The 57671-nt window shown below is 71.7% G+C and carries 45 protein-coding genes and 1 pseudogene (2 of these 46 cut by a window edge); 16 read left to right on the top strand and 30 right to left on the bottom strand.

Going from position 1 to position 57671, the window contains the following annotated elements:
- From ACZ7CH_RS05310 to ACZ7CH_RS05220, 19 genes are all read right to left on the bottom strand, one after another.
- On the bottom strand, nucleotides 1-59 hold the 5' end (the start) of the coding sequence (locus ACZ7CH_RS05310; RefSeq protein ID WP_470373457.1) for a PP2C family protein-serine/threonine phosphatase. Its footprint begins 1360 nt before the window's first position; only the first 59 of its 1419 coding nucleotides appear in the window; the start codon lies at nucleotides 57-59; its stop codon lies off the left edge, out of view.
- On the bottom strand, nucleotides 59-862 hold the full coding sequence (locus ACZ7CH_RS05305; protein WP_470373218.1) for an alpha/beta fold hydrolase: 804 nt from the start codon (nucleotides 860-862) through the stop codon (nucleotides 59-61). The genes ACZ7CH_RS05310 and ACZ7CH_RS05305 overlap by 1 nt, the downstream gene beginning before the upstream one ends.
- A 197-nt stretch (nucleotides 863-1059) precedes the next feature.
- Nucleotides 1060-1548 carry a DUF6346 domain-containing protein gene (locus ACZ7CH_RS05300; RefSeq protein WP_470373217.1) on the bottom strand — a complete coding sequence of 163 codons (489 nt, stop codon included), beginning with the start codon at nucleotides 1546-1548 and terminating at the stop codon, nucleotides 1060-1062.
- Nucleotides 1545-2588, bottom strand: a complete 1044-nt coding sequence (locus tag ACZ7CH_RS05295) for a hypothetical protein (RefSeq protein ID WP_470373216.1) — start codon at nucleotides 2586-2588, stop codon at nucleotides 1545-1547. The genes ACZ7CH_RS05300 and ACZ7CH_RS05295 overlap by 4 nt, the downstream gene beginning before the upstream one ends.
- An 11-nt stretch (nucleotides 2589-2599) precedes the next feature.
- Nucleotides 2600-2899: a hypothetical protein gene (locus ACZ7CH_RS05290; RefSeq protein ID WP_470373215.1), complete on the bottom strand. Its 300-nt coding sequence runs from the start codon at nucleotides 2897-2899 to the stop codon at nucleotides 2600-2602.
- On the bottom strand, nucleotides 2896-3420 hold the full coding sequence (locus ACZ7CH_RS05285; protein ID WP_470373214.1) for a YbaB/EbfC family nucleoid-associated protein: 525 nt from the start codon (nucleotides 3418-3420) through the stop codon (nucleotides 2896-2898). Before ACZ7CH_RS05285 ends, ACZ7CH_RS05290 begins: the two co-directional genes overlap by 4 nt.
- Before the next feature lie 191 nt (nucleotides 3421-3611).
- Entirely contained in the window at nucleotides 3612-4928 is a 1317-nt protein-coding gene (locus ACZ7CH_RS05280) for a glycosyltransferase 87 family protein (RefSeq protein ID WP_470373213.1), read from the bottom strand.
- Nucleotides 4912-6258 (bottom strand): glycosyltransferase family 4 protein, encoded by a 1347-nt coding sequence (locus tag ACZ7CH_RS05275; protein ID WP_470373212.1) that lies wholly within the window; start codon nucleotides 6256-6258, stop codon nucleotides 4912-4914. Before ACZ7CH_RS05275 ends, ACZ7CH_RS05280 begins: the two co-directional genes overlap by 17 nt.
- Nucleotides 6255-7013, bottom strand: a complete 759-nt coding sequence (locus tag ACZ7CH_RS05270) for a glycosyltransferase (protein WP_470373211.1) — start codon at nucleotides 7011-7013, stop codon at nucleotides 6255-6257. Before ACZ7CH_RS05270 ends, ACZ7CH_RS05275 begins: the two co-directional genes overlap by 4 nt.
- On the bottom strand, nucleotides 7010-7720 hold the full coding sequence (locus tag ACZ7CH_RS05265; protein WP_360402102.1) for a transglutaminase-like domain-containing protein: 711 nt from the start codon (nucleotides 7718-7720) through the stop codon (nucleotides 7010-7012). The genes ACZ7CH_RS05270 and ACZ7CH_RS05265 overlap by 4 nt, the downstream gene beginning before the upstream one ends.
- A gap of 15 nt (nucleotides 7721-7735) precedes the next feature.
- Nucleotides 7736-8875 (bottom strand): acyl-CoA dehydrogenase family protein, encoded by a 1140-nt coding sequence (locus ACZ7CH_RS05260; protein ID WP_360402105.1) that lies wholly within the window; start codon nucleotides 8873-8875, stop codon nucleotides 7736-7738.
- 4 nt (nucleotides 8876-8879) lie between these two features.
- A complete protein-coding gene (locus ACZ7CH_RS05255; protein ID WP_360402108.1) occupies nucleotides 8880-10280 on the bottom strand; it encodes a class I adenylate-forming enzyme family protein in 1401 nt (466 codons plus the stop codon).
- 29 nt (nucleotides 10281-10309) lie between these two features.
- Nucleotides 10310-11095, bottom strand: a complete 786-nt coding sequence (locus ACZ7CH_RS05250; RefSeq protein ID WP_360402111.1) for a maleate cis-trans isomerase family protein — start codon at nucleotides 11093-11095, stop codon at nucleotides 10310-10312.
- The gene (locus tag ACZ7CH_RS05245) at nucleotides 11092-12480 is read right to left on the bottom strand and encodes an MFS transporter (RefSeq protein WP_360402114.1); all 1389 of its coding nucleotides are present in this window, start codon (nucleotides 12478-12480) and stop codon (nucleotides 11092-11094) included. The genes ACZ7CH_RS05250 and ACZ7CH_RS05245 overlap by 4 nt, the downstream gene beginning before the upstream one ends.
- A gap of 5 nt (nucleotides 12481-12485) precedes the next feature.
- Nucleotides 12486-13157 carry an HAD family hydrolase gene (locus ACZ7CH_RS05240; RefSeq protein ID WP_360402117.1) on the bottom strand — a complete coding sequence of 224 codons (672 nt, stop codon included), beginning with the start codon at nucleotides 13155-13157 and terminating at the stop codon, nucleotides 12486-12488.
- Nucleotides 13154-14092, bottom strand: coding sequence for a pseudouridine-5'-phosphate glycosidase (locus ACZ7CH_RS05235; protein WP_360402120.1), 939 nt, complete (start codon nucleotides 14090-14092; stop codon nucleotides 13154-13156). Before ACZ7CH_RS05235 ends, ACZ7CH_RS05240 begins: the two co-directional genes overlap by 4 nt.
- A gap of 78 nt (nucleotides 14093-14170) precedes the next feature.
- The gene (locus ACZ7CH_RS05230; protein WP_360402123.1) at nucleotides 14171-14545 is read right to left on the bottom strand and encodes an ectoine synthase; all 375 of its coding nucleotides are present in this window, start codon (nucleotides 14543-14545) and stop codon (nucleotides 14171-14173) included.
- Nucleotides 14546-14574: 29 nt separating this feature from the next.
- Entirely contained in the window at nucleotides 14575-14826 is a 252-nt protein-coding gene (locus ACZ7CH_RS05225) for an acyl carrier protein (RefSeq protein ID WP_458433515.1), read from the bottom strand.
- The gene (locus ACZ7CH_RS05220) at nucleotides 14790-15500 is read right to left on the bottom strand and encodes a hypothetical protein (protein ID WP_470373210.1); all 711 of its coding nucleotides are present in this window, start codon (nucleotides 15498-15500) and stop codon (nucleotides 14790-14792) included. Before ACZ7CH_RS05220 ends, ACZ7CH_RS05225 begins: the two co-directional genes overlap by 37 nt.
- Nucleotides 15501-15702: 202 nt before the next feature.
- Here ACZ7CH_RS05220 and ACZ7CH_RS05215 point away from each other — a divergent pair, with 202 nt between their 5' ends.
- Nucleotides 15703-15867 carry a hypothetical protein gene (locus ACZ7CH_RS05215; protein WP_360402132.1) on the top strand — a complete coding sequence of 55 codons (165 nt, stop codon included), beginning with the start codon at nucleotides 15703-15705 and terminating at the stop codon, nucleotides 15865-15867.
- A 67-nt stretch (nucleotides 15868-15934) separates the two neighbouring features.
- Here ACZ7CH_RS05215 and ACZ7CH_RS05210 read toward each other — a convergent pair whose 3' ends face one another.
- Nucleotides 15935-19012, bottom strand: coding sequence for an AfsR/SARP family transcriptional regulator (locus ACZ7CH_RS05210; RefSeq protein WP_470373209.1), 3078 nt, complete (start codon nucleotides 19010-19012; stop codon nucleotides 15935-15937).
- Between the two features lie 844 nt (nucleotides 19013-19856).
- Here ACZ7CH_RS05210 and ACZ7CH_RS05205 point away from each other — a divergent pair.
- Together ACZ7CH_RS05205 and ACZ7CH_RS05200 are read left to right on the top strand one after the other, a co-directional pair.
- Nucleotides 19857-20207, top strand: coding sequence for a PadR family transcriptional regulator (locus ACZ7CH_RS05205; RefSeq protein WP_470373208.1), 351 nt, complete (start codon nucleotides 19857-19859; stop codon nucleotides 20205-20207).
- A 283-nt stretch (nucleotides 20208-20490) separates the two neighbouring features.
- Nucleotides 20491-20859 carry a hypothetical protein gene (locus tag ACZ7CH_RS05200; RefSeq protein WP_470373207.1) on the top strand — a complete coding sequence of 123 codons (369 nt, stop codon included), beginning with the start codon at nucleotides 20491-20493 and terminating at the stop codon, nucleotides 20857-20859.
- Here the strand turns inward: ACZ7CH_RS05200 and ACZ7CH_RS05195 are convergent.
- On the bottom strand, nucleotides 20856-21665 hold the full coding sequence (locus ACZ7CH_RS05195; protein WP_360402144.1) for a hypothetical protein: 810 nt from the start codon (nucleotides 21663-21665) through the stop codon (nucleotides 20856-20858). The genes ACZ7CH_RS05200 and ACZ7CH_RS05195 overlap by 4 nt on opposite strands.
- A 103-nt stretch (nucleotides 21666-21768) precedes the next feature.
- On the bottom strand, nucleotides 21769-21954 hold the full coding sequence (locus ACZ7CH_RS05190) for a hypothetical protein (protein ID WP_470373206.1): 186 nt from the start codon (nucleotides 21952-21954) through the stop codon (nucleotides 21769-21771).
- A gap of 555 nt (nucleotides 21955-22509) precedes the next feature.
- Between ACZ7CH_RS05190 and ACZ7CH_RS05185 the strand changes: the two genes are divergently transcribed.
- Nucleotides 22510-22827, top strand: coding sequence for a PadR family transcriptional regulator (locus tag ACZ7CH_RS05185; protein WP_360402150.1), 318 nt, complete (start codon nucleotides 22510-22512; stop codon nucleotides 22825-22827).
- 160 nt (nucleotides 22828-22987) lie between these two features.
- Here ACZ7CH_RS05185 and ACZ7CH_RS05180 read toward each other — a convergent pair whose 3' ends face one another.
- Nucleotides 22988-23791, bottom strand: coding sequence for a hypothetical protein (locus tag ACZ7CH_RS05180; protein ID WP_458433519.1), 804 nt, complete (start codon nucleotides 23789-23791; stop codon nucleotides 22988-22990).
- Nucleotides 23788-24084, bottom strand: a complete 297-nt coding sequence (locus ACZ7CH_RS05175) for a hypothetical protein (protein ID WP_360402174.1) — start codon at nucleotides 24082-24084, stop codon at nucleotides 23788-23790. Before ACZ7CH_RS05175 ends, ACZ7CH_RS05180 begins: the two co-directional genes overlap by 4 nt.
- A 391-nt stretch (nucleotides 24085-24475) precedes the next feature.
- Here ACZ7CH_RS05175 and ACZ7CH_RS05170 point away from each other — a divergent pair, with 391 nt between their 5' ends.
- The 11 genes from ACZ7CH_RS05170 (at nucleotide 24476) to ACZ7CH_RS05120 (ending at nucleotide 41417) form a co-directional block, all read left to right on the top strand.
- Nucleotides 24476-26932, top strand: coding sequence for a TIR domain-containing protein (locus tag ACZ7CH_RS05170; protein WP_470373205.1), 2457 nt, complete (start codon nucleotides 24476-24478; stop codon nucleotides 26930-26932).
- The gene (locus tag ACZ7CH_RS05165) at nucleotides 26929-29553 is read left to right on the top strand and encodes a hypothetical protein (protein WP_470373204.1); all 2625 of its coding nucleotides are present in this window, start codon (nucleotides 26929-26931) and stop codon (nucleotides 29551-29553) included. The genes ACZ7CH_RS05170 and ACZ7CH_RS05165 overlap by 4 nt, the downstream gene beginning before the upstream one ends.
- Before the next feature lie 2 nt (nucleotides 29554-29555).
- Nucleotides 29556-29999, top strand: coding sequence for a J domain-containing protein (locus tag ACZ7CH_RS05160; RefSeq protein ID WP_470373203.1), 444 nt, complete (start codon nucleotides 29556-29558; stop codon nucleotides 29997-29999).
- The gene (locus ACZ7CH_RS05155; protein ID WP_470373202.1) at nucleotides 29999-30733 is read left to right on the top strand and encodes a nucleotide exchange factor GrpE; all 735 of its coding nucleotides are present in this window, start codon (nucleotides 29999-30001) and stop codon (nucleotides 30731-30733) included. Before ACZ7CH_RS05160 ends, ACZ7CH_RS05155 begins: the two co-directional genes overlap by 1 nt.
- 7 nt (nucleotides 30734-30740) lie before the next feature.
- Complete coding sequence (locus ACZ7CH_RS05150; protein ID WP_470373201.1) at nucleotides 30741-32681, top strand: Hsp70 family protein; 1941 nt, start codon at nucleotides 30741-30743, stop codon at nucleotides 32679-32681.
- Nucleotides 32682-32683: 2 nt separating this feature from the next.
- On the top strand, nucleotides 32684-34105 hold the full coding sequence (locus ACZ7CH_RS05145) for a serine/threonine-protein kinase (protein ID WP_470373200.1): 1422 nt from the start codon (nucleotides 32684-32686) through the stop codon (nucleotides 34103-34105).
- Nucleotides 34072-36006, top strand: a complete 1935-nt coding sequence (locus tag ACZ7CH_RS05140; RefSeq protein WP_470373199.1) for a tetratricopeptide repeat protein — start codon at nucleotides 34072-34074, stop codon at nucleotides 36004-36006. The genes ACZ7CH_RS05145 and ACZ7CH_RS05140 overlap by 34 nt, the downstream gene beginning before the upstream one ends.
- A 4-nt stretch (nucleotides 36007-36010) precedes the next feature.
- Nucleotides 36011-36226 carry a hypothetical protein gene (locus ACZ7CH_RS05135; RefSeq protein ID WP_360398793.1) on the top strand — a complete coding sequence of 72 codons (216 nt, stop codon included), beginning with the start codon at nucleotides 36011-36013 and terminating at the stop codon, nucleotides 36224-36226.
- A gap of 7 nt (nucleotides 36227-36233) precedes the next feature.
- Entirely contained in the window at nucleotides 36234-37787 is a 1554-nt protein-coding gene (locus ACZ7CH_RS05130; RefSeq protein WP_470373198.1) for a tetratricopeptide repeat protein, read from the top strand.
- A 389-nt stretch (nucleotides 37788-38176) separates the two neighbouring features.
- A complete protein-coding gene (locus ACZ7CH_RS05125; RefSeq protein WP_470373197.1) occupies nucleotides 38177-40450 on the top strand; it encodes a M4 family metallopeptidase in 2274 nt (757 codons plus the stop codon).
- Nucleotides 40451-40670: 220 nt separating this feature from the next.
- Complete coding sequence (locus tag ACZ7CH_RS05120) at nucleotides 40671-41417, top strand: thioesterase II family protein (protein ID WP_470368741.1); 747 nt, start codon at nucleotides 40671-40673, stop codon at nucleotides 41415-41417.
- Nucleotides 41418-41423: 6 nt separating this feature from the next.
- Here the strand turns inward: ACZ7CH_RS05120 and ACZ7CH_RS05115 are convergent, their stop codons facing one another.
- The 4 genes from ACZ7CH_RS05115 to ACZ7CH_RS05100 form a co-directional block, all read right to left on the bottom strand.
- The gene (locus tag ACZ7CH_RS05115) at nucleotides 41424-42068 is read right to left on the bottom strand and encodes a response regulator transcription factor (protein WP_360398804.1); all 645 of its coding nucleotides are present in this window, start codon (nucleotides 42066-42068) and stop codon (nucleotides 41424-41426) included.
- On the bottom strand, nucleotides 42032-43333 hold the full coding sequence (locus ACZ7CH_RS05110; RefSeq protein WP_360398807.1) for a sensor histidine kinase: 1302 nt from the start codon (nucleotides 43331-43333) through the stop codon (nucleotides 42032-42034). Before ACZ7CH_RS05110 ends, ACZ7CH_RS05115 begins: the two co-directional genes overlap by 37 nt.
- Nucleotides 43334-43416: 83 nt before the next feature.
- Entirely contained in the window at nucleotides 43417-45915 is a 2499-nt protein-coding gene (locus ACZ7CH_RS05105) for an ABC transporter permease (protein WP_458433529.1), read from the bottom strand.
- On the bottom strand, nucleotides 45915-46706 hold the full coding sequence (locus ACZ7CH_RS05100; RefSeq protein ID WP_360398813.1) for an ABC transporter ATP-binding protein: 792 nt from the start codon (nucleotides 46704-46706) through the stop codon (nucleotides 45915-45917). Before ACZ7CH_RS05100 ends, ACZ7CH_RS05105 begins: the two co-directional genes overlap by 1 nt.
- Nucleotides 46707-47023: 317 nt before the next feature.
- Between ACZ7CH_RS05100 and ACZ7CH_RS05095 the strand changes: the two genes are divergently transcribed.
- Nucleotides 47024-47275: a hypothetical protein gene (locus tag ACZ7CH_RS05095; RefSeq protein WP_360398816.1), complete on the top strand. Its 252-nt coding sequence runs from the start codon at nucleotides 47024-47026 to the stop codon at nucleotides 47273-47275.
- Nucleotides 47276-47316: 41 nt separating this feature from the next.
- Here the strand turns inward: ACZ7CH_RS05095 and ACZ7CH_RS05090 are convergent.
- Nucleotides 47317-51150 (bottom strand): annotated as a pseudogene (locus tag ACZ7CH_RS05090) (type I polyketide synthase); the annotation flags it as partial.
- A 46-nt stretch (nucleotides 51151-51196) separates the two neighbouring features.
- A protein-coding gene (locus tag ACZ7CH_RS05085) for an SDR family NAD(P)-dependent oxidoreductase (RefSeq protein ID WP_470373196.1) crosses the window boundary here: on the bottom strand, nucleotides 51197-57671 show its 3' end. It continues 9038 nt past the right edge of the window; only the last 6475 of its 15513 coding nucleotides appear in the window; the start codon falls outside the window, past its right edge; the stop codon is at nucleotides 51197-51199.

Here is a 57671-nt window from a genome sequence, read left to right as displayed (position 1 = left end):
CTCCCGGTGTGGGTGGGCTCCGGCGCGTCCTCGGCGGACGCGCCGTCCGCGCGGCACATCACGGGCGGGTCCCGAGGAAGTCCAGGATCGCCTCTGCGGTGGCCTCGGGCGCGCTCAGCTGCGGGCAGTGCCCGGTGGCGTCGAGGGTGACCAGGCGCGAGGACGGGATGGCGGCGTGGACGAACGCACCGACCTCACGGGGCGCGATGACGTCCTCAGCGCACTCCAGCACCAGCGTGGGCACCGCGACACCGGCCAGGTCGGCACGACTGTCGGTCAGGAACGTGGTGCGGGCGAACACCCTGGCGATGTCGGGGTCGGTGGCGCAGAAGCTGTTGGTGAGCTCCTGCCCGAGCTCCGGCCGCTCCGGGTTGCCCATGATCACCGGCGCCATCGCCGAGGACCAGCCCAGGTAGTTCGACTCCAGCGAGACCAGCAGCTCGTCGATGTCCTCGGCGGTGAACCCACCGCGGTAGCCGGCGTCGTCGATGTAGCAGGGCGAGGGCGCCACCATCACCAGCGACCCGATCCGCCGCGGCGCCATCCGCGCGGCCAGCACCCCGACCATGGCGCTGACCGAATGCCCCACCAGCACCGCCTGCTCGAGCTCCAGCTCGTCGCAGACGTCCACGACGTCCTGGGCGTACCCCTCCAGGCTCGAATACCGCTCGGTGCTCCACGCCGACAGGTCCGAGCCACCCGACCCCACGTAGTCGAACAACACCACCCGGTACCGCTGCGACAGCGCGGGGACGATCAGCCGCCACATGTTCTGGTCGCAGCCGAAGCCGTGCGCCAGCACCACGGTCGGGCCGCCGGTCGCGCCGGTGACCGTGACGTTGTTCCGGTGACGGATGTCCATCGCTTCTCCCTCGGGCCTGTTCAAGCTGATCAGGGTAAGGCTTGGCGGCATCCGCACCTCCACCGACCGTGCCGCCGCACCTCGGCGACCGTCCGTGCGGGCCGGTGGTGGGGGCGGTTCCAGCACCGGACGGGTCTGGCCGGTGATGCCGGCAGCTGCTCAGTCACGTCGGGTCCTGATTGACCCGACGTGACTGCTCACGGCTGAGGCGGCTCGTACCTGATCGGCATGCGGCGCTTGCGCCGAGGAGCATCGGGCCACACGTGACGTGCGATCCAGACGTTCAAGAACAGGAACGCGATCGCGAAGCCGAAGGTGCACAGCCAGCCCAGGAAGACCTGCCCCTCCGACCGCACGTCCGGCTGCAGAGGCCTGCCGTGCCGCACGGTGTGGACGGCGTACTGCTCGCCGATGTCCTCGGGCGTGAGCCACCCCGTCACGGTTGACGTGTACGTCTCCCCACTGGACCTGACTCGGACGTCGGCCCGGCACTCGTAGTAGAAGCCGAACCCCCGCAACGCCACCGGGCCGCGGCGTTCGCAGGACTTCGCCGTGGCCACCAGATCGGCTTTCGCCAGATCGCCTGGTTCCACCTGGTTCCAGAAGTGGTTGAAGATCGTGGCACCGAGCAGGTAGCCCAGCAGCGGAACGACCAGGGCGACGAGAACGCGCCGAAGGGCGTTCACCCGCCCCGCTCCTCTTCCTCCTGGTCAGCTTTCAGCTCGCGCCAGTCCTTCCAGCCCCGGTTGTCGACGATCTTCGCGCCTTCCTTGCGGAACTCCTCGGCCATGGCGGGGCCGATGTCCTTCGGCAGACCCGTGACGCCGTCGATGACGACCTTCTTCGCGCCGGCTCCCGCGTCCTTCAGCATGGCGGCGGCGTTGAAGTCCTTCATCGCCCGTGCGATGTCCGCGTTCGCGCCCTGCTTCAGCACGGTCACGAAGTCGTCGCCGCGCTTGGCGAGGTTCACGCTCGCGTTGGCGAGGACGTCGTCGAGCTTCTTGAACAGACCGCCCGCCTTGCCGAACGCCCTGGTGAGCTTCCGGCACCACTCGATGCACTTCTGCGCGTAGCGCACCGCCACAGGGACACCTTCGGCGACGGCACCGGCGACACCCGCGCCCAGCGCCGCCATGGCGGGCGCCCAGCGGAGGCAGATGCTGATCAGCTTGCCGATCGCCTCGGTGATCAGGTCGCGCACGATGTCGCGGACCACTTTGAGGATCGTCTTGCAGATCGTGATCAGGATCGACATCCCACGCGCCGCAGTGCCGACGGCACCGTAGGTGTCCGCACGGTCGGCACCGAACTCGCGGTACTTCGCCGAGTCCCTGCCCACCCACTGCCCGGCATCGTTCTCGACGGCCTTCTTGAGGTCGGTGGAGATCTCGTCGAGGTAGCTCGACACCGACGACCACGTCTGCGCCATGCCGTCGAGGGTCTGCTGGTCACCGGTCAGCCAGTCGAGCGGTTCCTTGAGGAAGCTGACGTGCTCGAACATCCAGCCGAAGCCCGCGCTGAACAGGTATGCCAGCGGATCGGTCAGCACCTTGCCGATGTCACCTGCCGCGCTGGCGAGGTTGAGCAGCCCTTCGGCCCAGTTGCCATCGGAGAAGCCGCTCACGGCCTCGGTGACGTCGTGGAACAGCCCGGCGCCCTCGGTCTTCGGGGTGTCCTGGCCTTTGCGGACCAACGGGTTCTCGGCCGGGGCCGGAGCAGACCCCATGCTCGGAGTGCTCATGAATCGCCCGTCTTGAAGCGGCTGGTCTGCTCTTCCTCGTTGTTCTTGACGTCCTCACGCCACGCCTTGACCCGCGTGTGGTGGTCGAGCGCGGCCTCAGCGGCGTCGTGGAGGGTGTTCATCGCCATGTGCTGCGCGGCCGAGCAGAGGGCCGCGAGCGGAATCCCGAGCAGGCCGAACGCTTCGGGGTTCGACGCCGCGTTGCCCGCTCCGATGGCGGTGCCGATGCGCCCGCCGATCTCGTCCACGCGCTTGGCGTGGGCGTCCATCTCGGCGAGATCGATGCGGTAGTTCATCGCAGGATGCTCCCGTTGCCGAAGTCGTCGTCATCGATGGGACGATCCCGCGGCGGACGAGGAGGCTGCTGCGGCCGCGGCGGTGGTGGTGTGTCGTCCTCAATGGAGCCCAAGCGAGCCTCTGTCGGCCCCCAACCTCCGTTTCCCGGCGCGTACTGCTCAGGAGGAGGCGGTGGCTGGGCGCTGCGCAGCTTGTCCATCATCAAGTGCATGGTCTCGGAGTCGGCACCCAGCAGCGGTGCCATCGACTCCTGGACAACGCTCGCAATACGGCTCTGCGCCGCCTGCAAGGTGCGCATGACGTCTTGCGCGACGGCCGCACCGTCCCTGCGTTGCAACGCCTGGCCGAGCTGCAACGCGACCAGGTTGCCCGCGTCGTTGACGGTCACCACGATCTGCCCGTCCGGACTGCGCTCCGTGACCTGCAGGTGTGCGAGGTTCTCGCGGATGGCGTCGCTCTTGGCCTGCGCCTGCGCGAGCTTGCCTTCGTACTGGCTGAGCAGCTGCTCAGGATCGATCATGCTTCCCCCGGGGTCACCTCTTGCTCAACGCGAGCAGAGGGTAACGGACCACGCCGGGGCGCGCAGCTGGATCGAAAGAGGGTCCTCGCAGTATCTGACCTGCGAGAACCCTCTTGATCGTCACGACGGCAAAATCACCCTGCGAACCGTCGCGCCTCCTGGCCGCAACGGCCCCGGCCACCGGCGCGAGATCAGGACGACCGCACCTCCGGTTCGCTGACCGGGCCGGCCCCAACACCGACCGGTGCCGGCCGGCCCGCGCGGCGTTCCCCGGCCCCGCTGCCCAACCGGACCTGCGAGGCAGCGCGGAACTCCCGGCGGACCCACAGCGGCCCGAGCAGGAGCAGCAGCAGTGCGGCGACCGGCATCATCGAGGAGGCCAGCTGCTGGCCCGCGGTCATGTCCATCGGCTTCGCCGGGAACTCCGGCACGCCCACCCACCAGAACACCCGCAGCGTGAACACCGCCACGAGCAGCACGGCCACGGCGGACAGGCCGGCCGAGCGCCGTTGCCAGGCCCGCACCACCAGCCACACCAGCAGGGGGACCACGTACACCCAGTGGTGCTCCCAGCTCACCGGCGACACCAGCAGCCCGGTGAGCGCCGCGGCGCAGAAGCCCAGGAAGTCGGAGCCCCGGTGGTGGACGTACCTGGCCACCGCGAGTCCCAGCACACCGACCAGGGCCAGCACGACGATCCACCAGCCGGCGAACACCTCGCTGTGCGACACCCTGGCCATGGCCGCGGCCAGTGACTGGTTGGGGGTGCTGAACACGGCGCCCGCCCGCGACGACTGGAACACCAGGCCGCCCCAATACTCCAGGGAGTCGGCCGGTGCCACCGCGAAGCCCGCCGCGACCGTGCCCGCGAACGCCAGCACCGCCGTCCGCGCCGCCTTCCACTGGCCCGTGACCAGCAGGTAGGCGATGAAGATCAGCGGCGTCACCTTCAGCCCGGCCGCCACGCCGATGCCCACGCCGCGCCACCGGCCCGCGTCGCGGCGGAAGTCCAGCAGCACCAGCAGCACCAGGAACGCGTTGATCTGGCCGAAGATCAGGTGGATGCGGGTCGGCAGCAGGCAGAACACCAGGGCGAGGCCGACGACGGTCAGCACCAGGCGCGTCCTGGGGGCGCGGACGTCGGCGACACCGAGGGTGATCCACACGATCGCGCCCAGCGCGATCAACGTCGCGGTGTTCCACAGCAGCCCGGCGGTGCCGAACGACAGGAAGGTCAAGGGGACGAAGAACAGCACGGCGGTCAGCGGCGGGTACAGGTACGGCATCGGCCCGTACAGGGGTGACATGATCACCACGTCGTACAGGGACTGGCCGTCGCGCACCGCCTGCCCGCTGGCGATGTAGACCCACAGGTCGGCCATGTAGCGCACACCCCAGTGCGCGTCACGGGTGTAGAGGACCTGGGCGGTCAACGCCAGGGCGAACGCTGTGATGGCAACCGCGGACCAGGTGAGCACCCTGGTCCTGGTGTCAGCGCGAGTGGACACGGTCGTCGACCTTCCTCGTGGGTTCGGTGGCCGGGGGCGGAGCATCTGGGCGGGGGCCGAGCATCAGGTCGTCGTGGGTGGCCAGCCGCACGCGCGCTCCCTCGATCCCGAGGCGGTCCAGGACGCCGACTGCGTCGAACTCGTCGCAGCCGTTGAGCAGGAGGCTGACCGACCCACCGGCCTCGACGACCTCGTCGGTCACGCGCAGCGCGCCCGCGGGCACGCGGGCACCCGCCGGCAGCCGCACCACGGTGGCGATGTCGAACCGGGCACGGCGGCGTGGACCGTCGCGGCGGGTCGCGCGCACCTCGTGCTCCACCGCGGCGGCCAGCAGCCCGGCGGTGCGGTCCCACCGGAAGCCGCCGGCCCAGTCGCGGCAGCGCCGGGCGAGCTCCTGCGCCTGCCGCGGGTCCGCCTGCGGGGCGAGGTGACGTGCGACGGCAGGGGCGAGGTCGTCCGGTGAGCCGGCGACCTCGCCGACCCGCACGAAGTCACGGGCGCCGACGGCGTCGAGCGCCACGCACGGCACGCCGTGGGCGGCGGCCTGCAGAACCGCCTGCGCGGGCAGCTCGCCGGCCGCCGCGGAGACGAACAGCCACGCCCGGCGCAGCGCCGCCACCCGCTCGTCGGCGGACACCCGGCCGCGGAACTCGACCGCGTGCGCGACGTCGAAGTCGTGCGCGATGCGCACCAACCTGGGCAGTTCCGGCCCGTCGCCGAGGACCTCCACCCGCAGCCGCGGGTGCTGCGCCAGCACGAGCGGAAGACCCCGCAGCAGCGCGTCCAGGTGACGTTCGGGCGCGGGCGCCACCACCACGGGGTGGTCGGCGCGCTCACCGCTGCCGGTCGCGGGCGCGGCACCGGGCGGTGCGACGAGCACGGGGCCACGCAGACCCACGCGGCAGCGCAGTTCGTGGCGCGCCGACGGGGACAGCACGACCGTTGTGCGGCGGTCGCCGGCCCACCGCGCCAGGCGCACCGGCACCGGCAGCCGCTTGCGCCCACCGCGGTGCGACCCCAGCTCCAGCCGCACGACGGGGATGCGCCCGCGCCCGGCCAGCCATGCCGTGGCCACCGCGCCGTCGGTCGCGTCCACCACCGCGTCGAAGCGGTGTGCGTGCCGCAGCACCCACACCACCAGCGAGGCCGGCCGCGCGAAGCGCCGGACCGCCACCCCCGTGACGGCCTCGTGGGCGGGCGTGCCGGTCACCGCCAGCGTGACCCGCGTTCCGCCGGCGGCCCAGCGCCGCACGACCTCGCGCACGTACCGCTCGCCCTCCGCCGCCGGGTCGTAGCCGGACACCACGAGCACCTGTCGCCGGGTGCTCATAGCGCCGCCTTCGCCCGGTACAGGCGCACCAGGTCCGCGAACGCCGCACGGCCGTCGTGCAGGGGGCGGAAGGTGGACCGCTGGTCGTCGGTCCAGGCCACGGGCACCTCGGCGATGCGCCCCCCGGCCAGCCGGATGCGCCGCAGCAGCTCCACGTCGAACGCGAACCCGTCGACCTGGCACCCCGCCAGCGCCCGCTGCACGGCCACCCGTTCGAAGAGCTTGAACCCGCACTGGGTGTCGTGCACCTCGGGCACCAGGCGGCGGGCCAGCGCGCGGAACACCGCGCCGCCGACCCTGCGGCTCAACGGCTGCGGGATCACCAGCTCGGCACCGGGAGCGTGCCGGGACCCGATCGCCGCCGCCGCGCCCGCTTCCAGCTCCGCCACCGCGCGGGTCAGCGTCCGCACCGGGGTGGACAGGTCCGCGTCGAGGAAACCGACGAACCGGGACGTGCTGCTCTCCAGGCCGCGGCGCACGGCCGCGCCCTTGCCGGGGCGGGCACAGCCGATGACCACCACGTCGGGATGACCGGCGACGGCGGTGGCGGTGCCGTCGGTGCTGCCGTTGTCCACCACCACGACCCGCGACCGCCACGGCCGGTCGGCCAGGAACTCGGTCAGCTCGGCGAGCGTGGCGGGCAACCGGCCGGCCTCGTTGAACGCGGGCACCACCAGCTCCAGGTCCACTGTGGAGCGCAGCCGGGGGTCGTGGGCGGCGCGCTGCCGGGGCAGGACCACCGGGGGCGCTGTCATGACCGGTCCCCTTGAGCGGCCGCGTCGGCGACCAGCGAGCCGCGCGCGGTCGTGTGCCGGGAGGCGAACAGCTTCGGGTGGTTGGCCCGGATGCCGTCGACCACCACGTCGTACGGGAAGTCGTCGAACTCGCCGTGCTCGCGCAGGAACTCCATGTGCCGGCGGCCGTTCTCGTCGTACGGGTGGTACATGCTGTCGGTGCGGCCGTCGAACTCCAGCGGCTTGATCCGGTAGAGCTTGCACAGCATCTTGTTGAACACCGGGGTGGCGCGCACCCACCTGCCGTCGAGGAAGACGGTGGCGAGGCTGTGGTAGGTGAAGACGTTGCCGCCCATCAGCTCTTCCAGCTGCGGTGACGCGAGGTGGTTGCGCACGTCGCCGTAGTAGAGGCGGCTCGGGATGCCCACGGACCGCACGGCAGCGGCGTACACGATGGACTTGTGGACGCAGAACCCCGTGCCGCGCTGGATGATCGCGCTCGCCTTGAGGCCGTCACGGGTCAGGTCGGCGCCGTAGACCTCGTAGTGGATGCCGTCGCGCACCGCGTAGTAGAGGGCGCAGGCCCGTTCGACGTCGGTCATGCCCTCGCCGCCGCCGGGCAGCACCCCGTGCACGAAGTCGCGGACGACGTCGCTGTCGTGGTCGAGGAACTCGGTGACGGCCAGGTTCGGGTGGAGCAGGCCGGTGTTGGCCGCTTGCACAGACATCTTCGGTCACTCTCCTCATAAACCCATCATGGAAGCGATGCGCTGCCGCTGGATGTCCGAGGTTCCGGAGTAGATCGTCCCGGCGACGGCGTTGCGCAGGTCCTTCTCCAGCCCGTACTCCGCGGTGTAGCCGTACCCTCCGAAGAGCTGCACCGCGGACAGGGCCGTGCTGACGTTGGCCTCGCTGGCCTGGAGCTTGGCGATGGCCAGGTCCGCGGTGACGTTCTTGCCGTTCTGGAGCTTCACCGCGGTGTCGTAGAGCCACTTGCGCGCGGTCTCCACCGCGATGCGCATCTCCACGACCCGGTTCGACACCGACTGGAACGACCCGATCTTCTGTCCGAACTGGACCCGCGTGCGGGCGTAGTCCACACAGCGCTCCAGCCGGTGCTGCATCTCGCCGACGTTGATGATGAAGGAGCACAGGATCTCCCACTTCATCACGTGGTCGAGGATGAGGAACCCCGCACCGGGCGAGCCGACGACGTTCGCCGCAGGCACCCGGCAGTCGTCGAAGTACAGCTCGCTCAGGGGCGAGGTGCGCAGCCCCATCTTGGCCACCGGTTTGCCCACGGTCAGACCGGGTGTGTCGCGGTCGACGAGGAACGCGGTGATGGCGGCGGGGCTGCCGCGCTTGCCGGTGCGGGCGTAGACGACGACCACGTCGGCCAGCGGCCCGTTGCTGATGAACGTCTTGCTGCCGTTGAGGACGTAGTGGTCGCCGTCGCGCACCGCGGAGGTGCGCATGGCCATGACGTCGGACCCGCCCTCGGGTTCGGTGATGGCGTGCGCGCCGATGACCGAGCCGTCGCACACCCCGGTGAGGTAGCGGTCCTTCAGCTCCGCTGAGCCGAAGCGCTGCAGCGGCACGCCGGTGCTGACCATGTGCGTGGACACCGAGAAGCTGAACCCGCCGTCGCGGCAGGTGTGGCCGAGGCCCTCCAGCACGTACATGGTGGTCAGCAGGTCCTGGCCGAGACCGCCCCACCGCTCGCCGAACGGCAGGCCGAGCAGCCCCGTCTCGCACAGCACCTTCCAGGCGCCCTCGGCGAACTCGCCGCCGGCGTCGCGCTCGACGTGGCCTTCGCCGAGCACCGGGCCGAGCTCCTCGACCGCCGCGCGCAACGAGCGCTGGTCCTCGTTCCACTCGATCATCACGTCACACCCCTTCCGCGACCGCTGTCCGCCGCGTGCGCAGCGCGGTGCGGTCGACCTTGCCGGTGGAGGTGCGGGGCAGCGCCTCGTCGCCGATCTCGAACGCGCCGGGGATGGCGGTCCTGGGCAGCGCGGCGGCGCAGTGCGCCCGCAGGTGCAGTCCGTTGAGCCGCGAGCCCGGCGCGCGGCGGACCACCGCGCGCAGCACGGTCCCGGCCTCCTCGTCGGGGAGCGGGACCACGGCGGCCTCGACCACCTCGGGGTGGGCGAGCACGACGTTCTCGACCTCCTGGACGTTGGTGCGCACGCCGCGCACCTTCACCTGGTGGTCGGTGCGGCCGGTGAGGTGCACGAGCCCGGTCCCGTCGCGGCGGACCAGGTCGCCGGTGCGGAACCAGCCGTCGTGCCACCGGTCGCGGGTGAGCTCGGGGTCGAGGTAGCCCTCGGCGCGGAACGGGGTGCGCACCACCAGCTCGCCGCTGTCGGCGTCGCGGTCCTCGTCGTCGACGATGCGGAACTCGACACCGTCGATCGGGGTGCCGATCGGCGTCGGCGTGCGGGTCGGGTCGATGCGGTGCACGAAGCTGTCGTTGGTCTCGGTGCAGCCGTAGACGTTCCACAGCCGGGCCTGCGGGAAGGCGGCCGCGACGCCGGTGAGCAGTGCGGGCGGAGCGGCGTCCCCGGTGAGCAGGACCTCCCGCACGGCCGGGAGGACCCGCCCGGTCGCGGTGACCAGCCGGAAGAACAGCGGCACCGCCTGCACCACCGCGGGTGCCCACTCGGCGCACAGATCGGCCAGGTGGTCGCCGTCGGTCGCGCGTTCGGGGTCGACCAGGTCCGTGCGGGCGCCGACGGCCAGTGCCGCCCACAGGTCCAGCAGGCACAGGTCGAAGTTGAGCGGCGCGTAGTTGAGCACCCCGACGCCGGGGCCGATGCCGAACGTGCGGGCGGACCAGGCGAGGAACTCGTCCACGCCCCGTTCGGCGAGCACGACGACCTTGGGCGTGCCGGTGGAGCCGGAGGTGGTCAGCAGCAGACCGGGTCCGGGCAGCACGGCGGCGTCGGCGCCGGTCGTCCGCACGCCCTGCGGGGTGAGCACGTGCGAGCAGCCGACCTGCTCGCACAGCCGCAGCAGGGCGTCGTGGCCCAGCGTCGCGGAGGGCAGCAGCACCCGCCTGTTCTCGCGGAAGCACGCGATGAGCAGTGCGATGGTCTCCGGCGACTTGTGCGCGGGCACGCACACCGGCGCGTCGGCCGGGACATCGTGCAGCAGCGACGCGGACTCCCGCGCCAGCCGGTCCAGGGAGGCGTAGTCCACCGCGGCCCCGGCCCAGGACAACGCCGGGGCGTGCGGTCGTGCGTCCACCTGCGCGGCGAACGCGGTCACGAACGATGTGGTGGGCATGGTGGTTCCCCAGTCGAGGTCGGGCCGGCTCAGCGGCCGGCGGTCAGCAGTCCGCCACCGGGCACCCGCGCGTCCAGGCCGGTGAGGTCGAGCAGTCGCCACAGGCACGCCTGGTTGGAGGTCACGACCGGCACGCCGAGCCGGCGCTCCAGCTCCTCGACGGCCTCCCAGGAGCGGAAGCCGCTGCCGGGCAGCAGCAGCCCGTCGGCGTGCGCGGGGAAGGCCGCCGCGGCCTGGCGGCACACCTCGGCGGGGTGCACGTCCCAGCGCCCGCCGCGGTCGAAGAGCCGGTGGCGCTCGACGCCGTCCCACCGCTCGCCCAGCCGGAAGGGCACCAGCGCGGCGGGTTCGAACCCGGCGGCCGTCAGGTAGGACTCCGCGGCGGCGAACGTCGGCGCGGTGAACCACGGCGGCGCGAGCACCATGGGACGGCGCACGCCGAGCGTGGTCAGCGCGGCGCGGATGGCCTGCCCGGCGGTGTAGACCGGGGTGCCGCCGGTCAGCTCCGCGGCCGCGGCGGTGAACCCGGTGTCGAACTCCAGGCCGCCGAAGAAGCTGGCCGACCCGAAGCACAGGCAGATCGCCGAGACGCCCAGCTCGCCGAGCTGCACCAGGCCGCGCCGCACGTCCGGGCTGGACACCACGCGTTCCCAGGACTCGCTGGTGTACTCGGCGCCGGTGCTGGTCGGGCTCTCGAAGCGGGCCGTGTGGACGGTGACGCCCGGCGGCGCCATGGCCCACAGCTCCGCCTCGACCACCGGGTCGTTGTGCACGACCAGCACCCCCAGCCGCGCGGTCCAGGCCTGCGCCCTCACGACCGGCTCCCCTCACGCCGGACCGGCCCGAACCAGGCCAGCAGCGCGCCTGCCGCAGCCGCCACGGCGGTGGTCACGAACGCCGCGGCGAACGCGCCGGCGTCGGGCTCACGACCGAGCACCAGCACCAGCACGGCCACGCCGAGGGCGCCCGCCATGTACTGCGAGGTCGTCATCAGCGCGCTTCCGGTGCCCTGGTTGCGGTCCTCGACGTCGGCCGTGCCGGCGATGAACATCGACACGTAGGTCACGCCGTGGGCGAAGCCGGTGATCAGCAGACCCGGCAACAGGTGCACGACGTAGCTGTCGCCGTGCGCCTGGAACGCGAGCAGCAGCAGGCCGGCCGCGTCCGCGACGAACGCCAGCGCGAGCGTGGCCCGCACCCCGATCGCGGCCACGATGCGCGCCGCCACGGAGTTCGCCACCGCGATCGCCACCGCCATCGGCAGGAACGCCAGCCCCGCGGCCAGCGGGTCGTAGCCGCGCAGCTGCTGCACCAGCAGCGTCACCACGAAGAACTGGTTGCCGACGCTGGCCATGTAGAGCGCCGTGGTGCCGCAGCCGACCAGCAGCGAACGGGTGCGCCGCAGCACGGGGTCGACCAGCGGGCGTTCGCTGCGCCGCTCCTGGACCACGAACCAGGCGAGGAGCACCGCGGCCGCGCCGAACGCCGCCAGGGCACCGGGGTCCGTCCAGCTGCCGCCCGCCGTCAGCGTCAGCGCCAGCGCCGCGGACAGCACGGCACCGGTGCACAGCACGGCGCTGGGCACGTTGAGACCGCCGCGGTCAGCGGTGGTGATCTCGTTGCGGGGCAGGAGCTTCGGCGCGGCGAACGCGCAGATCGCCGCCAGTGGCAGGTTGATCAGGAACACCCACCGCCAAGACACCGTGGTCAGCAGGCCACCGATGACCACGCCCGCGGCCAGCCCGGACGCGCCGACCGTTCCCCACACGCCCAGGGCGCGGTTGCGGGCGGGTCCGGCGGGGAAGGAGGTGTTGATCAGGGCGATGACCGCGGGCTGGAGCACCGCGGCCGCGACGCCCTGGGCGGCGCGGGCCACCAGGAGCAGCGGTGCGCTCGGCGCGAGGCCGCCCAGCAGCGAGGCCACGCCGAACAGCAGGGTGCCTGCGATGAACAGGCGGCGCGGGCCGAACCGGTCCGACACCCGGCCGCCGACGACGAGGAACCCGGCGAAGAACACCGCGTAGCCGCTGACCACCCACTGCAGGGAGCTCTCGGTCAGCGCCAGGTCCGCGCCGACGCTGGGCAGTGCGATGTAGACGATGGAGTAGTCGAGTGCGATGAGGAACTGCGCCACGGCGAGGATCGCGAGTGCCGCGTTCGCGGTGCGCCCGCGTGCCGTGGCGTCTTCCGTACTGGTCATGGTGATCACCTCGAAGGGGTGCTGATCGGGAGGAGGACGGTGCCGAGCCCGAGCGCGTCGGCGTGCACGGCACTCGCCCCCGCGGCCAGCAGCTCGTCGGCGGTGGCGACGCCGGTGGCCACGCCCAGGGCGGTCATGCCCGCGGCACGGGCCATGGCCATGTCGTCGACCGCGTCACCGACGACGACGCAGTCGGCCGGGATGACGCCGAGCCGGTCGGCCGCCAGCAGGGCCAGGTCGGGGTGCGGTTTGCCGCGGTCGGCCATGCCGTGGCAGACGAGAACGTCGAAGTGGACCAGCAAACCGGTGGCCGCCAGCAGCTCCACCGCGCTGCGGTGCACCTTGCTGGTGACCGCGGCGACGGGACGGCCGTCCGCGCGCAGGCCGTCGAGCAGCTCGGGCACGCCGGGCAGGACCAGCTCGCGCGCCGACGGGATGACCACCTCGGTGAACAGCTCACGGGCCCGGTCGGCGGCGCGCTCGGCACCGGGGTGTTCGGGCGGGAGGCCGAGCAGCAGCGCCAGGGAGGCGACCAGCGGGCGGCCGACGGTGGCGCGCAGCCGCGCCTCGTCCGCAGAGCCGCCGTTCTCGGCCACCACCTGGCGCAGCACCGCCGTCATCCCGGCCGGCGTGTCGACCAGCGTGCCGTCGACGTCGAACAGAACGGCGGTGCTCACGCCTGCTCCTCCGGGCGGCTGCGCTTGAGCGCCGAGGCGAACCCGGCGGCCAAGGCGCTGGTGGACAGCAGGACCGACCGGTTGGCCTCGCCGGTGCGGCCGCTGGTGGCCTTGCCGACCGCGCTGAGGATGGCCGGCGTCACGTCCTTGCCCTGCACGCCCGCCGCCTCGGTCTCGGCCTGCTTCTCCCGCACCAGCGCGTAGACCTCGTCCGCGGGCAGGGCGTCCTCGGCGTGGATCGGGTGGGTGACGAGGAAGCCACCGGTGTTGCCCACCGCCCAGTGCAGGCGCACCGCGGCCGCCAGCTCGTCGAGGTCGTCCACGCGGCGCGGGTTGCGCTCGCCGCTGGAGACGCTGTAGTAGGCCGGGAAGTCGTCGCAGCGGTAGCCCACCACCGGAACGCCCTGGGTTTCCAGGTACTCCAGGGTGAGCGCCGGGTCCAGCAGCGACTTGGCACCCGCGCAGACCACGGCCACCCGGTGCCGGGTGAACTCCACCAGGTCCGCTGAGATGTCGAAGCTGCGCTGCGCTCCGAAGTGGACACCGCCGATGCCGGCGACCGCGAACACCTCGATGCCGGCCCTGGCGGCGGCGACCAGGGCCGCGGAGACCGTCGTGCCGCCGTGCCCACCGCCGGCCAGCACGGGACCGAGGTCGCGGGCCCCGACCTTCGGCACGGTCGGCGTGGTGGCGAACAGCTCCACCTGCTCGTCGGACATGCCCACCACGAGCCGGCCGGACACGATGCCGGTGCGGGCGGGCACGGCGCCTTCGGCGCGGATGGCCTTGTCCATGTCGAGCGCGGTCTGGAGGTTCAGCGGGTGCGGCAGGCCCTGCACCACACCGGAAGACTCCAGCGCCACCACCGGCCGGCCCTCGGCCAGCGCGTCGGCGACCTCCTCGGACACCGAGAAGAACTCGTCGCGTGCGGACACCGTGAACTCCTTCGCGTCGTGTCTTGGGGTCGGCCGGTGGCGTGGAAGCGGGAGCGCTCCCACGCCACCGGTCGCCGGTCAGTACTGGGAGAACTCGTCCGTGTCGAAGTTGTGCCGCTCGTCTCCGCGCAGCGGCGGGTTGAAGACGCTGATCAGCTCCAGGTCCTGTTCGGGGGAGGCGATCAGGAAGTGCCGGTCGTGCCGGTCCAGCGCGTACATCACGCCCGGCTCGATCTCGTGCGTCGTGCCGTCCTCGTCGATCACCTGTCCGCGCCCCGCGATGCAGTAGCACGCCTCCAGGTGGTTGCGGTACTCCAGCGGGGACTTCGACCCCGCCTTCACGACGGTGTGAGCGATCGTGAAGCCCATGTTGTCCTTCTGGACCAAGAGCCGGTAGCTGAGCCCGTTCCCCCAGTCGATGCCGTCGATGCCGGCCTTGTCGCGCACGATCATGTGCGTGAGCCCTCCCTCTCCTCGGTCTTTCAGACGTAGGTGTGTGCGTCCGCGATGAAGGCCGTGATGGCCTCCACCGAGCTGAACTGGGCCGGGGAGACGTCGCGCTCCTCGACCGGGATCTCGTAGCGCTCGCCCACCCAGGCGATGAGGCGGAGCAGGCCCAGGCTGTCCACCACCCCGTTGTCCAGCAGGTCGTAGTCGGACGGGAGCTGGTCGGGTGTGACGTCCGGGGCGAAGGTGGTCACGATGAACCGCTTGACCTCGTTCTCGATCGACACTCGTGGTCCTCCTCCTGGGTTTGTCCGTGCTGCCGTTGTTCGGTCAGCAGGTCGACGAGCAGCACGTGGTCCGCACCGGTGCGGCCGGCGCGCTCGCCGGTGACGACCTGCCGCAGGTCCGCCTCGACGGGACGGCCCTGCGGGCACGCCGCGCTCAGCAGCGCCAGGTCGTCGACGAACCGGCCGTCCACCGCGCCGGTCAGCGCCGCGGGCAGCTCGCCGCCGCTGGCGTTGACCAGCAACGCCCCGCGGGGCAGGTGCGTGGGCCACGTGTCGAGGCCGGCGCCGGAGGTGACGACCACGAGGTTCGCCCCGAACACCGCCTCAGCCGCCGTGGCGGCCACGTGCAGCCCGATGCCGGTCCGGTGGAGCCCGTCCACCAGGTCGCGGTCCAGCGGCGCGCCGTCGAGCACGCGGACCGCGACGTGGGTCAGGTCCGGCACGGAACGGGTCAGCGACTCCAGCTGAGCCCGCACCGCCTGGCCCGTGCCCACCACCGACGCGGTGACCACGCCGGGTGCGAGCAGGTACCGGGCGGCCAGCGCGGTGAGCACCGCGGTGTGGTGCTCCTGCGCTACCGCCGACCGCAGCGCACCCGTCACGGCCGCACCGGTCATGAGCCGCTCGACCACGACGTCCACGAGATCGGGCGCCAGGTGTCGCCTGGAGCCCACCTGGGAACAGTTCACGTGCGCTGCCCTCCGTGGTCGCCGCAGCAGGTACGGGGACAACGGTGCGGGGCGGCGCTGTCGATGCGCTTTCCGCCCGCTATCGGTTGCGGGCCAGGTGCTGTGAGCGCGGGGAAGGCGCGTCGAAGGCGCGAGCGGGTCTGCTGGTCGCACCGAGCCAGAACGGCACGGACGGAAGGAGAATCCGGTGCTGAAGTCCCTGCTCACCGCGGTCGTGGTCGGTGTGTCCGTCATCGCGGGCCCTGCGGCGGCCGTCCTCGCGGACTCGACGGCCACGGCGGCCGTGCAGTGCCCGCCGGACACCCACTGGAGTGACAAGCTGCAGATGTGCGTGGACGACACGCACTGGTGAGCGGATCGACCGACGCAACGGCCCGGCCGGCAGCACCCGCCGCCGGGCCGTCACGCGGAAAGCCCGCTCACCCCACGACGGACCCGCACGCCAGCCGCTCGCGCAACCGCGCCACGAGCTCGACCGCCTCGGCGGACTCGATGCCGTACAGGAGCACGAGGGCCTGCTCGACCCGCTCCCGCGACTCCGCGCCGTCGAAGTGCTCCGCCAGCAACGCGAGCGCCTTGGCCTGCCACAGCGCCGATCCGAGCTCGTCGAAGAGCCGCAGGGCCTCCTCCAGGTGCGCCGCGCCCCCGTCCACGTCGCCACGGGCGAGCGCGATCTCGCCGAGCGAGTACCGGGACCTGGCTTCGATCAACCGCTCCCCCACCCGCCGGGCCAGCTGCAGCGCGTTCACCAGCGTCGTGTCGGCGTTGTCCAGCCGCCCCTCGCGCTGCCGGAGCAGTCCCAGGCCGTGCACGGCGTAGACCTCGCCGATCCGGTCACCGTTGTCGCGCACGATGCGCAGCACGCGGTGCAACGCGTCCCTGGCGGCGTCGAGCTGACCGGTGGCCAGGTGGAGCTCGGCGAACCTGTGCTCCACCTGCGCCTCGACCCGCAGGCAGCCGGTCTCCCTGGTGATCGTCAGCGCCTGGTCCAGCAGGCGGGCCGCGCTCTCGGTGTCCCCCTCGTCGACCCGGTGCTTGGCGATGCTGCGCAGGACGTGCGCCTCGCCGATCCGGTCGCCCACCGCCCGCAGCACCGCCAGCGCTTCGAGGTACTTGGCCATCATCGCGGCGGTGTCGCCGCGGAGTCCGTGGACGTGCGCGTAGTTCCGCAGCACCAGCGCCCTGCCGTGCTCGTTCCCCACCGCGTCGAACAGCTCCAGCGCGACCGTGAAGCACCTCTCCGCGTCGTCGAGCCTGGCCTGGAACACGTGGAGCGTTCCGAGGGAGTACTGCGTCGCGGCCATCCCGAGCCGGTTGCCCGCCTGCCTGGCCGCCTCGTGGGCGAGCCCGGAGCACTCCAGCCAGTCGTCGAAGTACCCCTTGGCCTCGAACAGCGTGACGGAGGTCAGGGCGAGGTCCCAGCACAGCTCGTCCAACCCGGCCTCTGCGGCCTGCCGGACCGCCGCCACCAGGGCCCTGCGCTCCGCCTCCCACCAGTGCGCGGGCTCGCCGAGGTGGTCGTCGAGCTCGGCGGCGCCGGGGTGCCACCGGCGCGCGGTGCCGTGCAGGACGGTGTAGTCGCCGCCGTACTCGCGCCGGTGCGCCTCCTCGGCCAGCGCCAGCCAGCCGCCCAGCACCCGCCCGAGCGCGTCGGTCCGCTCCTCCTCCGTGGTGTCCTGCTGCAACCGTTCGGCGGCGTAGACCCGGATCAGGTCGTGCAGCCGGTAGCGCGGTGACGCCTCCCCGTACTGGACGATGTCCACCAGCTGGGCGTCGACCAGGCTCTCCAGCACCTCCTCGGCCTCCGCCGCGGTGGTGTCCAGCAGTGCGGCGGCCGTCCACCCCGGGAAGTCGGGCGCCGTGACCAGCGAGCACAGCCGGAACAGCCGCCGGGCCTGCTCGCCCAGCACCCGGTGGGTGATCTCGAACGTCGACCGCAGCTCCAACCCGTGGTGGGCGAACTCGTCCAGCCGCCGCGCCTCGTCGTGCAGCCGCCGGACCAGCCCGCTCAACCGCCAGTGCGGCCGGGACACCAGCCGCGCGCCCGCGATGCGCAGGGCGAGCGGCAGTCCGCCGCACAACCGGACCAGCTCCACCGCCGCGTCCGGCTCGGCCCCGGCCCGCGCCGGGCCGATGATCCGGTTCAGCAGTTCCAGCGACTTCGCCACGCCGAACACGCCGACGTCGAGCTGCCGGACCCCCGGCAGCCCGCTCAGGCGGACCCGGCTCGTCACGATCACCGCACACGACGGGCTGCCCGGCAGCAGCGGCCGCACCTGCGACTCGTCGGACACGCCGTCCAGCACGAGCAGCACCCGCTTGCCGGACAGCTTGCTGCGGTACAGCTCGGTCCGTTCCTCCACGTCCTCCGGCACCGCCGAGCCGGCCACGCCCAGCGCCCGCAGGAACCGCGCGAGCAGCTTGGCCGTGTGGTCGTTGTCGCCGGCCGCCCCCATGTCGGCGTACAGCTGGCCGTCCGGGTAGCGGCTGCTCAGCTGGTGGGCCGCGCGGGCCGCGAGCGTGGACTTCCCGACGCCCCCCTTGCCGGAGATGGCGATGATCGGCATGCTCCAGCGCTTGTCCTCGTCCACGTCCAGCAACCGCATGATCTCGTCCAGCTGCTCCTCGCGGCCGGTGAAGTCCGCGATGCTGGCCGGCAGCTGCCGCGGCACCACGCCCAGGGCCGGCCGTTCACCGGCGGCGGGCGCGGGCGGGGCCGGCGGACCGAGCGGCAGCGGTGACTCCGGCACACCGAGTGCCGCGTCCCCGCGCAGGATCGCCTGCTCCAGGTCCCGCAGCTCCTGACCGGGTTCCAGCCCCACCTCCTCGATGAGGAGCGCGCGGGCGCGCCGTCCCACCTCCAGCGCCTCGGCCTGGCGCCCGGTCCGGTACAACGCGAGCATCAGCAGCCCGTACAGCCCCTCCCGCAGCGGGTGCCCGTCCACCAGCGCCCGCAGCTCGACGACCACCTCGCGGTGCCGCCCGAGCCCCAGGTCGAGCCGGATGCGGGCCTCGATCGCGGCCAGCCGCTGCTCCTCCAGCACGGTGGCGCTGCGCTGCACCAGATCACTGGGCAGGTCCGCCAGCGCGGGCCCCCGCCACAACCCCAGTGCCTCGCGCAACGTCGCCGCCGCGTCCACGGGTTTCCCGCTCTCGGCCAGCTCCCGCGACGCCGCCACGAGCTCACCGAACCGGAGGCTGTCCACCTCCCCGGCACCGAGCCGCAGCACGTACCCCGGTGGGCGGGTCACGATCACGTCCGACCGGCCGGCGTCGGCGAACAGCTTGCGCAGCAACGAGATGGAGATCTGGACCTGTCCCCGCGCCGTCGACGGCGGAGCCGTGCCCCACACGGCGTCGATCAGCTGCTCGACCGGCACCACCCGGTTGGCGTTGAGGCCGAGGACCGCCAGCACGACCCGCTGCCGCGGCCCCCCCAGCTCCACCGGCCGGCCGTCCAGGACCAACTCGACCGGCCCGAGCAGCCCAAGCCCCATGTCAAGCTCCCGTTCCCCCGTCACGGTGGCTCGATCGCCACGGCACGCCGACGTGCACGACGCCGCACGCCGCGGGCGACGTTGGATCTTCGCCGAGGCTACCCCAGGCGTGGGAGCGTTTTCTTCACAAAAATAGTGGTCCCGTGGAATACACCCGAACAGCCCAAAGGGCGAGTTTCTTCAGCATTGGGCCGAATTGCTCGGGAACCGAGCGATGAGCGTTCTGCGCGCTCCGCAACCGCATAGCCCGTCTGGAGCAGTCGCGCAATACCGAACCCCATCCCCTGAAACCGCCTGCGGCATCAGACATCTCAATGGCCGGGCACGTTCCCCATCACAGTGCGCATGGGAGCACGTCTCGCCCTCGACCTCGCCGGTGCAGGTGAGAGACCTCCACCTCCCACAGAGACCGCGCGGGTGTCGGCAACGGGCTCGCGGGCAACTTCGACGACCTCGAAGCCTTTGTGGCGATGACCGCGACCGGCTCGTGCTTGAGCCGCACGCCCCCATGGCCGTGCGCATTGATGCCGCCGCAGCGCTCACCGTCCAGAGCCTGCCGCCAGGCCGTGAACCGAATTTCGGAATCGCCACGCCTCCCCTGCCAAACCCCGGAGACGGTCAGGGCCACCCTTCATTGGAATGGCCGCAATACAACCACATGAGGTGAAGAACCTCCAGTTCACCCATTCGGTTCGCTGAACGTTGACGCAGGTGGAACGCCTGGATGATAGGTTCACGCCAGATCGGCGACGGATTTCCGCACCCGCAATAGCCTGATCTTCGATCACCGTGGATCACCACCAAGATATGCCACTCGCGTTCCCATCTGCGAAAGCGATCGAACATGTCTCGCAGTCCCGAATGGCAGGCGCACCGCACGCTGCCGAGCGACCTCATGACCGCCCGGCCGAGGATGACCGTCCACGTCCAGGCCGTGTTGCGACTGCTGCTGTCCGACCCGGCCGCGGAGCACTTCGGGCTGGAGATCGCCAAGTCGGCCGGCATGATGCCCGGCACCGCTTATCCGATCCTGGCTCGCCTGGTGCGGCTGGGCTGGCTCGAGACCCGCTGGGAGAACGTCGATCCCCGCGCGGCGGGCCGACCCAGGCGCCGGTTCTACCGGCTCACCGAGACCGGTGTGCTCGCCGCGCGGCCGGCGCTGGCCAAGGCGGGGTCTTCGCGGCCGCTCGGCTGAAGCGGCCGCCGCTCGCCGAACCTCCACACCCCACCGCTCAACGGCGCAGCCGACGTGCACCGAACGGCAGGCGGCCGAACGAGTGACGTCCTCACCCCGGCGGGATGACGCCGTTGCGTCCGCACTGAAATCCTGTTGATCAACTCAGCCGAAGGAGTGGCTCCGCGTCCGGCCGAATGGCGGACGTCGAACCGCACACCCCGGCGACGCCGTACAACCACACAGAGGACGTAGAGCGAGCGGTGAGCACGTTGCGCAGGAGCAAGAGCACGGTGGGACGAAGATGACCGAACGCGCGAAGTCGCCCGAACGTCCTCCCCACCCGTTGGCCGTCGGCGACCTCCCGATCGCCTGCGGCTACCTGCGGAGGGGAGAAGGCAAGCGGGTCTCCGTGCCGCAGCTGCAAGAACGGATCATGACGCACGCCAGGGAGCTCGGCTTCGCGCTCTACCACCCGATCTTCGTCGACCTGCGCCCCGGAAGCCCGCTGGAACGCAACGCGTTCAGGGTCCTGCTCGACGTCGTGTGGGAGCTGCACATCACCACCGTGATCACGCCGAGCACCTGGCACCTCTCCCAGGACGAGGCCGAGGCCGACGAGGTGCACCGGCGGCTGACCTCCTACGGCTGCCGGGTGATCTTCATGCGCTAGCCGTCCAGCTCCCGGGCCATGCCCGTCATGAGCGCGGCGCGCAGGCGCCGGCTCAGGTCGAGCGCGTGGGACCGGAGCCGGTCGAGCTCCTCGAACCTGAGCGAGTGCGGAGGCTGTTCGTGCCGCGGCCACACCCGGCGGTGCATCCGAAGCACGTCACGGTTCAGCAGGTACACCCGTTCCCTGGTGTCGAGCAGTTCGGCAGCGAGCTCACGAGCGGCCCTGAAGTGCTTGCTCTCCGTCGCGAGCAGCCGCTGCGCCATCACCAGGGCGGGCACGTTGTGCGCGGCACGGCGGTTCTGCAGGCGTGAGATCCCGACGGCGTGGAGGAGGTCGAAGGTCGTGCTGCGCCTCCCGTCGGGCGCCAGCACCATGACCAGGTGCTGCGCCAACCGCAGCTCGTTGCCCCTGAAGCGACTGGCGCGGAGGTACCGGAAGCGCGTCCAGCTCAGCTCGACCCAGTTCTTCGGCGCCGTGAGGAACAGGTCGGTGAGGAACGTCTTGCGACGCTGCCCGCTCAGCTCGTTGAGCTGCGCCTGCATCTGTTCGAGCCACACGGGCACGTAGTGCTCCGGCATGCCGATCGCGACGAAGGTCAGCACCCAGTGACGCGTCTCGGCGTGGAGGTCGCGCACGTAGAGCCATGACCACAGGGCCAGCGCGGCGCCGCCCCACATCACCATGGCGCCCAACCCCACGACCAGCGAGGTCAGGAGCGAGAGTTCGAGAACCTGGCTCAGGGTGGTCCCGAGTGGAAGCGCTGCGAGAAGCGCCAGCCAGAAGCAGCGCTCGCCCGGCTCTTTCAAGCACTCCTCCGTTTGTCGGGAGTGCGGCGCACCCTCCAGCTCACCCCGGTATTCTCACCGAGATCATCCCGTGATGCTCTCGTTATCAGGCGACACCACTCCATCAGGGCTTCCCCTCACAGCGCTGCACCGCTGGCGGCAGGCTTCCCGACTCCTCGTCGCCTTTGGCCAGGCGTGCCAGCTCGGTCACGCGGGCGAAGGGCTCGTGCCTCTTGGAGAACACGGCCAAGAACACCCCGCTGACCGTGACCAGCGCGATGAACAGGAGCCCGGCCACTAACCAGGACATCCAGGAGGCGAGGAAGACGCTCGCGAGAGAGCCTCCGCCACCCAGTACTGCAGCCACAGGGGTGACGCGCCTGCGGCGGCCGGCCCGCTGGACAGGCGTGCGCCGAGGACGGTGCTGCGGGGACATTGAACGAAGTACCTCACGTGAAAGCCGACCGGGGAGAACAGATCAGGGCATGCGCAGCGCGCCCGCCGCAGCAAGGCGCTCACAATTGTCAGGGGTGTGCGGTAAGCCTTGAGCGGGACAACGCGCGGGACGAACGGGGGCACGCGGGCATGGACCTGTCGGCCAGGTCGGCGATGGCGGTGCGGACTCGCCGCAGCTGCGTCATGGGCAGAACCTACACCCCTATAATGATCTCTATATAGGGTCGGCGCCTCAACCACCCGATCGTGTACTGGTCGGCGTGACCACTCAACGACGCGCCGGGAATGGACGTCTACGTCTGATGGCCCGATCGCGCCGTCCGAGTGCACGTAAGGGTGTTTCCACGCACATGGCCCTGCGGCGGCTCCACAACTCGATATAGGGTGCCTCGTTGTGGGAGCACTGCGGATGACCGTCCAGACGCAGGCCGTTTTGCACGCTCTTCTGGCTGATCCGACCGCCGAGCTGTACGGCCTGGAGATCGCCGACCGCACCCACCTGATGCCCGGCACGACCTACCCGATCCTGGTTCGCCTGCTCACGGCAGGCTGGATCACCGATCGCTGGGAGGACGTCGACCCGCACGAGGAAGAACGGCCGCGGCGGCGCTACTTCAAGCTCACCGAGGACGGCGCCGAGAAAGCCCGTGAAGCGCTCCGCACCGCGGCCACGAAGGGTTTCGCGCAGTCCTTCCAGCAGGGACGCCTCGCGAACGGCCTGAGCTAGGGCCTGTGTCGAAGTCCGTGTTCGCGACAGCCGGGCCTGAGGCGGCCCCCGGGGCACGGGCGAACAGCCCACGTACAACACCGGTATGCGGGCTGTCCGCCCGCACCGCCAGGAACCACCTCAGGCGCGACTCTCATCGAACGGGACCTCGACACAGGCCCTAGGCCGCCCCGCCCACCTCACGCTTCCAGCCACGCCGTGACGTTGCCAGCCGCTCGACGAGCTGCGTGATCACCAGCGTCGTGTGGTTGATCTCCAGCAGGTAGGCGACCTCCAGCGGGGACGGCAGGCGGTCCTGCGGGCGAGCCCGGTCAGGCCGCTCCTGCTCCGCGAGGAGACCGGTGCAGCTCCTCGCCAGCCACGCGGCGTTGGTGACGATCTTCGGGTGGTGCCGCTCGCTCACGCCGCGCGCCAGCAACCACCCCCACAGCCGGAGCTTCCTCAGCTGCCTCTGGAGCTGGTGGAGCTGCTCCTCGTGCTTCGGCCAGACCGGCATCCTGGAGCGCAGCAGCGCGTTCACCCGGCCGATGCGGGGCAACATCCACACGGCGGTGAGCCAGCTGGACAGCTCGCGCAGGACGTCGAGCTTCTTCGCCACCCACGCCGCCCATGTCGCGCGCAGCAACACCAGGAACGACATCCCGATGTGCGAACGCACCGCATCACGTTGCCGCGGCGGGAGATCAGCGAGCTGTCCTTCGAAGTCCGCGATCCACGCGCGGGCCTCGCCGAGCGGCAGCAGCGGTGCGATCAGGAGGAGCCAGGCCACCTCACGCGGCTGCACCGACAGCGACCGGACGACAAGGCAGTAGCGCACCGCGTAGAGCACGGCGACCACGCCGGCCACAGCGCCGGCGCCGGCGGGAACCTGCGACGTGTGGTCGCCGCCTTCGATCAGCACCGCGTAGAGCGCAGCCGCTCTGTCATAGCCGCCATCAGCGATCGGCAGCCAGACGGTGTTCACTCGGCGGTCTTCCCATCGGCGGGCCACGAGGGGACGAACCGCGGACGGTGCTCGGCGGAGACCCACCGCCCGTAGACCGTTGCCCGGTGCAGCTGGCGCCCCGAGCGCCCGGGGGTCGCGGCCCAGCGGGTGGCGACCTGGTTCAGCCGGCGCAGGCGCACCAGGACGGGGTACAACCGCGCCGGACTGAGGGCAGCCGCCTCCGCAAGTGCTGCCGTGTCGAGCTCGAGGTCGGGTCGTGCTGTCAGGGCCCGCAGCACGCGACCGGCGTGACGCCGCCGTCGCCAGAACATGGCGGGACAGTACCGTGACCTGGGTTTCTTGTACTCTATATAGGGGCGCTGCTTCACACTAAAGAGATCAGCTGGAGCCGTTCCCCTCACCCTTTCGGTGCATGATCTGCGCGGTCTCGACGCCCGCAGTGAGCCTTTGCCGGTGGAGATGCGCCGTTCGAGTGAGCCAGCAGGCCGCGGCGAAGATCGCGAACGCTTCTCGCCGCACCGAAACTGCCGAGAGCGTGCACACGCGTCGGTGTCCGGTTGTCCGGCAAGGCCGAATGCGGGTTTCGACTGCGCGTTCTGGCCTCTATTTGTCCTCTTTTTGGCCACTGACGCCGCGCCCCGCGCTGATAATCTGCCGGAATCCGGGGGGTGACCGACAAGGTCGCGGACGGAGGATTTCGAGTTGGCTGACCGGGACGACCTGTCCCCCGTTTTCGACGTGTTCATCAGTTACGCGATCGCCGACGAGGACTTGGTCAAACCTTTTGTCACGGCTCTCAAAAGGGATGGGTTCCAGGTCTGGATCGACTATGAGCAGATGGCGGGCGGCGTTCCCGTCATGGAACAGCTGGCGGACGGGATCGCGCAGTCGGCACACATGATCGTCTGCCTGTCCGACGCCTACCTCGGACGCGACTGGACCAAGGCTGAGCTGCACATCAGCCTCGCGCGAGATCCCGGCGCGCGGGAGGTGCGAACGATTCCGGCGATCTTCCGGCCGCTGACGATGAAGGTGCCGTCGTACCTGAGCCAGCTGACCATCTGCGACCTGACCAACCGGCGCCACGACTACGACCAGCAGTACCTGCTCGTCACCAGAAGAATTCGCCGGAGGGTGGAGCCGACGAGTCCGGGGAAAGACGCGCTCGGGCAGATCTGCGCCACCCCGTTCGGTCACGTCGACCAACCGGAACGAGCGTTGTTCGAGGCGTACCGGGCCTATCGTGAGCTGTGCCAGTATTTGTACCGCCAGGAAGTCGGCGAAATTCCAGGGCACGCGGAGTTCGGCTGGATCACCGACCGGCTGATGATGCGGCGGAGCCTGCCGGCCGAGATCCGGGACGCGCTGGCGACCATGGAGGGCTACGGACGGCAGGTCGTACCCGGCTACGTCGACGGGCCGGCCGTGACGGCGGAGACGATCGAGTCCCCGCTCAAGACCCTGGCGATGCTGACGCAGTGGGTGTTCCCCGACTGGCACCGGCCGGACGAACAGGTGGCGGCCTGGGACGTCCTGCCCGCCGGTGAGGACGGAACCCGGCGGTTGCCCGGCACCGACTACCTGCTGCGCGGCCCCGCACTGGGGCGCACCACGCTCGGACCGCTCTACGGCGCGCACGACACGAGCCGCGACAAGCCGATGACGGTCGTCCTCGTCGAACCGCCACCGGCCGACGAACGCGCCTTCCGCCAGCACGTCGCCCGGTTCGCGAACGGGCGGCGGGGCGGCGTCCTGGCGCCCGACGACGGCGGCGACCTCGTGATCGCCGGTCGCCGGCTGCACTACCTCGCGATGCCCGCGATCGACGGTGTCTGGGCCGAGAACCTGGTCGAGCACGTGCGGGAGCTGCCACCCCGCGCCGCCTGCGAGCTGGCGCTGGGCGTCGCGGAGGTGCTGCGCGGACTGCACGAGGCGGATCCGCCGGTCGTGCACGGTGATGTCGTGCTCGCCAACGTGGTCGTCGGTGCGCTGGGCACCGTGGCGCTGTGTCCGGGCCGGCCGAGGACCACGACCAGGGCCGAGGACCTGAGCGCGCTCGCCGCACTGGTGGACGGTCCGCTCGCCGAGCGGCTGGCGTCCTGCACGACCGCGGTGCGGGCCTGCCGGATCCTCCGCGACGCGTGCCGCGACCTGCCGTCCGAGGACAGCCTCGGTTCGGTGTACCGGCGTTTCCGCGGCTCGACGCGAACGGCCCCGCGGCGGGACGGCCGGGCCACGCAGCTGGTGGAGACGTGCCGGATCGAGAGCCGGGCGGCCTGGCCCCTCGGCGACGGCCGGCTGGTGGTGTGGGAACGCGGCACCGACACCCTGGTCGTCCGGGAGGGCGAGCACACGGTCTGGCGGGACAGCTGTGCGGTCGTGGTGCGCCGGGTGGCCCGCGGACCGGACGGGCGGCTGGCCGTCGGCGGCTGGGACGGAGCGGTGCGCTGCTTCGCCGACGGGGCTCCCGTGGTCACCGCGCGGATGGACGGCGCGGTCGGCGACCTGTGCTTCGTCGGTGACAACCTGGTCGCGGGGTCGTGGAAGCAGCACCTGTGGCTGTTCGCGCCGGACGGCCGGCGCCACGAGCTGCTTGAGGTCAAGGCCGGGGTGCACCGCATCGCGGCGGCCGACGCCCGTGACCGGTTCGCCGTCGCCGACCTGTCCGGCGGGCTCGCCATCTACTCCGACAACCGCCGCGTCGCCAACATGCCGGCGGTCGGCTTCGTGACCGATCTCGCCTACGCGGGCACCCGGCTGGTCCTGCTCACCGGTGAGGCGCTGACGAGTCTGCGGCTGGACGGCTCGATCGGCGTGGGCGAACCGCGCCCCGGTGCGCGCGGGCTGTTGCCCGGTTCGGCAGCCGGCCAGTGCACGCTGCTGGTCGAGACGGCGGCCGGAACCGAGACGTGGCTGGTCGACGCGGCGGACCGGCAGGTGCGCGACCACGTCTTCCCCGCGGGCCACTCGCTGATCGGCACCTGCGGGGTGCCCGGCCGGTTCATCGTGTCCGATCCGGACGGTGGGTACGCCTACTGGCGCGACGGGGAGCCGCAGGCACTGTGGCCCAACGCGACCACCGCCACCATCTCGGCGAACGGCCGGTTGCTCGCCGTCTGCCGGCCCGGTGTCGTCGAGCTGTACGAGGACTTCACGTGACGGTCACGGCCACCGGCGGCAACACGAGGACATCGCTGCTGGCGGCGATCGAGGCGCTGCGCGCCCGCGACGCCACACCGGCCGTGCGGATCGCGCTGGCAGAGGCCGAGTTCCGGCTGGCCGTCGCGGAGGACACCGAACCGGCGGAGGCGATCGACCGGCTGCGCGCCGCCATCGAGCAGGACCCGTTCTGCCCCAAGCTGTTCCTGCACCTCGGTCGGTTGTTGCACAGGTCCGGCGGCGCGGTGGCCGCAGTGCCCGAGTACCGCCACGCCATCCGCCTGGCACCGAACAGCCGCCGGGTGCACCTGCTGCTCGCGCTGGCACTGCTGGACATCGGGAAGCACACCCGTGAGCTCGGCGACCGGGTGCTCGCGGGCCTGAACAGCGGCAGCCCGCAGGACCTGAAGGCCGCCGTCGCCGAGGTGGACTCGTGGCTGGAGGACCAGGGCACCCCCGGCGGTGACCGGAAGTCCCGTCGTCCCGCCCCCAACCGCGGCGTGCAGGGCGCGCCGGCCGCCTGGCGGGTCGCGCTGCACGAGCAGATCACCCGTGGCAAGACGCAGGCGAGCCAGCTTTCCGCCCTCCTGCAGGCGGGACTGCTGCGCGTGGGCGAAGCCGGTGAGGTCGGCGAGTACGCCACCGCGTGCGCGTTGCTGCTGGCGAACGGTCAGAAACCGCGTTCGGTCCGGGAGTTCGCCAAGCCCGTCATGGCCGGGCACTCGGACCACCCGGCGGTCAGGATGCTCGCCGCGGCACTGGACCTCGCCGAGGCGGGCGGTCCGGCGGCGTTCGTCACGACGGCGGCCGAGCACGTCGAGAACGGCACGCTGCCACTGGAACTGGTGTGCTGCCTGCATCTGGACCGGTACGGACCGGACCACCACAGCTCTGCCGTCGAGGCGCTCGCACTGCTGGACACCTACCCGCGGGCGCTTCGGGACTCCGACGGCTTCGACGAGCTGAGGCTGGCCGTGCTGGACGGGCACGCGCGCAAGGCGTGGGCGGCCGAACGGTTCGACGAGGCCAGGTTGTTGTGGCAGGAGGCAGGCTCGATCGACAGGTTCCGCGTCCCGGTGGCGCTCAACCTCGCGTTGCTGGCCGCCAAGACGAAGTCGGAACAGGACTACGGCCCGGCCTGGGACCGGGCGAGCGAGCTTCTCTACCTGCACGCGGCCGGCGCCGGCGACGTCCAGCTGCTGCTGGAGGAGCGCCGGTCGTTGCACTCCGCCCTGACCCAGCAGGCCCACCAGCGGCACTGCGAGCGCACCGGACTCAGGGACACACCGAGTGCCGAGGAGATCACGGCGTGGATGGCCGATCCGGACGCGCTGACCGAATGGCTGCACCAGTGGGACCTCCACTACGTCAACGCACGCCTCGGTTTCCGGTCACCGGCCCACCTGCTCGGGGTTCCCGCCGACGCCGGCCAGGAGGACCACGTGGCGGCCGAGGAGGCGTTCGTCAAGCACCTGCGGCTGGCCTTGAGCGGGCGGGACTGGGCCGGTGTCGGCGTTTTCGCGACCCTGGCCGCCGGGCAGGCCCGGCGCGCTCGCCTGTCGATCGGCGAGACCAGGGACGCCTACTACGAGCCGGAGCGCCAGGAGGCACGGTCGCTGGCCGAGCTGGCGTTGCGCCGCGGGCTGATCCTGCGGGAGATGATGAAGGAGCTGCACAGGAGACCGTCCGGTGCGCAGCTCCGGACGGGCTACGAGCTGGCACGCCGGCAGCTGGTGCTGCCCTGGCGGGCGCTGCGGCCGATCTGCGTCGCGATCGGTGCGATCGCCGACGACTTCGACCTCGTCCGGATGTTCGAACAGGACCTCGTCGCACTGGCGACCTACTGGGACACCCCGAAGCCGCGCACCGACGAGGAGTCGGCCGATCAGCTGTCCCTCTTGGACGGTTGCGTCGAGGTGGTGCCGCACGACCTGACGCTGCGGTTGATGCGGTGCCTGGCGCTGCGCGCCGTGAACCGGCATGACGACGCGTACGCGGCCGCGGTGGCAGCACTGGAGCTCCCGCCACCGCAGGACGAGGACGACAACCGGCAGGCGACGGTCGACGAGCTGGTCACCCTGGTCGACCTCATCGGCATGGAGGGCATCCCGCGGAGCCTGCCGAGCCGGGAGGCGGCGATCGCGGCGGCCCGGCGGGAGCTGGAACGGTTCCCGCGCTGCGGGCAGCTGCGGCGGGAGCTGGTGAAGCAGCTGTCGGCGACGGGCCGCGTGGCGGAGACGAACGAGGCGATCGCCCTGCTGAGCGAGGGCATCGAGCTGGCGCTGAGCGCGGGGCAACGGACCGACTTCACCGAGCGGCTCGTGGCGCTGGAGCCGGTGGCGGCGGCCGCGCCGGTCCGCGCGTCGCTCCGGCAGCTGGTGGAGCCCGCCCAGGAGGCGGCCAGTGCCGCGATCGCCGAGTACGTGCGCGACACCGGCGACGAGACGAGGAAGTCGGCGCTGACGGCCGTGCGCGTGGCCGTCGACAAGGTGACCGAAGGGCTGCGGATCGCGGAGCAGGCGGGGCTCGACGCGGAACGCGCGTCACTGGACAAGGCCCTCGCCAGGCTGCGGGAGATGGCGGCCCGGCTGGCAGGCGAGCCGGAAGACGCTGGGAGATGACGATGTTCATGATCGACCTCGGGGGTGACTCCCACTACTCGCGGCTGGGGGTGTCACCGGACGCCTCCGCAGAAGAGATCCGGCAGGCCAGGGACCGGTTGATCCGCGAGCTGCGGGAACGGGTGCGCCGCGAACCGGGGCGCAAGGACGAGCTCACCGAACGGCAGCAGCAGATCAACGGTGTCGCGGACGTGCTGGTCCGTCCGGCGAAGCGGCAGCAGTACGACAGGGGGCACGAGCACCTGCGGTTCTTCACGATCCGCTCCGCGGCCGCGCCGGTGTTCACCAGCCAGGCGGACCGGATCGACGTGCTGCACCGGGTGATCAGCGCTCATCTGCGAGCGGCCGGAGTCGAGCTCCGTCCGCTGTCCGATGTGGACCGCAGCGACTTCGCGGCCGACGTGACCCCGAACACCCTCCTCGACGACCTGATCGGACAGTGCTGATGGACACGGCGCCGGACACCGACCGCACGACCGAACCGGAGCTCAAGACCGACCCGGAACCCACGACGGCCCCAGAGCTCACGACGGCCCCGGAGCCCACGACGGACCACACCGCTGACCCGCCGGCCGGCACCGACCCCGCTGTCGAGCGGCTGGACCGGATCGGGGCGTTGCTGGAGGAGGTCGTCGACGACAACACCGCCGTCACGACGTCGATGAACCAGCTCGGCCACGCACAGCGCGCGCTGGGCGCCGACGTGCGGCGGGAGCTCGGCGAGCTGCGCCGGGACCTCGCGGCCGGCCTCGCCTACCGCACCCTCAAGGACCTGTGCGTCGAGCTGATCGGCCCGCTGGGCGCGATGGAGGCCATGCTGGACAAGGCCGACTTCACCGACCCCGAGGCCGTGTCCGGGCACGTGCGCAGTCTCGTGATCACGCTGCACGGGGTGCTGAGCCGGATGGGTGCGGAGCGCATCGCCGTCTCGCTCGGCGAGGAGGCGTTCAACCCCAACCGGCACCGCTGCGTCAGCCTGGTGGCGCCGGACGAGTCGCCGTTCCCGGACGCCCCGCCCCGCACCGTCGTGCGCGTGCTCGAAGACGGCTACCTGCTCGATCAACGCCTGCTCACGCCCGTCGCGGTGGAGGTGCAGGCCGACCGTCCCGCCGCCGGTACCGAGCCGGAAACCGGCACGACCACGGACACCGACACCGACACCGACACCGCAGAGGCATAGGAGAGTCATGCCATTCCACAAGGTCATCGGGATCGACCTGGGCACCACCTACTCCGCGGTGTCCATCTACGACGGCAAGGACACCGTCGTCATCGAGAGCGCGCTCGGCACGAAGACGGTGCCGAGCGTCGTGGGGCTCGACCCGGAGGGTCAGGTGATCGTCGGGGCGCCCGCGCAGAACAACCTGGCCAGCGACCCGGAGAACACCGTCATCGAGGTCAAGCGCGACATGGGCGCGTACCTCAGGGAGCCGACCGGGCCGGAGGACTCCGGCGAGCCCAAGCGGGTCCGGTTCCGCGGCAGGGACTACCTGCCGCAGGAGATCTCCGCGTTCATCCTGATGGAGCTCAAGCGGCAGGCCGAGGAGTTCGTCGGCGAGCCGATCCACGACGCCGTGATCACGGTGCCCGCGTACTTCCGCGAACCCCAGCGCGGCGCGACCGAGGACGCGGCCAGGATGGCCAGGCTGAACGTGCGCCGGCTGGTGAACGAGCCGACCTCCGCCGCGGTGTGCTTCGGCGCGGACAAGATCGAGGACGACCAGACCCACACCTACGCGGTGTACGACCTCGGCGGCGGCACGTTCGACGTGTCGATCATCCAGGTCAGCCCCGGCAACATCAGCGTCGTCGGCACCGGCGGCGACCCCCGGCTGGGCGGCGGCGACTTCGACGACCTCATCACCGGCTACGTGCTCAACCACATCAAGGAGAAGCACGGCACCGACCTCTCCGGCGACCGCGCGATCTGGCAGCGGGTGAAGCGGGAGGCGGAGATGCGCAAGCGCGAGCTGTCGGTCGCCAACGCCGCGACGCTCAACCTGCCGTTCCTCACCAAGGACCTGTCGGTGAACGTGCCGCTGACCAGGACCGTGTTCGAGTCGCTGATCAAGGACCTGCTCGACCGCTCGCTCACCTGCCTCGACGAGGCGATCGAGTCGGCGCGGGAGAGCAACGGCATCGAGCGCGACGAGATCGAGCAGGTGCTGCTGGTCGGCGGGTCCACCAGGATCGCGTGCATCCGCGGGATGCTCGCCGAGCACCTGGGCCTGGAGCTCAAGGACATCCGATCCGACATCAGCCCTGACGAGGTGGTCGCCCGCGGCGCGGGCATGGTCGCGCGGGACTACCCCGCCGCCGACGGCTACGAGGGCGCCGACATCGAGATGGCCCCGGTGGAGGACGAGAACGGCCTGGTGATCGGCGGGGCCTCGCCCGAGGGCGGGATGATCGTCCTGCAGGACGTCACCAGCCACACCCTGGGCATCCTGGCGAACAAGACGGACTTCGTGCCGATCCTGCCCAAGGACAGCCGGATTCCCGGCAGCGAGACGAAGGACCACTTCACCAACTCCGGTCCCGGCAAGCTGCTGATGGTCCGCATCTTCCAGGGCGAGAACCCGGTCGCCTACGAGAACGACCTGATCGGCAAGCTGCCCATCGAACTGCCCGAGTCGCGGGAACAGGGCTACTACAGGTTCGCCGTGACGTTCTCGATCGACGAGAGCGGGCTGCTGGCCGTCGGCGTGCGGAACCTGAACGACAACCGGTTGTGGGAAACCAAGCTGCAGTGCGACGTGCGGGCCACCCGCGAGCAGATCGAGAAGAGCGCGGCGCACCTGAAGGAAGCGATGGCCGGCCATCAGGGTGCCGGGCTGCCGGAACCGCCCGGTGGCACCGAGGTCGTGCCGGACGGGCTGCCGAAACCCCCTGGGGCACCAGGGGACCAGAGCGACGCCGCGGCGCTGCCCCCGCCGCCGGACGACACCCCGGCCGAGTTCAAGAGCGTGGTGAGGCGGTCGTACAAGCTGATCCCGCAGCTGCCGGAGGCGCGGCGGGCGGAGCTCACGTCGGCGTACCTGGCGCTCGTGATCGCCGTGCGCAACGGCTCCGCTGAGCTGGAGGACCTCGGCGACCAGCTCAGCGACGTCTTCTACCGGTACAGGTAACCGTGCAGGGACCACCGGGGGTCGAGATGGTGGCCGCGGTCGGCAGCACCGGCCGCGGCACCCTGTGGCGCGCGAGCAGGCGGCAGCCGGACGACCGGATCGTGCGCATCGTCGAGCCGCGGTTCGCCGACGGCGTCTTCCGGCAGGCCGTCGCCGCGCTCGCCAGGCGGCAGCCGGCCGGGATGGTCGCGATCATCGGGCACGACTGGACCCCCGACGGCTGCTACTACCTCGAGTACGCCACCGGTGACGCCTGGCTGACGCTGGCCGAGCGGCTGGCCGGGCTCGCGGACTGGCAGGACCGGGTGGTGCTGCTGGAACGGGTCTGCTCGCTGTTCTCCCGCTGGCAGCGCAGCCCGGTGCACCCGCTCGGGCTGAGCCTGCACGACATCGTGGTGGTGGCGGAGGACGACCGCTGGCTGCCGTGGTTGTTGCCCTGCCCGGAGATCACCCCGGCCACGCCGTGCGACCTGTTCGGAGTGGACACCCCGGCGGTCGCGGCGCTGGCCCCGGAGATCGTGCGCGGGCTGCGGCCGGACCACCGGGCGGTGGACTGCTACGCCCTCGGCACGGTGGTGGCGCAGGCTTTGTGCGACGACGACGTGCCGTCGTCCGTCGCCGCCGAGGACCAGGTCGAGGCACAGGCGCGCGGCATGCTGTGGCCCGCGCTGCGGTCCCGGACGCGGATACCGAGCGCGCTGGCCGCCGTTCAGGAGGGCGAGGACCTGTTCCGCGCGGTCGAGCACTACCGCCACGCCGTGCCGAGTGCCCGGCCCGCGGACGCGGAGGAGCTGCGGTCGGCGCTGGCGGCGCTGGCGGATCCGGTGTCGATCGCGACCCGGCTCCGCGACACCGATCCGCTGCTCGCGCTGGACGTCCTGCGGTGGGTGCGGGAGGACGGCGGAGCCGCGCACGTCCGCGCGGGCCTGCTCGGGGCGGAGATCGCCGCCGGCCGCGGTGACGACGAGACGGCCCTGCGCCACTTGAACGGGGTAGTCCGGTCCGCGCCGTACCGGTTCGACCTGCGCCGCCGCCGGTACGAGGCCGCGTGGCGGGTGTTCGCGGCACGACCGGCGGATCGCGCGCTGGGCGAGGTGCTCCTGGACGACATCGCCCTGCTCAAGCAGACGAACCCCGAGGACGACGACTCCGCGCTGCACCAGCGGGCCGCCGAGGTGCACCTGCTGCTCGGCGATCCGGGCGCGGCCGCACGGGAGCTCTTCACCGTGCTCGCCCGTGACCCGGGTGACCTCGACGCGCTGGTGGCGTACTGCCGCTGCTGGCTCGAACTGGACGATGTCCAGAACGCCAGGCGGACCGGGGCCGAGGCACGGCGGCGCATCGAGCGCATGGTCGACACACAGCTGCTCACGTCAGGGGAGGCACAGCAGTGGTACGAGCGGTTCGCCCGGCTGTTGTCCTGATCATCGCGGTCGTGGCCGTGCTGGTCGCGGCACCGGCCCACGGCGCTCCACAGGACCCCGTGATCGTCCTGCCCAGCGGCACCGTGCTGCCGCCCGGCCGCCACCAGGCCAGGATCGACACGGGGTCAGGGGTCGTGACGGCCGAGGTCGTCGTGCCCGGTGCCCCCGCGGTCGGCACGACCCAGCCCGCTGTCCCCAGTGGACAGCCGACGACGAACGGTTCGGCCGCGCCTTCGTCGGCCACCACCGGCCAACCGGCCGCGTCGTCATCCGGGTCGTCGTCCGAATCGTCATCGGGGTTCTGGACGACATTGCTCGCGGTTCTCGCCGTCGTCCTGCTGCTGATCGGTGTCCTGGTCGGCTACCGCAGGCTGGTCGCGCCACGCCGCCAGGTCCGCGAGTACCGCGACGCGGTGGGCATGGTCAAGCGCGGCGACCACGTGAAGGCGTTGCCCGCGCTCGAACGGCTCGAACACCGGCTGCCGGAGAAGCACCGGGCCGAGGCCGGGTTCTTCGCCGCCTTCGCACTGGTCAAGGCCGGCCTTCCGGAGGAGGCGGAGTACCGGCTGGCCGCGCTGCACCGGGAGAACCCCCGCGACGTCGACGTCGCGTACCTGCTGGCCTACCTGCGGGTGCAACGCCAAGATCACGACGGCGCGGAGCCGTTGCTGGAGGCGATCGAGGCGGCGGGCGGGATGGGCGAACCGCGGGCGCGCCGGCTCTACGGCATCGTGGAGTTCCACCGTGCGCTGGCGGCGTTGCGCGACGGCCGGGTCGACGCCGCGGCCATGTTGTTCCAGAAGGTGGAGAGGCTCGGCGACTTCGCCGACCGGGTGCCTGCCGACCTGCGCAACCAGCACGCCGTGCTGGGCGCGCAGGCGTTGTTCGACCGGGACCTGGTCGTGGCTCGCGGCCAGTTCGAGGACCTGGCGCGGGCGGCAGCGGACGCGGACCCCGAGCGGCGGGAGTCGATGCTGGCCTCGGCGAAGATCGGCCTGGCGCTGGCGGCGTGGCTGGAGCACACGGTGGCGTCGACGGGCCAGGTGGACGAGTTGCTGGAGAGCGCGGCGAAGCACCTCGACCCGGACGCGGAGACCGAGCGGGAGTGGAGTTGCGTTCCCGACGACGAGAGCGTCACGGAGCGACTGGCCGCACTGGTCGCCCGCCAGGGCAGGGCGGCCGAGATCACCGAACGCGACATCACGTTGCGCGCCGTCCACCTGCTGCGCGCCGCGGCCGTGCTGCGCCTCTGGGCGGCGGGCAAACGCACGCGCGAGGGGGACGCCAAGCGGCTGGCCGAGGTGCTCGGGCGGCTGGCGTGCGCCCGCGAGTACGACCCGGAGCTCGGTGACCCGTACCTGGTCGCCGGTCTGCTCAAGTGCTACCTGGCGACGACGGCGCGGGAACGCGACGACGGGGTCGCCCTGCTGCGGCACGCCCAGCGACTGGGCGTGCGGGAACCGGAGGTCGTGCGCATCCTCAACGAGGAGGCCCGCAGGGGCCAGGCCCGCAGGGACGCGGCCGACCGGTACCTGCAGGTGCTCGACCAGTTCATCGAGGACCCGTCGGTCCGCCACGAGGTCCGGGTCAGCCTGCTCGAACGGTTGTCGCGGTTCAGCAAGGTGCGTTCGCTGGACCGCCGGCCGGAACTGGCCAAGGCGCGCACCGTGGCGCCGACGGTGGACGAGATGAACAGCCGCACCGAGCTGCTGCGGGAACGGGTGAGCCAGCTGATGAGCGCCCAGAGCGGCAACGAGAACCTGACCGCTGCCCAGCAGCTGGTGCACAACCTGGAGGACGACAGCCGGGTGCTGGCGGAGCAGGCGCATTCCGTGGAGGCGAAGGAAGCGGACCTGCTGGTGCTCATCGGGGACTGGCTGCTCGGCGACGACGAGAGGTGACCTGATGGCGAGAAAGCACATCTCCCCCGCCGACTGCCTGGACGAGCTGCCGGAGCCGGAGCTGGAGTTCACCGACGAGGCCATGGGCGACTCGATGCGGCGGATCGAGCTGCGCCGCTCGATCCTCGCGATCGCCGAGCTGGACCACCCCGCGGAGACGGCGCTCGTGACCGCGGTGGCGAAGAACCGCAAGGAAGGCAAGGCGAAGCGACGTGGATGACAACGGCGTGGACCACGGTGAAGACGCCGGTCTCGCCTTCCAGCCAGGCGAGGACTCGGACCTGACCTTCGTCAGGAAGACGGCCGAAGCGTTCGAGCCACTCGATCTCGGCCGCCGAGGCGCGTTCGCACCGGAGCCCGAGATCGGCCGGAAGACCCGTCTCGGTGAGATCGGCGACCGGTTCGAGCCGGCCGGCGACGGCCTGTGGATCGACGCGGACGACGACCGGTTGCGCGACGACCTGGCAAAGCTCGAGGAGCACCAGGCCGACCTGAGGCTGCGCGCCCTGCTGACCAACGCGGACCGCGCGCTGCGGGCCGGCCGTGCCGGCGAGGCGTGGGAGCACGTCGAGGCGGCGTTGCGGATCGCGCCCGCCAACGTGACCGCACTCCTGCTCGGTGCCCGCTGCCACGACGCGCTCGAAGCGTTCGACAGCGCGCTCGACCTGCTGGCGACGGCACGGCAGCACGCCACCGACGCCGACGAGGTGACCGTCCTGCTGCGCCTGCGGGACGGCTGCCGGCTCAGGCTGACCAAACACGTCACCGTCCGCGCGGACGAGCTCCTGCGGGAGGGCCGCACGCCGGAGGCGGTCGAGTACACCGGGCAGCAACGGGCCAAGCACCCGGAGGTGCTCGGACTGCACTACGTCCACGGTTCGGTGCTGCTCATCGCCGACCGGCCCGCACAGGCACGCGAGGTGGTCGAGGCGGCGCTGGCCACCGCACCGGACAGCGAGATGTTCGCCGAGCTGCACCGGGTGATCCTGTCCAGGCTGTGCAAACCCCAGGTGGACCGCGCCTGCCGGTCGTTGCGGGCCGGTCAGCCCAAGGCCGCCATCGAACACCTCGAAGTCTGCGGCGAGGCACTGCACAGCGAGCCCATGCACGAGTGGCTGTGGTCCTACGCGCACGAGCGGTACGCGAAGAAGGTGCCGATCATCGGCTGGCGCCGCGCACGCCGCGCGAACGTCGTGCCGCTGGACGCGGACAGCCTCCAGGAGGTGCTCGGGCGGCTGCTGACCGAGGAGTTCACCGAGGTGATGAAGGCCTTCGAGCGCGGCGACTTCGAGGCCGCCGGCGAACACTGCGAACGCGCCGAGGCCATCGACGGGCGCTACGGCACCATCGCCTACCTGCACGCCACAGCCGAGGCCCTCGCGGCCGACAAGGCACTCAGGACGATCAACCCGCGCACGCTGACGATCGCCGAACGACATCTGTCCGCAGCCGCGCGGATCGCGCCGAAGATGGCCTTCGACCCCGAGCTGACCGCCCAGCGCGACAAACTGACGGCCAGGATCGACAGCGAGCTCGCCGAAGTGGCCCGGCTCAAGAGGTTCATCACCTGCGTGTCCCGGTTCAACGACCTGATGTCGCGCTATGAACATCAGAGCATCACGAGCCGCTACGAGCTCCAGAACGTCCGGAGCGAGCTGATCTCGATCCGGAAGGCGGCCCACAGGTCCAGGCAGGAGCACCCGCCGAACTCCCCCGCCCAGCAGACGCTGGACCGGGTGATCATCGCAGTCGACTCCAACTTGCGGTCGTTGCCGACCTGACGAAGCAAAATCGCCCATTCGCGGACGACCGCGCTCGACGTGGGCCAAAAAAGGAACCAGCGGGCTGGTTCAGACCGTCGACGCCAGGATTTGAACCTGCGGCCCCTCGCCCTCAGGACGATCCTGCGCCGACCGGCAAAAACAACGGACACGCACGCCCGACATGCAGCACAAGCTGGGGCAAACCGAACAAGCACGACGACAAAGGAATGTTCGGCAGCAAGCCCTGCAAATGCGCACAAACAAGTGGGTGTGAATAAGTTAGTCCTTGTTAACGGCCGGTTCGCAACAGATCCTTGCCGTGCTCCGTAAACACATTCACCTCGACGAACGTCCGGCTCTCCCTGCAACCGCAGAGCCGGGCCGTTCGCCCTGCAACGAGGAGAACGATGCAAGCGAGACGTAGTTTTGTGCTGGCCGCGGCCGGATCACTGGCCGTCGCCGTGCTCACCCAGACAGGTGCGCACGCGGCCCCGCAGCCCCAACCGGGCCAGACCGCTGAGGCGCTGGCGGTGGACGCGGCCGCGAGCCTCGTCGACAGCCGGCCCAGCCAGCTGCACGCCAGCGCGAGCGACCAGTTCGTGCGGCACGACGTCATCTCGTCCACCAACGGCCTCAAGTACGTCCCCTACGACCGGACCTACAAGGGCATGCCGGTGGTCGGCGGTGACTTCGTCGTCGTCACCAACTCGACCGGGCAGGTGCTGCACACCTCGGTCGGCCAGAGCTCCACGATCGACCTGGCGAACACGACGCCGTCCGTCACCAAGGCGCAGGCCGAGAAGACCGCGCGGACCGCCCTGTCCACTGTGGATGGTGTCGGCGCGCCCGAGCAGGTCGTCTACGCGCTCGACTCCACGCCGAAGCTCGCTTGGAAGGTCTCGGTCACCGGCCGGGGCTCCGAGGGCCCGAGCAAGCTCGACGTGGTCGTGGACGCGACGACCGGCCAGGTGCTGCACACGCAGGAGCACGTCCTGCACGGCACCGGCAACAGCGGGTGGAACGGTCCCTCCGTCCCCCTCGCCACCACGCAGTCCGGGTCGACGTACTCCCTGAAGGACCCGAACCTCACCAACGTCAGCTGCCAGGACGCGGCGACCAACACCACGTTCACCAAGTCCTCCGACTCGTGGGGCAACGGCAACGCGACCAACCGCGAGACCGGCTGCACCGACGTGCTGTTCGCAGCGCAGACCGAGTCGAAGATGCTCACGCAGTGGCTGGGCCGCAACGGTTTCGACGGCAACGGCGGTGGCTGGCCGATGCGCGTCGGCCTGAACGACCAGAACGCCTACTACGACGGCAGCCAGGTCCAGATCGGCAAGAACACCAACGGGCAGTGGATCGGCTCGCTCGACGTCGTGGCGCACGAGCTCGGTCACGGCATCGACGACCACACGCCGGGTGGCATCTCCGGTGCGGGCACGCAGGAGTTCGTCGCGGACGTCTTCGGCGCCACCACCGAGTGGTTCGCCAACGAGCCGTCGCCCTACGACACGCCTGACTTCCTGGTCGGCGAGACGATCAACCTCGTCGGCAGCGGCCCGATCCGCAACATGTACAACCCGAGCGCCATCGGCCACGCGAACTGCTACAGCAGCTCGATCCCGAACACCGAGGTGCACGCGGCGGCCGGGCCCGGCAACCACTGGTTCTACCTGCTGTCGCAGGGCACGAACCCGACCAACGGCCAGCCGACCAGCTCGACGTGCAACAACACCTCGATCACGGGTCTCGGCGTCGAGAAGGCCGTCAAGATCTTCTACAACGCCATGCTGCTCAAGACCTCCGGCAGCTCGTACCCCAGGTACCGCACGTGGACGCTGACCGCGGCGAAGAACCTCTACCCCGGCAGCTGCGCGGAGTTCAACACCGTCAAGGCCGCCTGGGACGCGATCAGCGTGCCCGCGCAGACGGCCGACCCGACGTGCAGCGCGACCGGCACGGTCACCGTCAGCAACCCCGGCAACCAGTCCAGCACCGTCGGCACCGCGGTGAGCCTGCCGCTGTCGGCGAGCGGCGGCACCGCGCCGTACACGTGGTCGGCCACCGGCCTGCCCGCCGGCCTGTCCATCAACTCCGGCACCGGCACCATCTCCGGCACGCCGACGACCGCGGCCACGTCGAACGTCACGGTGACCGCGACGGACAGCGCGAACAAGAGCGGCACCGCGTCGTTCAGCTGGACCGTCGGCACGGGCGGCGGCAACTGCTCCGGCCAGAAGCTCGCCAACCCTGGCTTCGAGTCCGGCAACACCTCCTGGACGGCGACCTCCGGTGTCATCGGCCAGCACGGCAGCAACGGTGAGCCCGCGCGGTCCGGCACCTGGTCGTCGTGGCTGAACGGCTACGGCTCGTCGCACACCGACTCGCTGACCCAGTCGGTGACGATCCCGGCCGGCTGCAAGGCGACCCTCACGTTCTACCTGCACATCGACACCAACGAGACCGGCAGCACCGTGTACGACAAGCTGACGGTCACGGCCGGGAGCACCACCCTCGGCACGTTCTCGAACGCCAACGCGGCCTCCGGCTACGTGCTGAAGACGTTCAACCTGTCCTCGTTCGCGGGTCAGACCGTGTCGGTGAAGTTCAACGGCACTGAAGACGCCTCCCAGCAGACCTCGTTCGTCATCGACGACACGGCGGTCACGCTCAGCTGACGCGGGGTGCGGTTGCCGGTGCTGGAACATCAGCCCGGCAACCCCACACCCGTTTCGCGGTGGTGGGGAGCGGTCCACAAGCCGTGGACGGTCGCTTGGTCATCGCCGATGTCGACGGGCGGTTGGAGAAGTCACCGGCCTCCGCCCGCGGACTGAAGCGTGCACTCGGCAGGGGGTGCCAGGGGTAGCCCCTGCCGGGACACGTTGCGAGATTCGTGGCATGAGCTCAGCTATCACCTCAAATGCTTGGTTGCGGCGGTTCCGGCCGCGGGACAGCGCCCCCGTGCGCCTGGTCTGCCTTCCGCACGCCGGAGGTTCGGCGACCTACTTCCTGCCCGTGGCAGCGGCGCTGGATCCCTCGGTGGACGTCCTGGCGGTCCAGTACCCCGGCCGCCAGGACCGGCGTACCGAGCCGTTCGTGCGCACCATCGACGAGCTCGCCGAGCTCGTCACCGAGCAGTTGAGCGGCTGGACGGACCGCCCGCTGGCGTTGTTCGGGCACAGCATGGGCGCGACGCTCGGCTTCGAGGTCGCGCGCAGGCTGGAGCGGGCGGGCACGGTTCCGGTGGCGTTGTTCGTCTCGGGTCGGCGGGCGCCCTCGTGCTTCCGCGACGAGCGCGTCCACCAGGAGGACGACGAGCAGCTGCTGGCCGATGTGCGCGCGCTCAGCGGCACCGACGCACGGCTCTTCGGCGACGAGGAGATCATGCGGATGGTGCTGCCCGCGCTGCGCGCCGACTACGAGGCGGCGGAGACCTACCGGTACGAGCCGGGAGAACCTCTGCGGGCACCCGTCGTCAGCCTGGTCGGAGATGCCGACTCCAAGGTGACCGTGGACGAGGCGCGCGCGTGGGATCGGCACACGAGCGGGGAGTTCGACTTCCACGTGTACCCCGGCGGGCACTTCTTCCTCGACGAGCACGCCACCGCGGTGATCGACATGATCAAGCGGCGGCTGCTCGGCTGAACGAGCTCAGGTGTTGAGGTAGGCCAGCACCGCGAGCACCCGGCGATTGGTGTCCCCGGTCGCCGGGAGCACCAGCTTCGTGAAGATGCTGGAGATGTGCTTCGCCACGGCGCCTTCGGTGACCGCGAGGTGCTGGGCGATCGAGGTGTTCGAACGGCCCTCCGCCATCAGCTCGAGGATCTCGCGCTCGCGGGCGGTGAGCGCGGCCAGCGGTTCGTCCTTGGAGTGGCTGACCATCAGCTGTGCCACCACTGTGGGGTCCATGGCGGTTCCGCCGCCGGCGACCCTGCGCACCGCGTCGATGAACTGCACGTCGTCGAGGACACTGTCCTTGAGCAGATAGCCGATCCCTCCCTTGCCGTCGCTGAGCAGCTCCCGTGCGTACATCTGCTCCACGTGCTGCGACAGCACGAGGATCGGCAGCCCGGAGTGTTCACGCCGCACCCTCAGCGCGGCCTGCAGGCCCTCGGTGGTGAAGGTGGGGGGCAGGCGCACGTCCACGATCGCCACGTCCGGCCGGTGCCGGGCGACGGCGGTCACGAAGTCGGCGCCGTTGTCGACCGCCTCCAGCACCGTGCACCCGTGCACCTCCAGCAGTTGAACAATGCCTTGTCTCAGGAGGAAGAGGTCCTCGGCGAGAACAACGCGCACGGCACCTCCATCTTTGTTCTCGTGGGACCGCCGGGCGGGCTGTCCAGGTCGAAACTTCCGTCGAACGCGGCAAGTCTGCGCCGGATCCCACCGAGTCCGCCCTCCTCGGTGAGGACCGCGCCGCCACGGCCGTCATCGGTGACCGTGACGTGGAACGTGCCCTCGTCGTACCCGCCGACGATGTCCACGTGGCGCGCATCGGAGTGCTTGAGCACGTTCGCCAGCAGCTCCGAGATCGAGAAGTACACCGCTGACTCCACCGGGTCGGGCAGCTTCCCCGGCAGGTCGAACGTCACCTCGACGGCCAGCGGACTGGCCAGCCCGAGCGCGCGCACGGCGTCGGCGAGGCCACGTTCGGCGAGCACCGGGGGGTGGATACCGCGCACCAGGTCGCGGAGCTCCCGCAGCGCCTGCACGGACGACGCACGGGCCTCGCGCAGCACCTGCCGCGCTTTCTCGGCGTCGTTGTTGCCGACGTGGCGGTCGGCCACGCCGAGCTGCAGGCCGAGGCTCACCAGCCGGGCCTGCACGCCGTCGTGCAGATCGCGCTCGATCCGCCGCAGCTCCGCCGCCTGGGTGTCCAGCGCGCCGGAACGCGTCTCGGCGAGGTGCCGCACGCGGGAGGCGAGCCGGCTCCGCTCGGTGGGGCCGAGCAGCAAGCGGACGAAGTGCGCATAGCCCGTGACGATCCACGGCGACAGCGTCAGCCACACCACGAACCCCACGACCGCGAGGCCCGCCACGGCCGCCGCGGAGCCCCAGCTGCCGACCTGGAAGAAGGCGTACCAGGTCGGAGAACCGTCCTCGGCCAAGGGAATCCAGAGGCCGCTCGCGAGCACGAGCCCGTGACCGACGTAGTAGAGCAGCGCCGCGGGCAGCACGGCCACGAGGCCGGCCACGCAGTTCAGCAGCAGCCACAGCAGGTCGCGCCAGGTCGCCGGGTCGGCGAGGATCCACTTGCAGCGGCGCGTCCAGCCGACGATGTCGCGCTCCACCTGCTCCGGCTGCGGGCGGTACGGGCGCTCGACCGGCACTCCGAGCCGGGTGGCCGCGCGGCGGTTGAGGTCGCACAACCACCGCACGGCCGCGGTCAGGTGCGGCAGCACGACGAAGCCGATGCCGATCAGGCACAGGATGGTGAAGTACGTCGTCGAGATGAACAGGACGATCGAGAGCAGCGCGCCGGCTCCGGCGGCCGCACCGATCGCGGTGTGCAGGACGGCACGGCGGAGCCAGGGGCGCCAGGAGGCCGCGATCGTGTGCACCCGAACATGATCCCATTCCCCGAGTGCGGCAGGCGGATCGCCCCAGTTCTGGAACGGGGGCGATCCGTGACCGGTGGTCGCGGTCATCCTTCCTTGACCGCCTCCACCGCCGGCGAGCGCATGCCCCGCCAGGAGGACGTCAGCGTCGCGCCGAACACCAGCAGCAGCGAGCCGGCGACGATCGCCAGGTAGATGCCGATGGAGCCGGACGGCAGCCAGTCGCCGGTCTTCACCAGGCTGTAGGGCACGATCGTGGTGGCCGACGCGATCGTGCCGAGCAGGATCGCCACCACACCGACCAGCACGCCCTCGGCCGTCAGCATCCCGAGCACCTGCCGCTTGGTCGCGCCGACCAGCTGCTGCAGCCCGAACTCGGCCTTCCGCTTGCGGGTCACCGCGATCAGCGTGTTGAGCACGGTGATCGCCGCGTAGCTCACGATCATCGCGACGATCGTGTAGTTGGCCGAGGCGAGGATCTGCTGGATCTGGTTGTTGCGAGCGGCCAGCGCGGAGCTGTCGACCAGCTCGGTGCCGGGCACGCCGGCGGCGAGGGTCGAGAGCCGGTCGCGCACCGCGCCCACCTGGCCCTCGTTGGAGCGAACCAGGATCTGGCTGACCACGCCTTCGGTGGTGTGCCGCGCGAGGGTGTCCGCGGGCAGCGTCAGGTAGTTCTGGTCGGGGTTGTCGGCGTACAGGGCGACCACGGTGGGCCGGACGCCGGTGCCGTCGCCGAGCTGCAGCGGCAGCCGGTCGCCGACCTTGACGCCCTGCTTCTCCGCGGTCTTGTCCGAGAGCGCCACCGCGTCACCGGTGAGCCTGTCCAGCGAACCCGCGACCAGCGGCAGGTCGAGGTTCCGCGCCACGCCGTCCGCGGAGACACCGCGCAGCTCGACCGAGTCGCCGCCGCCCCCCAGGTAGCCCGTGCTGGTGACGAAGTCCGTGGCCGCCGCCACACCCGGTGTGGTCCGCACCCGGTCGAGCACCTCGGGGGCGAAGCCGCCGGAGGAGGAGACGAGCAGGTGGTCCGCGAGCACGTTCCGGTCGTACGAGGCCTGCGACACGGTGTCCTCGGTGGCCTGCATGTACAGCGTGCCCGTGGCGATGCCGACGAGCAGGATGATCGGCGCGATGGCACCGGCCGTCCGCACCGACGAGGTCATCGCGTTCCGCACCGCGAGCCTGCCCGACAGCCCGCTGAGCAGCCGGACCGGCCACCACAGCACGGCGATCAGCGCCTTGGTGATGCCGGGGGCGAGCAGCGCGATGCCGATGCAGAACAGCACCGAGGCGGGTCCCGCCGTGCTGGCCAGCGTGGGACCGTTCTCCATCAGCGTCGCGGTGGCCACGGCGAGCCCGATGCCGTTGGCGAGGAAGAACAACGCGAAGATCAGCCGCCACTTGCTGAACCACTTGGCTTCCGACGCGCTCTCCGCGGCGGCCACCACCGGTTCGGTGCGCGCGGACTTCCGCCCGGCGAAGCGGGTCGCGAGCGCCGCGGCCAGGACGGTGACCAGCGCGCCGACGGCCATGGGCGCCCAGCCCGCGTGGTAGACCACCGAGGAGGACACCACGCCGCTCGAGGACAGCACGGCGAAGAGCGCGTTGCCGAGCCAGTACCCGGGGAAGAGCGCCAGGAGCACGGCCAGCACCGACAGCACGGCCGTCTCGGACCCGATCATCCGCCGCAGCTGCCCCGGCGTGGCGCCGACGCCGCGCAGCAGTGCCATCTCGCGCACCCGCTGCTGCAGGGACAGCCCGAACGTCGAGGCGACACCGAACATCACGATGAGCACGACCGCCGTGCCGAAGACCGCGGCGAGGATGACGATCGTCTCCCGGCTCGCGAGCGTGCCCGGCAGCTCGGCGAGCCCGCGGGTGTCCCCGGTGAGGACTTCGGCGCCGGTACCGACCTTGGCGCTGATCGCGGCGGCGACCGCGGTCACGTCGGCGCCCGGAGCGAGCACGACGGCCACGGAGTCGATGCTGCCGCCCGCGAGCCGGCGTGCGGTGTCGTCGGTGAAGAACAGTGCGCCCGCGGGGTTCGCGTCGCCGTTCTGCCCGGCGACACCGGTGACGCGGAAGGTCTGGGTGACGCCGCGGACGGCGACCCGCACCGACGCACCCGGCTTGACCCCCGCGGCCGCTGCCAGACCGGAGTCGAGCACGACGTCGTCACGACCGGCGGGCGCCTTGCCGTCGGAGAGGGTGTAGGGCGTCAGGCCGGCACTCCCCCAGCCGTGGCCGTAGGAGGTGCCGCCCACGGCCTTGCCGTCGCGCAGCACGGCGGACTGGACCGAGACGTCGGGAACCACGCCTTCGACACCGGGCACCGACGCCACGGTGGCGGCCAGCTTCGGATCGAGGTGGCGGCGCTCGGTGAGCGCCCCCGCGTCGCCGGACTGCTGCCCGGTGACGACGATCGGCGCACCGCCGAGCCGCTGGGGCTCGGCGGACATCCGGATGCCGGTCTCCATCAGCGCGCCGCAGGCGATCACGATCGCGGCGCCGAGGAACATCGCGAGGAACGTCGCGACGAAGCTCGCCCTGCGGAACTTGAGCGTGCTCAGTGCCAGCCGGAACATCAGAACCCACCCCTCATGGGCGCGGCCGCCGTGTCGTCCTGCCAGGCGCCGAGCCGGGTCATCCGCGCCGCGACCGCGTCGGCCGTCGGCGACACCAGCTCACCCGCGATGGCGCCGTCGGCCAGGAACACCACGCGGTCCGCGTAGGACGCGGCGACCGGGTCGTGGGTGACCATGACGAGCGTCTGGCCGGCCTGGTTGACCGACTGGCGCAGCAGGGCGAGCACCGAGGAGGCGGTGCGGGTGTCGAGGGCGCCGGTCGGCTCGTCGGCGAACACCACGGCGGGCCGGGTCACCAGCGCCCGCGCGATGGCGACGCGCTGCTGCTGACCGCCGGAGAGCTCCGACGGCCGGTGCTTGAGCCGGTCGGCCAGACCGACGCGGTGGACGACCTCGCTGATGAGCGCCTTGTCCGCGCGCTTGCCCGCCAGCTGCAGCGGCAGGGTGATGTTCTCCATCACCGTCAGCGCGGGCATCAGGTTGAAGGACTGGAAGATGAAGCCGATCCGGTCGCGCCGCAGCTCGGTGAGCTGGGTGCTGTCCAGACCGGACAGGTCGATGCCGCCGACGGTCACCCGGCCCGAGGTCGGCGTCACGAGCCCCGCCGCGCAGTGCAGGAAGGTGCTCTTGCCGGAACCGGAGGGTCCCATCACGGCGGTGAAGGTGCCGTCGCCGAAGTCGAGGCTCAGACCGCGCAACGCGGCGACCTGGCTGTTGCCCTTGCCATAGGTCTTCGACACGGACTCGAGCCGGACCGCCTTCGTGCGGCCGCGGATGGCAGTTGTGGTCACTGCGGTCTCCTGACTGGATTCCCGCGCTCCTAGCACGGCGTCTGGATTCGAGATTAGTGATCGGGCCGGGAGGCCACATTGGCTCTAACCCGCCGATTGAAGGTAGACTTTTCTCCACCTCGACACGCTCAGTAGCCGCGCGGGGAGGAACCTCCCCCGTCGAACCTCCAGTTTTCTCCACTGTTTCCGCTCCGGTTCGTACCACCGCATGAATTGACCTCAGCACCAATGCATTCGCACTTCAGGTCCGGTAACCTCCAGATGTCAAGATCAGTGCGGAATCCGCGGCGACGGCCGCGGACTCGGAGGTTCACGCCATGACGGCGCATGATGAGGAATTCATCGCACGTGTGCTGCCCGACGGATGTCTCGAACTCTTCTGCCAGAGCGAGCAGACCTGGCACAAGTGCAGCCGGCGCGGTACCGCGATGTGGATCGCACTGCGGCGCAGCGACTGGCGGCCGGATCTGGCAGCACACGAAATTGCGTGGCAGTTGAATGTGGACGCCGACTCCGTGCGGTGTGACGCGGAAGCCTGGCTGGCACATTTTCGCATGAAGACGAACTGAGCAACCCCGTCGCCGTTTCCCGTCACTTCCGGCCGCTGCTCTCACCGGCTGACTTCACGGGACGTGCGCACCCAGCGGTCGACGGCTTCGGCCGTCGACGTGGCGAAATCCTCCAGCACGGTGAAATGCGTTCCGGGAACCTCGGTCAGCTCGTGGTCGCCGGGCCAGGTCGCCCGCCACTCGGAATCCCCCTCGGCGAAGGACTCGGAAGGCCGCACGAACAGGACGGGCGCGGTCAGCGCGCCAGGGGGGCAGTGCTGGATCAGGTCGCTGTAGCGGCTCATCGCCGCGAGCCGGGAGGTGCCGAACCCGCCGAACGCCGACTCGCGGTCCAGCATCCCGCCGAACATCTGCCGCCACAGGTCGTCCCTGCCCTCGCCGCCGGGCAGGTACGTGTCCACCAGCACCACACCGCCGGCAGGCAGGCCGGCCCTCTCCAGGGCTTCGGCGGCGGCGTGCGCGAACTGCCCGCCGGAGGAGTAGCCCACGAGCACGTAGGGCCGGCCGTCCTCACAGGCGGCGCGAACGCCCTCGACCACCACGTCCACCACCGCGGCCACCGAAGCCGGCAGCGGCTCACCGGCACCGAAACCGGGCACGGCGGGCACGAGGACGTCGCGCACGCCGTGGAAGTGCCGGGCGAACCGCGCGTACTGGTGCGCGCCGCCGAGGGCCATCGGCGAGGGCACGCACACCAGCCGGACGGGGGCGTCCCCGGTGGAGAGCCGGACCGGCGGCGGCACCGCGCCGAACTCCTCGACGCCGTCGAACGCGGGCAGGACGTCCGCGACGCAGCGCAGCAGGTCGATCGCCGCGGACATCCGGCCGTCCGCCACGGCCCTGCGCACCAACCCGGCGACCGACTCGTCCTCGGTGAGACCGCCGGAAGCAGGCTGCTCCCCCGCGACCAGCTGCTCCTGCAGGTGCGCGGCGAGCGCGTACGGGGTGCCGTGGTCGAACACGGTGCCGGCGGGCAGCGTCGTGCCGAGAGCGCCGGCGAGGGAGTTGCGGAGCTCGGCGGCCGAGACCGAGTCCATGCCGATCTCCAGGAACACCGCGTCCTCGTCGACGTCGCCGGGACCCGCGTGACCGAGCACGGCGGCGGTGTGCGCGCGCACCGCGTCGGTCAGCCGCGCCAGCTGCTCCTCGCGGGGCAGTCCGGAGATCCTCGCCCACAACGCCTTCTCGGGCGGGGCGTCGTCGACGTGACCGGGCAACGTGTCGAAGGTGAGCTGCGCCTGCGAGGCCAGCCAGTAGCGCTCGCGCTGGAAGGCGTACGTGGGCAGCGCCGCGCGGCGCGTGCCGGGGAACAGCCTCCGCCAGTCGAGCGCCACTCCGCTGACGTGCAGCCGCGCGAGACCGGCGGCCAGTGCCAGGGGTTCCTCGACCTGGCGACGTCCGAGGGCGATGAGCCCGGTCTTGCCGTCCTCGTCCAGACACTCGCCGGTCATGCCGGTCAGCACGGCGTCGGGGCCGAGCTCGACGTAGCGGGTGACACCGGAGGCGCGCAGGGTCGCCACCGCGTCCGCGAACCGCACGGTCTCGCGCACGTGGCGCACCCAGTAGCCGGGATCGGTCAGCTCGGCCGCGGCCGCGCGGCCGGTGAGCGCCGAGACGATCGGGATGCGCGGCTCGTGGTACGTGAGCTTTTCCGCCACCACGCGGAAGTCGGCGAGCATGTCGTCCATCAGCGGGGAGTGGAAGGCGTGCGAGACGGTGAGCCGGCGGGTCTTCGCGAACCGTCCCGCGACCGCCAGCACGGCCGCCTCGTCGCCGGAGAGCACCACCGAACCGGGTCCGTTGACCGCCGCGACCGCCACGCGGCCGGGAGCGTCCGCCAGCAGCGGGAGGACGTCGTCCTCGCTCACGGCCACCGCGACCATCACGCCGCCTTCCGGCAGCGCCTGCATCAGCTTGCCGCGCGCCACGACGAGCGCGCACGCGTCGGGCAGGTCGAGCACCCCCGCCACGTGCGCGGCGGCGAGCTCGCCGATCGAATGTCCCGTCAGGGCGGCCGGTTTCACCCCGAGCGAGGTGACCAGCCGGAACATCGCGACCTCGAAGGCGAACAACGCCGGTTGCGCGTACTCGGTCCTGCGCACCAGCTCGGGGTCCTCCGAGGCCAGCACCTCTGCGAGGCCGAGGCCGGACACGGCGTCGATCTCGTCGAACGCTTCCGCGAACACCGGGTGGTGCGCGCGCAGGGCCAGCCCCATGCCGGGGCGCTGGGCGCCCTGGCCGGTGAAGAGGAACGCCGTGCGGCCGCGGTTCTGTGCACGGCCGCTGACGGCTGCCGCGCTCGGTTCGCCCGCCTCGAACGCGCGCAACGCGTCGAGCAGCTGTTCCCCGGTGGAGCCGAAGACGGCCGCGCGGTGCTCGAACGCCGACCGCGCCGTGCCGAGCGTCCGCGCGACGGCGGTGATCGGCTCCGCCTCCCGCTCCGCCAGGAAGGCGTGCAGCTTGCCGGCCTGCGCGGCGAGCGCGCAGGGCGACCGTGCGGACAACGGCCACACCACGACGGGTGCCGGGGGCTCGTCTCCCGGCTCGGGTGCCGCAGGAGGTGCTTCGAGCACCACGTGGGCGTTCGTGCCGCTGATGCCGAACGAGGAGATCCCCGCGCGGCGCGGACGGCCGGTCTCCGGCCACGCCCGTTGCCGGGTCAGCGGCCGCACGGCTCCCGCCGACCAGTCCACCCTGGTGGACGGGGTGCCGACGTGCAGCGTCCGCGGCAGGACCCCGTGCCGCATGGCGAGCACCATCTTGATCACGGCCGCCGCACCGGCGGCGGCCTGGGTGTGCCCGATGTTCGACTTGACCGAGCCGAGCCACAGCGGTTCGCCGCCCTCACGGCCCTGGCCGTAGGTGGCCAGCAGCGCCTGCGCCTCGATCGGGTCACCGAGGGTCGTTCCGGTGCCGTGCGCCTCCACCACGTCCACATCGGACGGTGTCAGCTCCGCCGCGGCGAGGGCCTGCGCGATGACGCGCTGCTGCGACGGCCCGTTGGGCGCGGTGATGCCGTTCGACGCGCCGTCGGAGTTCACGGCGGAGCCGCGCAGGACGGCGAGCACCTCGTGACCGCACCGCCGCGCCTCCGACAGCCGCTCCAGCACGACGACCCCGACGCCCTCGGCGAAGCCGGTTCCGTTGGCGTCGTCGGAGAACGACCGGCAGCGGCCGTCCGGGGACAGTCCTCCCTGCCTGCTGAACTCCACGAAGGTGCCGGGGGTGCCCATCACCGTCACACCGCCTGCCAGCGCCCGGTCGCACTGGCCGCCGCGGATGGCCTCGGCGGCGAGGTGCAGCGCGACGAGCGACGAGGAGCAGGCGGTGTCCACCGACATCGTCGGGCCTTCCAGGCCCAGCACGTACGACACGCGGCCGGAGACCATGTTGCCGGTGCCGAAGCTGCCGAAGTAGTCGTGGTACATCACGCCCGCGTAGACGCCGGTGCGGCTGCCCTTGAGCGTGTGCGGGTCGATTCCCGCGTCCTCCAGGGCCTCCCAGGAGGCCTCCAGCAGCAGCCGTTGCTGGGGGTCGAGCACGGCGGCCTCGTTCGGGCTGATGCCGAAGAACGCGGCGTCGAACTCCCCCGCGTCGTGCAGGAAACCGCCTTCCCAGGTGTAGGTGTGTCCTGCCTTCCCCGGTTCCGGGTCGTACAGCGCGGGGTCCCAGTCGCGGTCGGAGGGGAAGGCGGTGATGCCCTCCCGGCCCTCCACGACCAGCTGCCACAGCTCGTCCGGTGTCGTGACCCCGCCGGGGTACCGGCACGCCATGCCGACGAGCACCACCGGGTCGTCGGCCACCTCGGTGAGGGAGCGGTTGAGCTCGCGCAGCCGCTCGTTCTCCTTCAGCGAGGCACGCAGGGCCTCGACGAGTCTGGCGTCCGGTTTGCCGGCGTTGTCAGCCATCCGTGCCTCCATGTCACAGCCCTTCGCCGGCGAACTCGTCGCCGGTCTCGCCGAGGGCGAGACTGATGAGGGCTTCGGTGTCGAGATCGTCCAGCGCGTCGGCCACCGGGGCGTTCGTCCCGGTGGCGGCGGGACGGGGCTCGGCGAGCGCGAGCAGGGTGTCGAGCAGACCGGCCTCGCGGAGCCTGCCCACCGGGATCGACGCGAGCACCGCCCGGACGTCCGCTTCGGCGCCGTCGCCGCCACGCGGAGCGGGCGTCACGGGCTCGAGCTGTGCCGCGAGGTGCGCGGTCAGCGCGTCCGGGTTCGGGTAGTCGAAGACGAGCGTCGCCGGCAGCCGCAGACCGGTGGCCTCGTTGAGGCGGTTGCGGAACTCGACGGCGCTGAGCGAGTCGAAACCGAGGTCCTTGAACGACAGGCCCTCCTCGATCCGCTCGACGCCGAGCGCGTACCGCACCTCCTCCTCGACGAGCCGCACCAGCCGTTCCGCGCGGCCCTCCTCGTCCAGCGCCACCAGCTCGCGCCGCAACGCCGCCGCCGCACCGGAGCCGGACGCCGCCGCCTGCTGCTTCGGCACCCTGACGAGCCCGCGCAGCAACGGGGCCACGTGAGCGGCATCGCGCGGAGCCGAGGTGTCGAGCACGGCGGCGAGCAGCAGCGCGGACTCCCCCGCCTCCCCGGCCGTCGCGGTGTCGAACAACGCGAGCGCGGCCTCCCGGGCGAGCGGGAGCACACCACCCCTGCTCATCCGGCCGGCGTCGCCGTCGTCCAGCGAGGCGGCCATGCCGGCCCCCTCCCACGGTCCCCAGGCGAGCGACACGGCGGGGAGTCCGAGCGCACGGCGGTGTTCGGCGAGCGCGTCGAGGAACGCGTTGCCCGCCGCGTACCCGGCCTGTCCCGGGCTGCCGAGCAGACCCGCCGCCGAGGAGAACAGCACGAACCGCCTCAGGCCCCGGTCACGGGTCAGCTCGTGCAGGTGCCAGGCCGCGTCCAGCTTCGGGCGCAGGACCTCGCTCAGCCGTTCGGCGGTCAGGGAGGTCAGCACGGCGTCGGCCAGCACACCCGCGGTGTGCACGACGGAGGACACCGGGTGTTCGTCGAGCACCCTGGCCAGCTCCGCGCGGTCCGCGGTGTCGCAGGCGACGACGGTCACCTCGGCACCTGCCCCGGCCAGCTCGTCCCGCAGCGCGAGCGCTCCGGGGGCGTCGGGACCACTGCGGCTCACCAGCACGAGCCGGTCGGCATCGTGCGCGGTGACCAGGTGCCGTGCGACGGCGGCGCCGAGCGCACCCGTGCCACCGGTCACCAGCACACCCCCGGACCAGTCGGCCGGGCCCGCGGCCCGCTTCGGGGCACGCACGAGCCGGGGGATGGCGACGTGGCCCTCGCGCACGACGAACTGCGGTTCGCCGGACGCCACGGCACCGGGCAGCGCTCGCCAGGAGCTCCCCGCGGTGTCGGGGGCTTCGAGGTCCGCGAGCACCACGCGGCCGGGGTTCTCCGTCTGTGCCGAGCGGAGCAGCCCCCACGCGGCCGCCTGACCGGGACGGGTCGGGTCCGGCCCCGCCGCGCCGTGCGTGACCACCACGAGCGTCATGTCGGCGAACCGGTCGTCCGTGAGCCAGTCCCGCACCAGGGCGAGCAGCCGTTCGAGGGCGGCACGCGCGGAGTCAGGACCGTCGCCGCCGGGCTCGGCGAGCACGACGAGCGTGTCCGTCGTGCTGTCCAGCTCGCGGAGGTCCCTGGCGAGCACCACCTCGGCGACGGCCTCCTCGAGCACGCTCGCGACCTCCTTGCACCGCGAGTCCGGCACGTCGCCCTGGCCGAGCACGGTCCACCGTCCCGCGCTCGGAGCGGACGGCACGGCGAGCGGCGTCCACGCGAGCTGGAACAGGTGCTCGTGCCCGCCGGACGCCGCCGCGGAGAGCTGCTCGGGCCGGATCTCGCGCAGGGCGAGGGAGTCCACGGTGAACACCAGGCGGCCGGTCGCGTCGGTGGCCACGACCCGCACGGCGTCGCCACCGCTCGGGCTGATCCTGACGCGCAGCGCGGTCGCTCCCCGCGTCGCCAGCTCCACGCCGTTCCACGCGAACGGCAGCCGGATCCGCTCCGGCTCCTCGCCGGAGCGCAGGCCGATGCCGTGCAGCACCGCGTCCAGCAACGCCGGGTACAGCAGGAACGGCTCCGGGGCGACCGGCTCGCGCGGCACCTCCACCTCGGCGTAGACGTCCTCGCCGCGCCGCCAGGCCGAGCGCAGGCCCTGGAAGCGGGGACCGTAGTCCGCGCCCAGCTCGGCGAAGCGTTCGTACACGCCGTCGAGCGCGACGGGTTCCGCGGACGGCGGAGGCCACGCACCGAGGTCGGCCGTCTGCCCGTGCGCGGGCCGCAGCAGGCCGGACGCGTGCAGCGTCCACGGCTCGCTCCCGACCGCCGCGTAGCAGCGGAACTCACGACGTCCGGCGTCGTCGGGCTCCCCCACGGTGCACTGCACCCGCACCGCCGCGTGGTCCGGCAGGACCAGCGGCTCGGTGACCAGCAGCTCGTCGATCCGCGCACAGCCGAGCCCGGCACCGGCGGCCAGCGCCAGCTCCACGAACGCCGCGCCCGCGAGCAGCGGCACGCCGCCCACGGCGTGCTCGGCGAGCCACGGCTGCTCGGCCAGCGACAGCCGTGCCGTGTGGACCACGCCCTCGCTGCCCGCGAGGTCGACGGCGGTGCCCAGCAGCGGGTGCCCGCCCCCGGACGAGGCCGCGGCGCCGCTGGTGAGCCAGAACCGCCGGTGCTGGAAGGCGTACGTCGGCAGGCCCGCGCCGTCGCGGTGCGGCAGCAGCGCCGTCCAGTCGACAGCGGCACCGTGCACGTGCAGAGCGGCGAGCGCGGACACCACCGACGCGGCCTCGTCGGAGTCCTTGCGCAGCAGGGGAACGACCGCGCTGCCGTCCTCCGGCAGGCATTCGACCGCGGCCGCGGTGAGGGCGTTGCCGGTGCCGACCTCGGCGAACCGGCGCACCCCCGCGTCGTGCAGCGCGCCGACCGCGTCGGCGAACCGCACCGCTTCGCGCGCGTGGCGCACCCAGTACCCGGGTGAGGCCAGGTCGGCGCCGGTGACCGCCGTCCCGGTCAGGCTGGAGACGAACGCGATGCGCGGCGTTCCGAAGCTCACCGACTCGGCGATCTCGCGGAACTCGGCGAGCATCGGGTCCATCAGGGACGAGTGGAAGGCGTGGCTGACCTTCAGCTCCCGTGTGCGGCCGAACCGCGCCGCGATCGCCCGCACCGGTTCCGCGGGGCCCGCCACGACCACCGACGACGGGCCGTTGACCGCGGCGATGCTCACGTCCCGGGTCAGCAGTGGCGCCACCTCGGCCTCGGTGGCCTTGATCGCGATCATCACGCCGCCCGCGGGCAGCTCCTGCATGAGCCTGCCGCGCGCGGCGACGAGGCGGCACGCGTCGGGCAGGTCGAGCACACCCGCGACGTGCGCGGCCGCGAACTCCCCGACCGAGTGCCCCGCGACGGCGTCCGGCCGGACGCCGAGCGCGGTGAGCAGCCGGAACAACGCCACCTGGTGCGCGAAGAGCGCGGGCTGCGTGTACCCGGTGCGGTCCAGCGCGGCGGCGTCGTCGAGCACGTCGTCCAGCGGCCGTTCGAGCAGCGGGTCGAGGTGCGCGCGGACCTCGGCGAAGGCCTCGGCGTAGACGGGGAACACCTCGCGGAGCCGCTTGCCCATGCCCGCTCGCTGCGACCCCTGTCCGGAGAACAGGAAGGCGAGCTTGCCCTCGGTGGCGGCGCCCGACGCGCCGGTGCGCGGCGACCGGCCTTCGGCGACCTCGCGCAGCCCGCCGGTCAGTTCCTCGACGGTGCCGCCGAGCACGGCGGCACGGTGCCGCAGCCGGGTGCGGGCGCTCGCCAGTCCACCCGCGAGCACCGCGATCGGTTCCCCGGTACCCCCGGTGACGTGGTCCAGCAGCCGGGCGGCCTGCGCGCGCAACGCCTCCGGTGTGTGGCCGGACAGCAGCCACGGGACGACACCGGTGTCCGGCGCGGCCGGTTCGATCGCCGGTACCTCGTCTTCCGGCGCGGCTTCGATGATCACGTGCGCGTTGGTGCCCGAGATGCCGAACGAGGACACACCGGCGCGGCGGGGACGGCCGGACGCGGGCCACGGGCGCGACTCGGTGAGCAGCTGGACGTTGCCGCCCTCCCACTCCACGTGCCGGGAGGGGGCGTCGACGCCGAGGCTCGCCGGCATCGTCCCGGCACGCATCGCCTCGATCATCTTGATCACCCCGGCGACGCCCGCCGCGGCCTGCGTGTGACCGAGGTTGGACTTCACCGATCCCAGCCACAGCGGCGTGTCCGCGGACCGGCCGGCGCCGTAGGTGGCCTGCAGGGCCTGCGCCTCGATCGGGTCGCCCAGCGTCGTGCCCGTGCCGTGCGCCTCCACCACGTCCACATCGGACGGTGCAAGTCCTGCGGCTTCGAGCGCCCTGCGGATCACGCGCTGCTGCGCGGGCCCGTTCGGAGCGGTGATGCCGTTGGACGCGCCGTCGGAGTTCACGGCGCTGCCCCGCACGACGGCCAGCACGCGCCTGCCGTTGCGCCGGGCGTCGGAGAGCCGTTCGAGGACGAGCACGCCGGAGCCCTCGCCGAAACCGGTGCCGTCGGCACCGTCGGCGAACGGCCTGCACCGGCCGTCCCGCGAGAGCCCGCGGTGCTTGCTGAACTCCACGAAGGTTCCCGGCGTCGCCATGACGGTCACGCCACCGGCCAGCGCCAGCGCGCAGTCGCCCTGCCGCAGCGACTGCACGGCGAGGTGCAGCGCGACGAGCGACGACGAGCACGCGGTGTCGATCGACAGCGTCGGCCCTTCGAGTCCCAGCTCGTACGCCACGCGGCCGGACACCACGCTGCCGGAACCGGCACTGCCGACGTAGTCGTGGTACATCACGCCCGCGAACACACCGGTGTCGGAGCCGCGCAGGGTCACGGGGTCGATCGACGCGCGTTCGAGCGCCTCCCACGAGGTCTCCAGCAGCAACCGCTGCTGGGGGTCGGTGGTGAGCGCCTCCTCGTCGTCCATGCCGAAGAAGCCGGGGTCGAAGTCGGCGGCACCGTCGAGGAACGAGCCGTGCTTCGTGTAGCTGGTGCCCGGCCGGTCGAGGGTGGGGTCGTACAGGTTCGCGACGTCCCAGCCGCGGTCCTGCGGGAACTCGCCCACCACGTCACGGCCTTCGGCGACGACCCGCCACAGGTCCTCGGGAGAGCCGATCCCACCGGGAAGCCGGCAGCCGATGCCGATGACGGCGATCGGCTCGTCCGAGGCCCCGCCCGCCTTCGGGCGCGGCGCGCTGACCGCCGTGGCTATCGTGCCCGCGAACTCGTCCAGCAGGTGCCGCCCGAGCGCGGCGGACGTCGGGTGGTCGAACACGAGCGTCGCGGGCAGCCGCAGGCCCGTCGCCCTGGACAGGCCGTTGCGCAGTTCCACCGCGGCCAGGGAGTCGAACCCGAGCTCGCGGAACGCGAGGGTGCGGTCGACCTCCTGCGCCGACCGGTAGCCGAGGATGGCCGCCACGTGCTCGCGGACCAGGTCGACCAGCAGTGGTTCGCGGTCCGGCTCGGCCACGGCGGCGAGCCGTTCGCGCAGCCCGCCGGCGCCGTTCGTGCTCGCCCTGCCCGCCGCGACGCGGCGGACCGGCACGAGGCCGCGGAACAACGGCGCCAGGTCCTCGCCCTGAGCGCGCAACGCGGCCAGCTCCAACCGGACCGGGAGCACGACGGGCTCGCTGCCGCGCAGCGCGGCGTCGAACAGCGCCAGACCGTCCGCTGTGGACAGAGGCGCGACACCCCCGCGCGCGATGCGCGAGCGGTCGGTCTCGTCGAGCGTGCCGGTCATGCCGCCCGACTGGTCCCACAGGCCCCACGCGAGGGAGCGCGCGGGCAGTCCGAGTCCGTGCCGGTGCCGCGCGAGCGCGTCGAGGTAGCTGTTCGCCGCCGCGTAGTTGGCCTGTCCCGGCGATCCGAGGGTGGCGGCCGACGAGGAGAACACGACGAACTCCGCCAGCGCACTGCCCGCCGTCAACTCGTGGAGGTTCCACGCGGCGTCGACCTTGGGCCGGAACACCGCGTCCACGCGCTCCGGCGTCATCGACTCCAGCACGCCGTCCGCGAGCACGCCCGCGGCGTGGATCACCGCGACCAGCGGGCGCTGCGGGGGCAGGCCCGCCAGCACGGCGGCGAGCGCAGCGCGGTCGGCGACGTCGCAGGCAACCGACGTCACCTCGGCACCGAGCGCGGTCAGCTCGTCGACGAACTCCGGCGCGGCGCCGCGCCGGCTGAGCAGCAGGAGGTTGCGGACGCCCCGCGCGGTGACCAGGTGGCGCGCGATCGCCGTGCCGAGTGCACCGGTGGCGCCGGTGAGCAGCACGGTCCCTTCCGCGAGGGACGCCGGTTCGGTGTCCTCGATCGTGCTCCTGGTGAGCCGCGGC

The sequence above is a fragment of the Lentzea sp. NPDC037011 genome, assembly GCF_055607425.1.
Note: the sequence above shows the minus strand (reverse complement) of the source record. Positions and strands in the feature narration are given on the sequence as shown.

What these genes read in the sequence shown, in the direction of transcription:
- ACZ7CH_RS05150 (WP_470373201.1), top strand. Translation starts at nt 30,741, where the DNA reads ATGCCATTCCACAAGGTCATCGGGATCGACCTGGGCACCACCTACTCC.
- ACZ7CH_RS05260 (WP_360402105.1), bottom strand. Translation starts at nt 8,875, where the DNA reads ATGATCGAGTGGAACGAGGACCAGCGCTCGTTGCGCGCGGCGGTCGAG.
- ACZ7CH_RS05095 (WP_360398816.1), top strand. Translation starts at nt 47,024, where the DNA reads ATGACGGCGCATGATGAGGAATTCATCGCACGTGTGCTGCCCGACGGA.
- ACZ7CH_RS05190 (WP_470373206.1), bottom strand. Translation starts at nt 21,954, where the DNA reads ATGTCCTGGTTAGTGGCCGGGCTCCTGTTCATCGCGCTGGTCACGGTC.
- ACZ7CH_RS05245 (WP_360402114.1), bottom strand. Translation starts at nt 12,480, where the DNA reads ATGACCAGTACGGAAGACGCCACGGCACGCGGGCGCACCGCGAACGCG.
- ACZ7CH_RS05265 (WP_360402102.1), bottom strand. Translation starts at nt 7,720, where the DNA reads ATGTCTGTGCAAGCGGCCAACACCGGCCTGCTCCACCCGAACCTGGCC.
- ACZ7CH_RS05295 (WP_470373216.1), bottom strand. Translation starts at nt 2,588, where the DNA reads ATGGGGTCTGCTCCGGCCCCGGCCGAGAACCCGTTGGTCCGCAAAGGC.
- ACZ7CH_RS05255 (WP_360402108.1), bottom strand. Translation starts at nt 10,280, where the DNA reads ATGCCCACCACATCGTTCGTGACCGCGTTCGCCGCGCAGGTGGACGCA.
- ACZ7CH_RS05200 (WP_470373207.1), top strand. Translation starts at nt 20,491, where the DNA reads ATGACCGAACGCGCGAAGTCGCCCGAACGTCCTCCCCACCCGTTGGCC.
- ACZ7CH_RS05270 (WP_470373211.1), bottom strand. Translation starts at nt 7,013, where the DNA reads ATGACAGCGCCCCCGGTGGTCCTGCCCCGGCAGCGCGCCGCCCACGAC.
- ACZ7CH_RS05175 (WP_360402174.1), bottom strand. Translation starts at nt 24,084, where the DNA reads ATGTTCTGGCGACGGCGGCGTCACGCCGGTCGCGTGCTGCGGGCCCTG.
- ACZ7CH_RS05275 (WP_470373212.1), bottom strand. Translation starts at nt 6,258, where the DNA reads ATGAGCACCCGGCGACAGGTGCTCGTGGTGTCCGGCTACGACCCGGCG.
- ACZ7CH_RS05125 (WP_470373197.1), top strand. Translation starts at nt 38,177, where the DNA reads ATGCAAGCGAGACGTAGTTTTGTGCTGGCCGCGGCCGGATCACTGGCC.
- ACZ7CH_RS05290 (WP_470373215.1), bottom strand. Translation starts at nt 2,899, where the DNA reads ATGAACTACCGCATCGATCTCGCCGAGATGGACGCCCACGCCAAGCGC.
- ACZ7CH_RS05305 (WP_470373218.1), bottom strand. Translation starts at nt 862, where the DNA reads ATGGACATCCGTCACCGGAACAACGTCACGGTCACCGGCGCGACCGGC.
- ACZ7CH_RS05160 (WP_470373203.1), top strand. Translation starts at nt 29,556, where the DNA reads ATGTTCATGATCGACCTCGGGGGTGACTCCCACTACTCGCGGCTGGGG.
- ACZ7CH_RS05105 (WP_458433529.1), bottom strand. Translation starts at nt 45,915, where the DNA reads ATGTTCCGGCTGGCACTGAGCACGCTCAAGTTCCGCAGGGCGAGCTTC.
- ACZ7CH_RS05120 (WP_470368741.1), top strand. Translation starts at nt 40,671, where the DNA reads ATGAGCTCAGCTATCACCTCAAATGCTTGGTTGCGGCGGTTCCGGCCG.
- ACZ7CH_RS05155 (WP_470373202.1), top strand. Translation starts at nt 29,999, where the DNA reads ATGGACACGGCGCCGGACACCGACCGCACGACCGAACCGGAGCTCAAG.
- ACZ7CH_RS05135 (WP_360398793.1), top strand. Translation starts at nt 36,011, where the DNA reads ATGGCGAGAAAGCACATCTCCCCCGCCGACTGCCTGGACGAGCTGCCG.
- ACZ7CH_RS05285 (WP_470373214.1), bottom strand. Translation starts at nt 3,420, where the DNA reads ATGATCGATCCTGAGCAGCTGCTCAGCCAGTACGAAGGCAAGCTCGCG.
- ACZ7CH_RS05210 (WP_470373209.1), bottom strand. Translation starts at nt 19,012, where the DNA reads ATGGGGCTTGGGCTGCTCGGGCCGGTCGAGTTGGTCCTGGACGGCCGG.
- ACZ7CH_RS05205 (WP_470373208.1), top strand. Translation starts at nt 19,857, where the DNA reads ATGTCTCGCAGTCCCGAATGGCAGGCGCACCGCACGCTGCCGAGCGAC.
- ACZ7CH_RS05230 (WP_360402123.1), bottom strand. Translation starts at nt 14,545, where the DNA reads ATGATCGTGCGCGACAAGGCCGGCATCGACGGCATCGACTGGGGGAAC.
- ACZ7CH_RS05185 (WP_360402150.1), top strand. Translation starts at nt 22,510, where the DNA reads ATGACCGTCCAGACGCAGGCCGTTTTGCACGCTCTTCTGGCTGATCCG.